This window comes from Acinetobacter sp. PC34, from assembly GCF_051789135.1.
Lineage (GTDB): Bacteria > Pseudomonadota > Gammaproteobacteria > Pseudomonadales > Moraxellaceae > Acinetobacter > Acinetobacter johnsonii.
On record NZ_CP196664.1, the window covers coordinates 1,556,046 to 1,613,716 of the forward strand.

At 41.1% G+C, this 57,671-nt stretch carries 51 protein-coding genes, 2 tRNA genes, 3 rRNA genes and 1 pseudogene (2 of these 57 cut by a window edge); 30 read left to right on the forward strand and 27 right to left on the reverse strand.

Annotated elements, in window-relative coordinates; all coding sequences use genetic code 11:
* The 5 genes from ACSC9N_RS07570 to putA form a co-directional block, all read right to left on the reverse strand.
* Window positions 1-101 carry the start of a lecithin retinol acyltransferase family protein gene (locus ACSC9N_RS07570; protein WP_010326800.1) on the reverse strand. The gene continues 439 nt to the left of window position 1, outside the view, so the window shows 101 of its 540 coding nt (coding positions 1-101); the start codon lies at window positions 99-101; its stop codon lies beyond the left edge, outside the window.
* Window positions 102-303: 202 nt separating this feature from the next.
* Complete coding sequence (locus ACSC9N_RS07575; protein WP_010326799.1) at window positions 304-552, reverse strand: hypothetical protein; 249 nt, start codon at window positions 550-552, stop codon at window positions 304-306.
* Window positions 553-760: 208 nt separating this feature from the next.
* Window positions 761-985, reverse strand: coding sequence for a hypothetical protein (locus tag ACSC9N_RS07580; RefSeq protein WP_004984703.1), 225 nt, complete (start codon window positions 983-985; stop codon window positions 761-763).
* 242 nt (window positions 986-1,227) lie between these two features.
* On the reverse strand, window positions 1,228-2,310 hold the full coding sequence (gene trmA, locus ACSC9N_RS07585; RefSeq protein WP_010326797.1) for a tRNA (uridine(54)-C5)-methyltransferase TrmA: 1,083 nt from the start codon (window positions 2,308-2,310) through the stop codon (window positions 1,228-1,230).
* A gap of 267 nt (window positions 2,311-2,577) precedes the next feature.
* The gene (gene putA / locus ACSC9N_RS07590) at window positions 2,578-6,333 is read right to left on the reverse strand and encodes a trifunctional transcriptional regulator/proline dehydrogenase/L-glutamate gamma-semialdehyde dehydrogenase (protein WP_029575035.1); all 3,756 of its coding nucleotides are present in this window, start codon (window positions 6,331-6,333) and stop codon (window positions 2,578-2,580) included.
* A gap of 117 nt (window positions 6,334-6,450) precedes the next feature.
* On the opposite strand from putA, the gene ACSC9N_RS07595 reads away from it, so the two are divergent.
* Complete coding sequence (locus ACSC9N_RS07595; protein WP_010326795.1) at window positions 6,451-6,945, forward strand: Lrp/AsnC ligand binding domain-containing protein; 495 nt, start codon at window positions 6,451-6,453, stop codon at window positions 6,943-6,945.
* Window positions 6,946-7,014: 69 nt separating this feature from the next.
* Here ACSC9N_RS07595 and putP read toward each other — a convergent pair whose 3' ends face one another.
* Window positions 7,015-8,538 carry a sodium/proline symporter PutP gene (gene putP, locus ACSC9N_RS07600; protein ID WP_010326794.1) on the reverse strand — a complete coding sequence of 508 codons (1,524 nt, stop codon included), beginning with the start codon at window positions 8,536-8,538 and terminating at the stop codon, window positions 7,015-7,017.
* A 1,126-nt stretch (window positions 8,539-9,664) separates the two neighbouring features.
* On the opposite strand from putP, the gene ACSC9N_RS07605 reads away from it, so the two are divergent.
* The 4 genes from ACSC9N_RS07605 (at window position 9,665) to ACSC9N_RS07620 (ending at window position 15,817) form a co-directional block, all read left to right on the forward strand.
* Window positions 9,665-10,030, forward strand: a complete 366-nt coding sequence (locus ACSC9N_RS07605) for a hypothetical protein (RefSeq protein WP_010326793.1) — start codon at window positions 9,665-9,667, stop codon at window positions 10,028-10,030.
* Window positions 10,031-10,170: 140 nt separating this feature from the next.
* The gene (gene mfd / locus ACSC9N_RS07610; RefSeq protein ID WP_010326792.1) at window positions 10,171-13,629 is read left to right on the forward strand and encodes a transcription-repair coupling factor; all 3,459 of its coding nucleotides are present in this window, start codon (window positions 10,171-10,173) and stop codon (window positions 13,627-13,629) included.
* Between the two features lie 231 nt (window positions 13,630-13,860).
* Window positions 13,861-14,295 carry an HIT domain-containing protein gene (locus tag ACSC9N_RS07615; protein ID WP_004696995.1) on the forward strand — a complete coding sequence of 145 codons (435 nt, stop codon included), beginning with the start codon at window positions 13,861-13,863 and terminating at the stop codon, window positions 14,293-14,295.
* A 58-nt stretch (window positions 14,296-14,353) separates the two neighbouring features.
* Complete coding sequence (locus ACSC9N_RS07620) at window positions 14,354-15,817, forward strand: adenylate/guanylate cyclase domain-containing protein (protein ID WP_010326791.1); 1,464 nt, start codon at window positions 14,354-14,356, stop codon at window positions 15,815-15,817.
* A 75-nt stretch (window positions 15,818-15,892) separates the two neighbouring features.
* On the opposite strand, the gene fdx is transcribed toward ACSC9N_RS07620, so the two are convergent.
* From fdx to ACSC9N_RS07660, 8 genes are all read right to left on the reverse strand, one after another.
* Complete coding sequence (gene fdx / locus ACSC9N_RS07625) at window positions 15,893-16,231, reverse strand: ISC system 2Fe-2S type ferredoxin (RefSeq protein ID WP_004697000.1); 339 nt, start codon at window positions 16,229-16,231, stop codon at window positions 15,893-15,895.
* A 16-nt stretch (window positions 16,232-16,247) separates the two neighbouring features.
* The gene (gene hscA, locus ACSC9N_RS07630; protein ID WP_010326790.1) at window positions 16,248-18,107 is read right to left on the reverse strand and encodes a Fe-S protein assembly chaperone HscA; all 1,860 of its coding nucleotides are present in this window, start codon (window positions 18,105-18,107) and stop codon (window positions 16,248-16,250) included.
* Window positions 18,108-18,144: 37 nt separating this feature from the next.
* Entirely contained in the window at window positions 18,145-18,660 is a 516-nt protein-coding gene (gene hscB, locus ACSC9N_RS07635) for a Fe-S protein assembly co-chaperone HscB (protein WP_004697004.1), read from the reverse strand.
* A gap of 119 nt (window positions 18,661-18,779) precedes the next feature.
* The gene (iscA, locus tag ACSC9N_RS07640; protein WP_010326789.1) at window positions 18,780-19,100 is read right to left on the reverse strand and encodes an iron-sulfur cluster assembly protein IscA; all 321 of its coding nucleotides are present in this window, start codon (window positions 19,098-19,100) and stop codon (window positions 18,780-18,782) included.
* Window positions 19,101-19,136: 36 nt separating this feature from the next.
* Window positions 19,137-19,523 carry a Fe-S cluster assembly scaffold IscU gene (gene iscU, locus ACSC9N_RS07645; RefSeq protein WP_004697007.1) on the reverse strand — a complete coding sequence of 129 codons (387 nt, stop codon included), beginning with the start codon at window positions 19,521-19,523 and terminating at the stop codon, window positions 19,137-19,139.
* A gap of 104 nt (window positions 19,524-19,627) precedes the next feature.
* Complete coding sequence (locus tag ACSC9N_RS07650) at window positions 19,628-20,845, reverse strand: IscS subfamily cysteine desulfurase (protein ID WP_004697009.1); 1,218 nt, start codon at window positions 20,843-20,845, stop codon at window positions 19,628-19,630.
* Between the two features lies 1 nt (window position 20,846).
* The gene (locus ACSC9N_RS07655; RefSeq protein ID WP_004697011.1) at window positions 20,847-21,320 is read right to left on the reverse strand and encodes an Rrf2 family transcriptional regulator; all 474 of its coding nucleotides are present in this window, start codon (window positions 21,318-21,320) and stop codon (window positions 20,847-20,849) included.
* A gap of 113 nt (window positions 21,321-21,433) precedes the next feature.
* Window positions 21,434-22,081 carry a hypothetical protein gene (locus tag ACSC9N_RS07660; protein ID WP_010326788.1) on the reverse strand — a complete coding sequence of 216 codons (648 nt, stop codon included), beginning with the start codon at window positions 22,079-22,081 and terminating at the stop codon, window positions 21,434-21,436.
* A gap of 193 nt (window positions 22,082-22,274) precedes the next feature.
* Between ACSC9N_RS07660 and ACSC9N_RS07665 the strand changes: the two genes are divergently transcribed.
* The 3 genes from ACSC9N_RS07665 to ACSC9N_RS07675 all read left to right on the forward strand — a co-directional run bounded on the left by ACSC9N_RS07665 (window position 22,275) and on the right by ACSC9N_RS07675 (window position 25,180).
* A complete protein-coding gene (locus tag ACSC9N_RS07665) occupies window positions 22,275-22,742 on the forward strand; it encodes a phasin family protein (RefSeq protein WP_010326787.1) in 468 nt (155 codons plus the stop codon).
* 168 nt (window positions 22,743-22,910) lie between these two features.
* A complete protein-coding gene (locus tag ACSC9N_RS07670; RefSeq protein ID WP_004697018.1) occupies window positions 22,911-23,183 on the forward strand; it encodes an HU family DNA-binding protein in 273 nt (90 codons plus the stop codon).
* A 131-nt stretch (window positions 23,184-23,314) separates the two neighbouring features.
* Window positions 23,315-25,180: a SurA N-terminal domain-containing protein gene (locus ACSC9N_RS07675; protein WP_010326786.1), complete on the forward strand. Its 1,866-nt coding sequence runs from the start codon at window positions 23,315-23,317 to the stop codon at window positions 25,178-25,180.
* An 82-nt stretch (window positions 25,181-25,262) separates the two neighbouring features.
* Here ACSC9N_RS07675 and ACSC9N_RS07680 read toward each other — a convergent pair whose 3' ends face one another.
* The gene (locus ACSC9N_RS07680) at window positions 25,263-26,132 is read right to left on the reverse strand and encodes a DUF2797 domain-containing protein (RefSeq protein WP_010326785.1); all 870 of its coding nucleotides are present in this window, start codon (window positions 26,130-26,132) and stop codon (window positions 25,263-25,265) included.
* 34 nt (window positions 26,133-26,166) lie between these two features.
* Here ACSC9N_RS07680 and ACSC9N_RS07685 point away from each other — a divergent pair, with 34 nt between their 5' ends.
* The gene (locus tag ACSC9N_RS07685) at window positions 26,167-26,634 is read left to right on the forward strand and encodes a DUF6231 family protein (protein ID WP_004697025.1); all 468 of its coding nucleotides are present in this window, start codon (window positions 26,167-26,169) and stop codon (window positions 26,632-26,634) included.
* 108 nt (window positions 26,635-26,742) lie between these two features.
* Entirely contained in the window at window positions 26,743-27,363 is a 621-nt protein-coding gene (locus ACSC9N_RS07690) for a YidB family protein (RefSeq protein ID WP_010326784.1), read from the forward strand.
* A 104-nt stretch (window positions 27,364-27,467) separates the two neighbouring features.
* On the opposite strand, the gene ACSC9N_RS07695 is transcribed toward ACSC9N_RS07690, so the two are convergent.
* The 3 genes from ACSC9N_RS07695 to ACSC9N_RS07705 all read right to left on the reverse strand — a co-directional run bounded on the left by ACSC9N_RS07695 (window position 27,468) and on the right by ACSC9N_RS07705 (window position 29,505).
* On the reverse strand, window positions 27,468-28,520 hold the full coding sequence (locus ACSC9N_RS07695) for a porin (RefSeq protein WP_010326783.1): 1,053 nt from the start codon (window positions 28,518-28,520) through the stop codon (window positions 27,468-27,470).
* A gap of 271 nt (window positions 28,521-28,791) precedes the next feature.
* A complete protein-coding gene (locus ACSC9N_RS07700) occupies window positions 28,792-29,205 on the reverse strand; it encodes an HIT family protein (RefSeq protein ID WP_004697031.1) in 414 nt (137 codons plus the stop codon).
* Window positions 29,206-29,235: 30 nt separating this feature from the next.
* Entirely contained in the window at window positions 29,236-29,505 is a 270-nt protein-coding gene (locus ACSC9N_RS07705) for a YARHG domain-containing protein (RefSeq protein WP_004697032.1), read from the reverse strand.
* Window positions 29,506-29,885: 380 nt separating this feature from the next.
* Between ACSC9N_RS07705 and ACSC9N_RS07710 the strand changes: the two genes are divergently transcribed.
* Window positions 29,886-30,599: a transglutaminase-like domain-containing protein gene (locus ACSC9N_RS07710; RefSeq protein WP_029575034.1), complete on the forward strand. Its 714-nt coding sequence runs from the start codon at window positions 29,886-29,888 to the stop codon at window positions 30,597-30,599.
* A 71-nt stretch (window positions 30,600-30,670) separates the two neighbouring features.
* Here ACSC9N_RS07710 and ACSC9N_RS07715 read toward each other — a convergent pair whose 3' ends face one another.
* Both ACSC9N_RS07715 and ACSC9N_RS07720 read right to left on the reverse strand, forming a co-directional pair.
* Window positions 30,671-31,543 (reverse strand): NAD(P)-dependent oxidoreductase, encoded by an 873-nt coding sequence (locus ACSC9N_RS07715; RefSeq protein ID WP_010326781.1) that lies wholly within the window; start codon window positions 31,541-31,543, stop codon window positions 30,671-30,673.
* Window positions 31,544-31,558: 15 nt separating this feature from the next.
* The gene (locus tag ACSC9N_RS07720; RefSeq protein ID WP_010326780.1) at window positions 31,559-32,650 is read right to left on the reverse strand and encodes an alpha/beta fold hydrolase; all 1,092 of its coding nucleotides are present in this window, start codon (window positions 32,648-32,650) and stop codon (window positions 31,559-31,561) included.
* A gap of 142 nt (window positions 32,651-32,792) precedes the next feature.
* Here ACSC9N_RS07720 and ACSC9N_RS07725 point away from each other — a divergent pair, with 142 nt between their 5' ends.
* The 9 genes from ACSC9N_RS07725 to trpB all read left to right on the forward strand — a co-directional run bounded on the left by ACSC9N_RS07725 (window position 32,793) and on the right by trpB (window position 40,470).
* On the forward strand, window positions 32,793-33,980 hold the full coding sequence (locus ACSC9N_RS07725; RefSeq protein WP_010326779.1) for an O-succinylhomoserine sulfhydrylase: 1,188 nt from the start codon (window positions 32,793-32,795) through the stop codon (window positions 33,978-33,980).
* 28 nt (window positions 33,981-34,008) lie between these two features.
* The gene (locus tag ACSC9N_RS07730) at window positions 34,009-34,338 is read left to right on the forward strand and encodes a YbaB/EbfC family nucleoid-associated protein (protein WP_004697049.1); all 330 of its coding nucleotides are present in this window, start codon (window positions 34,009-34,011) and stop codon (window positions 34,336-34,338) included.
* Between the two features lie 16 nt (window positions 34,339-34,354).
* Window positions 34,355-34,951, forward strand: coding sequence for a recombination mediator RecR (gene recR, locus ACSC9N_RS07735; protein WP_010326778.1), 597 nt, complete (start codon window positions 34,355-34,357; stop codon window positions 34,949-34,951).
* A gap of 206 nt (window positions 34,952-35,157) precedes the next feature.
* Complete coding sequence (locus ACSC9N_RS07740) at window positions 35,158-36,300, forward strand: ribonuclease D (RefSeq protein ID WP_010326777.1); 1,143 nt, start codon at window positions 35,158-35,160, stop codon at window positions 36,298-36,300.
* A gap of 129 nt (window positions 36,301-36,429) precedes the next feature.
* A complete protein-coding gene (locus ACSC9N_RS07745) occupies window positions 36,430-36,738 on the forward strand; it encodes a YcgL domain-containing protein (protein WP_004984643.1) in 309 nt (102 codons plus the stop codon).
* Between the two features lie 22 nt (window positions 36,739-36,760).
* Window positions 36,761-37,144 carry a hypothetical protein gene (locus tag ACSC9N_RS07750; RefSeq protein ID WP_004697064.1) on the forward strand — a complete coding sequence of 128 codons (384 nt, stop codon included), beginning with the start codon at window positions 36,761-36,763 and terminating at the stop codon, window positions 37,142-37,144.
* Between the two features lie 22 nt (window positions 37,145-37,166).
* Window positions 37,167-38,018, forward strand: coding sequence for an AAA family ATPase (locus ACSC9N_RS07755; RefSeq protein WP_004697065.1), 852 nt, complete (start codon window positions 37,167-37,169; stop codon window positions 38,016-38,018).
* 13 nt (window positions 38,019-38,031) lie between these two features.
* Window positions 38,032-39,219 (forward strand): vWA domain-containing protein, encoded by a 1,188-nt coding sequence (locus ACSC9N_RS07760; protein ID WP_063454280.1) that lies wholly within the window; start codon window positions 38,032-38,034, stop codon window positions 39,217-39,219.
* 42 nt (window positions 39,220-39,261) lie between these two features.
* Window positions 39,262-40,470: a tryptophan synthase subunit beta gene (trpB, locus tag ACSC9N_RS07765; protein WP_439036130.1), complete on the forward strand. Its 1,209-nt coding sequence runs from the start codon at window positions 39,262-39,264 to the stop codon at window positions 40,468-40,470.
* A gap of 135 nt (window positions 40,471-40,605) precedes the next feature.
* Here the strand turns inward: trpB and ACSC9N_RS07770 are convergent, their stop codons facing one another.
* From ACSC9N_RS07770 to ACSC9N_RS07780, 3 genes are all read right to left on the reverse strand, one after another.
* The gene (locus ACSC9N_RS07770) at window positions 40,606-41,037 is read right to left on the reverse strand and encodes a CBS domain-containing protein (RefSeq protein ID WP_010326774.1); all 432 of its coding nucleotides are present in this window, start codon (window positions 41,035-41,037) and stop codon (window positions 40,606-40,608) included.
* 131 nt (window positions 41,038-41,168) lie between these two features.
* A complete protein-coding gene (locus ACSC9N_RS07775; RefSeq protein ID WP_004984635.1) occupies window positions 41,169-41,549 on the reverse strand; it encodes a DUF2750 domain-containing protein in 381 nt (126 codons plus the stop codon).
* Window positions 41,550-41,689: 140 nt separating this feature from the next.
* Window positions 41,690-41,923 (reverse strand): hypothetical protein, encoded by a 234-nt coding sequence (locus ACSC9N_RS07780; protein ID WP_004697075.1) that lies wholly within the window; start codon window positions 41,921-41,923, stop codon window positions 41,690-41,692.
* A gap of 217 nt (window positions 41,924-42,140) precedes the next feature.
* Here ACSC9N_RS07780 and ACSC9N_RS07785 point away from each other — a divergent pair, with 217 nt between their 5' ends.
* The gene (locus ACSC9N_RS07785; protein ID WP_004697078.1) at window positions 42,141-42,500 is read left to right on the forward strand and encodes a hypothetical protein; all 360 of its coding nucleotides are present in this window, start codon (window positions 42,141-42,143) and stop codon (window positions 42,498-42,500) included.
* Window positions 42,501-42,876: 376 nt separating this feature from the next.
* Here ACSC9N_RS07785 and ACSC9N_RS07790 read toward each other — a convergent pair whose 3' ends face one another.
* Window positions 42,877-44,469 (reverse strand): M16 family metallopeptidase, encoded by a 1,593-nt coding sequence (locus ACSC9N_RS07790; RefSeq protein ID WP_010326773.1) that lies wholly within the window; start codon window positions 44,467-44,469, stop codon window positions 42,877-42,879.
* Complete coding sequence (locus tag ACSC9N_RS07795; protein WP_010326772.1) at window positions 44,469-45,848, reverse strand: M16 family metallopeptidase; 1,380 nt, start codon at window positions 45,846-45,848, stop codon at window positions 44,469-44,471. Before ACSC9N_RS07795 ends, ACSC9N_RS07790 begins: the two co-directional genes overlap by 1 nt.
* A gap of 195 nt (window positions 45,849-46,043) precedes the next feature.
* Here ACSC9N_RS07795 and ftsY point away from each other — a divergent pair, with 195 nt between their 5' ends.
* From ftsY to rrf, 9 genes and pseudogenes are all read left to right on the forward strand, one after another.
* The gene (ftsY, locus tag ACSC9N_RS07800; RefSeq protein WP_010326771.1) at window positions 46,044-47,150 is read left to right on the forward strand and encodes a signal recognition particle-docking protein FtsY; all 1,107 of its coding nucleotides are present in this window, start codon (window positions 46,044-46,046) and stop codon (window positions 47,148-47,150) included.
* Between the two features lie 193 nt (window positions 47,151-47,343).
* A pseudogene (locus tag ACSC9N_RS07805) lies at window positions 47,344-48,029 on the forward strand (nitroreductase family protein).
* A gap of 173 nt (window positions 48,030-48,202) precedes the next feature.
* On the forward strand, window positions 48,203-48,796 hold the full coding sequence (locus tag ACSC9N_RS07810; protein ID WP_010326768.1) for a nitroreductase family protein: 594 nt from the start codon (window positions 48,203-48,205) through the stop codon (window positions 48,794-48,796).
* A gap of 199 nt (window positions 48,797-48,995) precedes the next feature.
* Window positions 48,996-49,658, forward strand: a complete 663-nt coding sequence (locus ACSC9N_RS07815; RefSeq protein WP_010326767.1) for a DUF2057 family protein — start codon at window positions 48,996-48,998, stop codon at window positions 49,656-49,658.
* 417 nt (window positions 49,659-50,075) lie between these two features.
* Window positions 50,076-51,613, forward strand: a 16S ribosomal RNA gene (locus ACSC9N_RS07820).
* Window positions 51,614-51,674: 61 nt separating this feature from the next.
* Window positions 51,675-51,751, forward strand: a tRNA-Ile gene (locus ACSC9N_RS07825).
* A 67-nt stretch (window positions 51,752-51,818) separates the two neighbouring features.
* Window positions 51,819-51,894: transfer RNA gene (locus ACSC9N_RS07830), tRNA-Ala, on the forward strand.
* 338 nt (window positions 51,895-52,232) lie between these two features.
* A 23S ribosomal RNA gene (locus ACSC9N_RS07835) occupies window positions 52,233-55,126 on the forward strand.
* Window positions 55,127-55,296: 170 nt separating this feature from the next.
* Window positions 55,297-55,411: ribosomal RNA gene (rrf, locus tag ACSC9N_RS07840) — 5S ribosomal RNA — on the forward strand.
* The 16S, 23S and 5S rRNA genes sit together here with 2 tRNA genes alongside, the layout of an rRNA operon.
* Before the next feature lie 189 nt (window positions 55,412-55,600).
* Here rrf and ACSC9N_RS07845 read toward each other — a convergent pair.
* Entirely contained in the window at window positions 55,601-56,161 is a 561-nt protein-coding gene (locus ACSC9N_RS07845) for a lytic transglycosylase domain-containing protein (RefSeq protein WP_010326766.1), read from the reverse strand.
* Between the two features lie 506 nt (window positions 56,162-56,667).
* A protein-coding gene (locus ACSC9N_RS07850; protein ID WP_094148610.1) for an acyl-CoA dehydrogenase family protein crosses the window boundary here: on the reverse strand, window positions 56,668-57,671 show its 3' portion. It continues 196 nt past the right edge of the window; the window shows 1,004 of its 1,200 coding nt (coding positions 197-1,200); the start codon falls outside the window, past its right edge; the stop codon is at window positions 56,668-56,670.

Genomic DNA, 57,671 nt, shown 5'->3' on the forward strand with positions numbered 1-57,671 from the left:
ATCACACGTCCACGCCCCGCATATATGCCGTGATGCGTATAGCCAAAATGTTTGACTATAAGATGAGCCCCCAAGGGGTAGTGGACTTTTTGTTGTTGCATGCCTAATACGTGCTAATTCATTACAGTTGTCTTTTATCTGTATTTTAAAGCTTCTGCTGGGAATTAGCGACTGTTTAGTGGGTTTTCAGTTATTTGAGTTTACGATGATAGAAATAAAAGAGACCGATTGGAAAGGAGCATCTAGCTTTTCTGATTACATTAAAAAAGGATGCAAGCATCCTCTTTTAAGATGAAGTAGTGTTTATTGATCCACTAGACCTAAAAGTGAGTTTTGGGTACTGCACATGCGTGTTGCTTCTTCAGTGTTCATCGCTTTCACGTCTTCTTCAAATTTCTTTTTTTGTTCTTTGAGTTGTTCTTCAGGTAAACCCATTTGCTCGGCAAGTTTTTCCATTTTTTCCCAAGACTCAACACAAGCTTTCGGCATCTTGCTACATGCTGTTAAAGATAAAAGGGTAATACATGTGCTGATTATGAGTGGTTTTTTCATTACTTAACCTTTTAATTTTCAAACATTATTGATTTTTATATTGAGCCTGTAAGGTAACAAAAATTTAAGACTTTGTATAATATTTAAACGTGCAAAGTGTGCTGTGCTTCATATACCGTGGTTTTTTATAAGGCGAATGATGTACAGACATTAAAAAAGGCACTTAGATCAATTTAAGTGCCTTTTTGATGAATATTCAGTGACTCTACTACTGTAGAGGTCGATGCTGAAGTTCATTTAACTCCTTACGGCCATAGCCACGAGAAGCTAATACTTTTTTAATCCCAACAATCACGTCTTCATCGGTCGCTGTTTTAAGCTTTTCGATGAGCTGTTCATTGGTTTTACAAGAGCAGTCATTTTCAACACAAGCAATTTGATTTTTATGCTCGTTTTGCTGTTCATTTGAAAACAGCTTTTGCCAAAAACTCATATAGACTTCATTTACAACCTAACATAGGGTGAAATATAACCAATCTGTAAAATAATGCAAGTCAGCGTGAGAGATAAAAGCAGCGATCGATGTCGAAAAATTCCGATTATAGCGCAAGGTATTAACGTTATTATGACAGTTGAAATACTTGCATTTTATATAAGCTTATCTTTTTTCATGAAAATTAAAAAAGAAGCTCATTTGAGCTTCTTTTTTATACGGTTTGAGTTGCAACAAATTGTTTAAATTTTTTCCAGCAAAACCCCAGACTCGACATGATGCGTATAGGGGAATTGGTCAAACAACGCAAACTGTGAAATTTTATGGGTTTGGCTGAGTGTTTGTAAGTTGTCATGCAAGGTGTCAGGATTACACGAAATATAGATGATTCGTTCAAAACGCTGAATCAATTTTAAGGTTTCATCATCAATACCCGCACGCGGTGGGTCAACAAACACCGTATCGAATTCATAGCTGCTCATATCGATATTTGCTTCTTGTAAGCGACGGAATTCGCGCTCGCCGTTATAGGCTTGTGTGAAGTCTTCTGCCGATAAACGCGCGACTTGAATATTATCGATGTGGTTTTGTTCGATGTTCCACTGTGCTGCATACACAGAGGACTTAGCTAGCTCAGTGGCTAAAACACGGTTGAAACGGGTTGAAAGCGGTAGGGTAAAGTTACCATTGCCGCAGTAAAGTTCTAACAAATCTTTGTTCGACTGCTGTGCAGCATTACAGGCCCATTCGAGCATTTTTTGGCAGACTTGCGCATTGGGCTGCGTAAAGCTGCTTTCAATTTGTTTGTACTGATATTTGCGCTCAAAAACTTGTAGTTCTTCCACCACAAATTCATCAGTGAGTACCACTTTTTGACCACGGCTACGGCCAATCAACTTAATATTTAATTTTTCTGAAAGTTGTTTGGCTAAAACCTGCCATTGTTCATCGAGTGGGCAGCGATAAATCAGTGAAACCAGCATTTCACCCTTTAAGGTTGCTAAGAAATGCACTTCAAATAGGCGTTTTGAGAGGAGATCATTGCTTTTCAATGCTGCCAATAAAACAGGCATGAGCTGATTAATACTGGCATCAGCGATTGGGAAGTCATCAATACGAATGACTTTTTTCTGATTGTCTTCATCGCGTTCAAACATGGCATAAAACATATCATCTTCGGTATGCCAAATACGGAATTCTGCACGCATGCGAAAGTGTTTTTCAGGAGATTGAAAAACTTCAAGCGAAGGTGGAGTGAGTTCAGCAAATTGAGCTGTAATTCGTTCAATTTTGGCGTCAAGTTGTTGTTGATAAGAAGAAGTCATATGCAGTAAAAATCGCAAACATATAGAAAAAAGAGATGGTAACAAAGTTTGCCGAATTAGCCTAAAGATATTCAGCAAAAGCGTGGGGTTTATTCATGTTAAAGATGGTTTGATACTTTGCTATATCGGAAATTATCGAGCAGATTAAGCCAAACCGAGTCGCATAAAAAATGCCAAGTAAACAGACCAGGAGATGTTGACTTGGCAATAGAGGAAACACAGTAATAAACCTGTAGTCCCGATAAGAGCTACAGGTTTAAATTCGGCTTAGTTCAAAGTCATGAGACTTGCATTACCACCAGCAGCTGCAGTGTTAACACTAATAGCGCGCTCAATCACAAAGCGTTCTAAAGGAATGGCAGTTTGTGATGGGCTAAGATGAGTAATGCCTACAATCGCACCTTGACGCTCAGCAATCTGCTGTTGCAGAGCTAAAAGCTGCGCCGTTGTACCATGATGTAATACTGCATCAAAAGCATCAGTTTTGATGTCTTTGATGACATGGAACGCTTGAGCCAATGCTTTAGGCATGCTTGGCATGTGTTTTAACACAAAGCTGTTATCTGAAAGCACTGCTGGACGGCTACCAACTGCAAAAATTGCATTCAACTGTTGTAGTTGATCCGCTTCTTGTTCAGCTAATGACAAGACTGCATGACGCGGAATCACCATGTATTGGTTGCTTTCACCAGTCGGACCTTGCAGCTCGTAATGATGACCTGAACAGAAGTTCTCAATTTTTGCCAATTTCACTGCTGGGAAGGCTTTAGCTGCCCACTCAAGGAACAATGCAGAGTTGCTGAACTCGACTTGAGGGTTCAAATCAGCACCTGTTGCAAATGGTTTATTCAACTTTTTCGCAGAACAGTTTTGCATTAGGCGATATAGATAAATTGGACCACCCGCTTTAGGGCCTGTACCTGATAAACCTTCGCCACCAAAAGGTTGTACACCGACAACTGCACCCACGATGTTACGGTTGATGTAGAGGTTACCTACTTCAGCATGGGTCATTACAGTTTGAATGGTCTCGTCAATACGGGTATGTAGACCCATCGTCAGGCCATAGCCTTTGCTGTTGATGTGCTCAAGTAGCTGTTTGAGTGAACCTTGGTTAAAGCGAATCACGTGCAGCACTGGACCAAACACTTCGCGCTCTAAATCATTGAGATTTGGTAACTCAATTAGTGTTGGTATAATGAACGTGCCTGCATCTAGTTCAGAGTCTTGAGTATCATTACGCATCAACTGGTGTACGCGATGACCTTTTTGGCGCATCTTGTCGATGTGCTTTTGAATGTTTTCTTGCGCTTCAGCATCAATCACAGGGCCAATATCAGTTTTAAGTAGATATGGGTTGCCCACTTGAAGTTGTTGCATTGCACCTTTAAGCATTTGAATCACAGCATCGGCATTGTCTTCTTGTACACACAGTACGCGAAGGGCAGAACAACGTTGACCTGCGCTGTCATAAGCTGAACTGACGACATCAAGTACAACTTGCTCAGTCAATGCTGATGAGTCAACGATCATGGCATTTTGACCGCCTGTTTCAGCAATCAGGGGAATGCTTTCACCAGTTTTGCTTAGACGCTTCGCCACAGTTTTTTGCAAAATCTTAGCAACTTCAGTAGAACCTGTGAACATGATGCCTTGAACTTGCTCGGCTGCACTGAGTTGTGCACCCACAGTTTCACCGCGACCCGGCATCAGCTGTACAGCAGCTTGAGGCACACCCGCTTGCCATAAGATTTGAATTGCTTGAGCTGCGATCAATGGTGTTTGTTCAGCTGGTTTAGCAATCACGGTATTACCCGCAACCAATGCAGCAGCAACCTGACCTGTGAAGATGGCCAATGGGAAGTTCCATGGGCTAATGCATAGCATAGTGCCTAAAGGCTCAACTTCTGCGTTTGCATCTAGATCAATCATTTGCGTTGCGTAGTAGCGTAAGAAATCTACAGCTTCACGAACTTCTGCAATAGCATTGGCATACGTTTTACCACTTTCACGGCAAAGTAAAACCATCAGTTCTTCTAAGCGAGCTTCCATTAGGTCAGCAGCGCGAAGTAGGTAACTTGCACGGGTGTCTTTAGCCGTACGTGCCCAAATGTCTTGAACAGCCTGCGCATTGTTTAATGCTTGCTCAACTTGTTCAGTTGTTGCTTCTTGTACATAACCCACAACATCTGAGTGACGTGCTGGGTTGATAATGCTTTGCGGAGCAACGGCGTCATTGGTCTGAAAGTGCTCACCCATTGGTGCAGCAGACCATTGGTGCTTAGCAAACTGTTGAGCTGTTTGGTTCAGATGAATTAATGCAGAGTCATTTGCAAGGTCTAAACCTTTGGAGTTTGCACGTAGCTGCCCATAAAGCTCAGCAGGAAGTGGAATCGAAAGGTGCTTTTGACCCACGATATTTTCACGTTTTGCACTGCTTAAAATGGTTTGAGTTGGGTTTTCAATCAAATCATCAATTGCGAGTGACTTGTCTGCAATACGGTTGACAAAAGAGGTGTTTGCACCATTTTCAAGTAAACGACGTACAAGATAAGCCAATAGTGTTTCATGGTTGCCCACTGGCGCATAAATACGGCACGGTACACCCAGTTTTTTATCTTGCTTTTCACCGACCACTTGTTCATACAGTGGCTCGCCCATGCCGTGTAAGCATTGGAACTCGTACTGACCCACGTAGTATTTCTCTGGGTTGGCCATTTCATAAATGGTCGCCAAGGTTTGCGCATTGTGCGTTGCAAACTGTGGGTAGATTTGTTCTGGTGCAGCCAATAATTTTTTCGCACACGCGATATACGACAAGTCTGTATGTACTTTACGGGTAAATACAGGGTAGTCGGTCATCCCTTCGATTTGTGCTTTCTTGATTTCGCTGTCCCAGTACGCGCCTTTCACCAAACGGATCATTAAGCGTTTTTCGCTACGTTTAGCCAAGTCTACGATGTAGTCAACCACGTAGAAACAACGTTTTTGATACGCTTGGATAACGAAACCAATGCCTTTCCAGTCTTTGAGTTCTGGTTCAAAGCATAGACGTTCAAGCATTTCTAAAGAAATTTCTAAACGCTCAGATTCTTCGGCATCGATATTTAAACCGATGTTATAGCCGCGTGCTAATTTAGCAAGGGTAAAGACTTTGCCGTACAACTCTTCATGCATACGTGCAACTTGTGCACGTTGGTAGCGAGGGTGTAGAGCAGATAATTTAATTGAAATACCCGGGCCGTCATAAACATCTTTGTCTTTTGATGCTTGACCAATGGCATGAATGGCATCGGTATAGTCTTTCATATAACGATTAGCATCATGATCGGTCAGTGCCGCTTCACCCAGCATGTCGTATGAATAGCGGAAGCCTTTTTCCTCAAGACGTTCAGCGTGTTGTAATGCTTCACCAATGGTTTCGCCAGTCACAAACTGTTCGCCCATCATACGCATAGCTACATCAACCGCTTTACGGATGATGCCACGACCACTACGTGCCAATAAGCCTGTTAAAGTGCCTGATAAGCTATTTTGCTTTGGTGTTTCCATGAGCTTGCCAGTCAGCATGAGACCCCATGCTGCCGCATTGACAAACATCAGGTTACTTTGACCAACGTGCTCTTTCCAGTTGCCTTGGTTGATTTTGTCTTTAATCAATAGGTCACGTGTCGCCATGTCAGGAATACGAAGCAATGCTTCAGCTAAACACATCAATGCGATGCCTTCTTGAGAAGACAATGCAAATTCTTGTAAGAGACCCTGTACAATACCTGCTTTACCGCTGCCGCTTTTACGTTCACGTAAAGTATGAGCCAAATCAAACGCAAGTTCATGAATGCGTTGATTCATCTCGTCAGAGATTTTGCTGTGGTCTAATAAGTTTTGAACACAGTCAGTTTCGGCACGTCGCCAAGCGGTATTGATTTCAACTTCAAGCTCACTTTTTTCTTTGAATTCGGTAATATATTCAAATTGAGTTTGAGCGTCGTTGAAATGCGTATTGCTTTCCATCATATTCATGCCTACATCCTGTGCATACAATAATGTGTTGAGAGATCTATAGTAATTAATTTATGATTACAGAAAGAATACCGAATAACTCACTATAATTTGTATGCTATTTAGAGATTAATTCAGATGACGAGCCCAATTTTTAGCTTGGACCGAACAGATATCAAAATATTAGATATTCTTCAAAGAGATGGAAAAATATCGAATATTAAACTTGCCGAAGAAGTGAACTTATCAGCGACAGCTGCTTTGGCTCGGGTGCAAAAATTAACCAAGGAAGGCTTTATTTTGAATTATGAAGCACGCTTAAATCCAAACATGCTGAATGCCAGTTTTGTGGTTTTTGTTGAGATACTTTTGGATAAAACCACGCCACATGTCTTGGAAGATTTTCGCCATGCCGTACTACAGCATGATGAAATTGTGGAATGTCATATGACCAGTGGGGGCTTTGATTTTGTGGTGAAGATTCGTTGTGCCAGTATGGATGAGTTCCGAAAAATCTCAGGTCAAGTCTTGTGGCAACTGCCGGGCGTTAAAGAAACACGCAGTTATCCCGTGATGGAAGTCATCAAAGAAAGCTCACGTATTCAACTCAAATACAAACCTTTGTCGAAATAATTGAGTGCATGAGATGCAAAAAAAAAAGGGGCTTAAAAGCCCCTTTTTTTTGTTGGTCTACACGTTCAATTAACGTTGTGTAGATTCTTCTTTCATTTCAGCCATGGCTTGTTTGTACATGCTGTCTGCTTGTTCAAAGCGTTGTACTACTTCAGCTTCAGGGGCTTTACCCATTAAGCTTACAACTACAATGCTGATCCAAGAGAAGATGAAGCCTGGAATAATTTCATATAGACCTAAGTGTCCTAATGCATTTTTCCATACAATCACAGTTACCGCACCAACAATAATACCTGCAATAGCACCATTCAAGGTCATGCGCTTCCAGAACAAAGACAAGATAATCAGTGGACCAAATGCCGCACCAAAACCTGCCCATGCATAAGCTACAAGGCCTAGAACTTTACTGTCAGGGTTGCTTGCTAAGCAAATTGCAAGAACAGCAACTGCAAGAACCATGAAACGACCCACCCAGACCAATTCTTTTTGAGAAGCGGTTTTACGGATGAATGCTTTGTACATGTCTTCTGTCAATGTTGTAGAACAAACCAGTAACTGACAGCTTAATGTACTCATCACCGCAGCTAAAATTGCAGCTAAAACAATGCCTGCAATCCATGGGTTGAATAATATTTTAGTTAGTTCCATGAACACAGTTTCTGGGTTTTGAGAAACCACAGCCGCCAGTTCAGGGTGTTGTTGGAAGTAAGCAATCGCAATAAAACCTGCACCGACTGCACCACCTAGACATAAAATCATCCATGTCATACCAATGCGACGCGCAGCAGGAATTGTTTTCACAGAGTCTGCAGCCATGAAGCGCACTAAAATGTGTGGCTGACCAAAATAGCCTAAGCCCCATGCCAATGATGACAGGATGGCAACAGTGCTGAGCTCAGAGACAATGTGCATTGCTTGTGGGCGAGCAGTTTCAAGTAGGACTGAAAACTGTGCAGCATTACCATCAATCGCAAGATAAGTCATGATTGGGGTAAGCAGCAGAGCAAAAATCATTAAGCCTGCTTGGAAGGTGTCTGTCCAACTAATAGCAAGGAAGCCGCCGATACATACATAACTGATGGTTGCAATTGCGCTAATCCAAAGAGCAGTGGTGTAATCCCAACCAAAAATGCTTTCAAATAAACGTGAGCCAGCGACCATGCCTGAAGCACAGTAAATCGCGAAGAATACTAAAATAACGATCGCTGAGATCATACGCAAGATACGTTTACGATCTGCGAAACGACCTGTGAAATAATCAGGCAGGGTGAGGGCATTGTTTTGGACTTCAGTATGTACACGTAAACGTCCTGCAACCAATAACCAGTTGAGCCATGCACCAATGATCAGACCTACAGCAATCCACGCTTCAGACAAACCAGACAAATAAATTGCGCCCGGTAAGCCCATCAGTAACCAGCCACTCATGTCTGATGCACCTGCAGAAAGCGCAGTAACTACACTTCCTAAGCTACGACCACCTAAGATGTAATCATCAAAGTTGTTTGTGGACTTGTATGCATACAAACCGATGCCAACCATGGCAATGATATAAACTAAAAATGTGACGAGGGTGGGGTTAATTTGACTCATAGGCATTCCTTGGCAAAATCCGACTTGGGAGATTTTTTAATCGCTTTGTTTGAGACGGCGATTCAAGCATAAAAATAAAATTACACTCTGTAACAGTTGTAAGGTGTTTTTGTATATTTTGTGTAATTATTAATTGTTTTTTAAAATTAAACAATAAGTTGTTGAAAATATGTTGTTTATTGGTCAATTATTATTCTTTTTTATAGGGTGAATGAAATTCTAAGCATTTATTTCGTAAAATCAGCGGGCTAGTTATAATTTATGATTTTTTATTGCTTACGAAAAATTACATTACCTACAAAACAGGTGTATTTACATATAAAGTGTTTCATTTATGAAATGTATTTACAGTCGTGAAATAGTTAGAAAAGACGAATATTTCACCATTGAACTAATTTTGTTAAGGCATTCATACTTTGAGTGCATTGGAAAACTTTCAAATTTCTAATTAGAAAAAAGGAATTCAATGGCATTTTCTGCTTGCTTTGGAACAAGTGAAAATAGCGTCGGTATAAATTAACTGCAAATTTGACAAAATTTCTCCTGAAATTGTGCAGGCCATTGCGGGGGCATGTGAGCAATTGAGCCAAACTCCTGAAAATTGGACATACGCTTTCCCTATAGATGTCTATAAAGTTGGGGTGGGCACCTCAATTAATATGAATAGCAACAAAGTGCTGGCCAATCTTGCATTAAAGCATGTATTCCTTTCTTAAGGTAAATACGAGGTTCTTCAACCAAAAGACCTTGTGACTAAATATCAATTGACCAATACTTTCTACAGTGGCGCTATGTTTAGCAATTAATTAGTGTTGGTATTTTAATCGAATCTTAGGTCATGTGAAATGGGTAAACAGTGTATTGCGGAAAACAAAACAGTTCAGTGAGTGGTATTGGAGAAAGGGTTGTTGACTTAATAACCCTTAGGTCACATTTTCTCATTTGAAACTTGGCTGCTGAGTTGACGCCTAAGGTTGTATCTTTAGCATACGCTAGCTAGAACATTTATAACTATATATAGGTATAAAAGTAGTCAATGCGCTGCTTTTATACTTTTTAGCCGATACAAGCTAACAAAAGGTAGCAGTTAGAACTACAATAAGCTTGAGTGAAGAACCATGATTAAATGTCTATGCTGAGTAAATTAAGCCAATTATTTAAATTAAAGAAAGATGCGCCAGAACAACTTTTTTTGCAGCAGCATCAGATTGAATATAATGATGAAAAAGGCTTTATCATTGAAGGTATTGTGCTAAATGCCATACATGCTGAACGTTTGGTCTATTTTTCAAATCGTAGAATTAGTGAGTTTGATGATCTTAATGCACTTTTTTATAGTGCTATGCTAATCAATGAGAAAATCGACTTAGAAATTGCCAATGAACGATTTGTCGCACGTTTAGGTAATAATCTAGAAAACTTAACTGAGCTAAAGCGAATGATTAAGCTACTTAATGACTATTATTACCAGTTTATACGTGACAAAAAATAAGTCTTTTAAAAGCCATAAATTTGAGTTGTAAAAAGGACTTAGCGCTAGATTGATGTTGTTGTTGTCGTGAAAAATAACATGCAGCGAGAGGACATCATGCTAGTATATGACGCATGTTTTTAAACGCTAAAGCCATGTCCATGTTCCAAGAAGAAATCTCCCAACTGAATGTGCAACAACTAAAAACAGGCGAAAAACGTTGGCTGGGAAATTTGCTCGGCTCTTCAGCTGCATTATTCATTCAAACGTTAAGTACACAAAATAAAAAGCTCTTTGTAGTTGTGGCGAAAAATAATCAACACTTAGCACAACTCGAAAGTGAATTTGAATTTTACGGTATTCGACCGACCATTTTCCCAGACTGGGAAATTCTGCCTTATGATCGTTTATCTCCTCATCAAGATATTGTATCTGAGCGTCTCGCAATTTTATCCAATATGCCGCAAACAGGTGTCTTACTGATTTCGGCTTCGACCTTGGCGCAGCGTGTAGCGCCGACTTCGTGGGTTTTGGGAGAACACTTTGATATTCACGTCGGTCAAAAGTTTGAATTAGAACAGCAAAAGAAGCGTTTGATTCAAGCAGGCTATCATTTGGTCGACACAGTATATGACCATGGTGAATTTGCGGTTCGGGGTAGCATTATGGATATCTATGCCTCAGGTCAAGCTGCACCAATTCGCATAGATTTGTTTGATGATGAAATTGAAACCCTTAAATTTTTTGATCCTGAAACACAGCGCACTACGCAAAACTTAAAACAGTTTTCCGTATTACCAGCTAAAGAGTTTCCTTTAAAAGAGGCACGCAGCATATTTCGTGATCGCTATGCAGAAATGTTTCCGACGGCAAATCCAAAGAAAAATCCAATTTATCAGGATGTGTTAGAAGGGATTGCCTCACCAGGGATTGAGTTCTATTTCCCACTATTTTTCAGTGCTGCGCAGATGGAAGCTCAAAGCACACTGCTTTCATACTTACCAAATCATTCCATTGTCATTACAGATAGGCAAGTTGATGATGGTTTAGATAGTTTTTGGAAAGAAATCGATCGACGTTATGAAGACCGTCGCCATAATGTTGATCAGCCAATTTTAGCCCCTAACCAGCTTTTTATTTCGACCAATCAAGTTTTAGAACAGCTCAATACCTTTCCACGTATTATTGCCTCAGTCGAGGCTTTTGATCTAAAAGCGGGTGTGACCAATTTAAATACTGAACTTCCACCACGTTTAGCGGTCGATCCTAAAAATGAAAAGCCCTTTCACGCGGTTAAACAGTATATTGATGCTGCTAACCATCCAGTATTACTGGTTGCTGAAAGTGCGGGGCGTCGTGAAACTTTAAAAGATGCATTGCGCGCCACATTGGGAGAGATTCCTAATGTCGAGAATTTTGCTGAATTTCAAAAATCTTTACATGCCATTGCAATTACCAGTGCGCCCTTAGAGCGTGGCTTGGTATTAAAAGACAGCATTAGCATCATTTCTGAAAATCAGTTGTATGAGCATCGCGTTGTACAGCGCCGTCGTAAACGCCAGCAAGAGGTTTCGGAAGAGTTTCTCATCCGCAGTTTGACTGAGTTGAGTATGGGTGCGCCGGTGGTGCACATCGACTATGGTGTGGGGCGTTATGCGGGCTTAGTCACTTTAAGCATTGATGATCAAGACTATGAGTTCTTGCAGCTTGATTATGCCGATGCCGCCAAAGTTTATGTTCCTGTCACCAATTTACATTTGATCAGCCGTTATAGCGGCGGCGACCCAGACTTAGCACCCTTGCATAAGTTGGGTACAGATGCTTGGAGTAAAGCAAAGCGTAAAGCATTGGAGCAAATCCATGATGTAGCAGCGGAGCTATTGCATATCCAAGCCCGTCGCCAAGCGAAGCCAGGTTTTGGTTTTGAGTTGGATCAAGGTCAATATATGCAGTTTGCCAGTGGCTTTGCCTATGAGGAAACACTCGATCAAGCCAATGCGATTGAAGCGACTTTGTATGATATGCAATTGGCTAAACCGATGGATCGCTTGGTCTGTGGTGATGTGGGCTTTGGTAAAACCGAAGTTGCGATGCGCGCAGCATTCTTAGCCGTGCAGAACAACAAACAAGTGGCCGTTTTGGTGCCGACGACGTTGCTGGCCCAACAGCATTATGAGTCGTTTAAAGACCGTTTTGCAGACTGGCCTATTCGTATCGAAGTTTTATCACGTTTTGGCAGCAGTAAATCACATACGAAAACGATCGAAGACTTAGCTGAGGGCAAAGTCGATATTGTGATTGGTACGCATAAAATTCTACAAGAAAGTGTCCAGTTTAAAGACTTAGGCTTGATGATTGTGGATGAAGAACACCGCTTTGGTGTACGCGATAAAGAGCGGATTAAAGCGATGCGTGCAGATGTGGATATGTTGACTCTGACTGCAACTCCAATTCCACGGACTTTAAATATGGCCTTTAGTGGCATGCGCGATCTATCCATTATTGCCACACCACCTGCACGACGTTTAGCGGTAAAAACTTTTGTGCAAGAACATACGGGTGATTCAGTTAAAGAAGCCATCTTGCGTGAGTTACTGCGTGGTGGACAAGTTTATTTCCTACATAATGAAGTAGAAACCATTGAGCGTGCAGCGGAGAGTCTTCGAGAACTGGTCCCTGAGGCACGTGTAGCTGTTGCACATGGTCAAATGCGTGAACGCGAGTTAGAACAAGTCATGCAGCAGTTCTACCATAAAGAATATAACGTCCTGGTTTGTTCAACCATTATTGAAACAGGGATTGACGTTCCGAATGCCAATACTATTTTAATTGAACGGGCAGATAAGCTGGGTTTAGCGCAGTTGCATCAACTACGTGGGCGTGTAGGGCGCTCGCATCACCAAGCCTATGCCTATCTGTTGGTGCCATCCATCAAAGGGTTGAAAGGCGATGCCGAAAAGCGTCTAGATGCGATTCAGCGGGCATCGACATTAGGTGCGGGTTTTATGTTGGCCACGGAAGACTTAGAAATTCGCGGAGCGGGTGAGCTACTCGGCGAGCAACAAAGTGGTTCAATGCAAGCGATTGGCTATAGCTTGTATATGGAGATGCTTGAAAAGGCGACCAAAGCCATTCAAAAAGGCAAAACCCCGAACTTCGATGCGCCACTCTCACTGACCGCAGAAATCAATTTACATATGCCAGCTTTGATTCCAGATGAATATCTGGGAGATGTCCATCAGCGTTTATTGTTCTATAAGCGTATTAGTAATACGGACAGTCAGGAAAAGCTCGATAACATTCGTATGGAGTTGATTGACCGTTTTGGGATACCGCCACAACCTGTGAAGCAGCTTTTTGCTGTGCATCAGATGCGTTTGAAAGCAGAAACACTGGGCATTACCAAAGTCGATATTGCTGCCAATGGTGGTGCGATTGAATTTTCACCAGATACTCCAGTTCAGGCGATTAGTATTATTCAGATGATGCAAAAACACCCGACCTTTTTTAGGATGGAGGGTGGTCAGCGCTTAAAGGTCATGGTGATGCTAGAGGAATATGAAAAACGGATTCAATTTATCAATGACTTATTGGAAAGTTTGTTGAAAGAGTTGCATTAAAATTTAGCTTTAATTTGCTGTGATTTCATACAGATATCAGGTCTTTCTTGCGGACTTGCGCTATAAAAAGAAAGACTTGATTTTTTGATGAAATTTATTAAAGTAATAAATGTGATGTAGTTCAAAGTAAAACGTAGTTTATTTGTGTTGAAACACATTGCTTGCAATATTCACCTCTGATTGGATGTGATAGTATTAGCCATTATTCTAATTTGCATCATTTATAAAGATATGTTTAGTTTGCATCCACAACTTGCTCAAGATACGTTTTTTGTAGGCGACTTTCCACTTTCAACATGTCGCTTAATGAATGATATGCAATTCCCGTGGCTAATTTTAATTCCACGCGTGCCAGGCATCACTGAGTTATATGAACTCAGTCAAGCCGACCAAGAACAGTTTTTGCGTGAGTCAAGCTGGTTATCAAGCCAATTGGCTCGTGTATTCCGTGCTGACAAAATGAATGTTGCTGCTTTAGGTAACATGGTTCCGCAGCTCCATTTCCACCATGTTGTACGTTATCAAAACGACGTCGCATGGCCAAAACCAGTTTGGGGTACTCCCGCTGTTCCTTATAGCAATGAAGTGCTTGCGCATATGCGTCAAACTTTAATGCTTGCACTACGTGGTCAAGGTGATATGCCATTCGATTGGCGTATGGACTAATACACGTGAGAAATCAAATCAGGGATGATTTGATCGTGCGCATAGTGGGGAACGAGCAGTGCCATTAGACGATTGGTTATCTAAAGAGCCTAAACAATTCGAGTATTTCCATCGTGTGATGGGATATGGCATGCTGTCTTTAATAACCATCGTCTATCATTATACGATGGCAGATACGCAATATCAGATTTATGTGCCGCTGTTGTTGCTCATTGTGTTATTGATCACACAACCATTTTCAAGGTGGTTAGGTTATCGCTTCAATAATACGATGCGACGCGGTGTGATGTTTGTTATTGATATTGTCATTACAGCGATCATTTTAGCCGCTGTACATCTCAGTATCGTACTCACATTTTTAACCATTTTTGCTATGCTTTACACGGCTATTAGCAATAAAATTTCTTTTTTGATGGTGTCTTTGGCCAGCCTGATTGGGGTGGTTGTCTTTTATGTCTCGATTATCTTTGTCTTTGGTTTTGGTGAGTATTTCGAGGCTACCAGTACCGAACTGATCGTATTGGGTTTTTTGTGCCTCACCACTTATTTTGGCGTGGGTAGCTATTATCACCGCAACCAAATGCAAGACATATACCGCCGAAAAAATCACTATTTCGATCAGATGAACCGTTATATGGAGTTTGCCAATCAGCTGAGTCGCTATGCACCAGTTCAGTTGTGGCAATCGATTATGAAGGGTGAGTCTGAAGCGAAAATTGAATACAAGCGTAAGAAACTGACAGTTTTCTTTTCAGATATTCAGGGCTTTACAGAGCTTTCTGAAAGCTTAATTCCGGATGATTTAGCATTTCTACTCAATGATTATTTAAAACACATGACCGAGATTGCGAAGCAATATGAAGGTACTGTTGATAAATTCATGGGGGATGCAATTTTAGTGTTTTTTGGTGATCCTAATTCCGAAGGTGTAGAGCGTGATGCTCAAAACTGTTTGGAAATGGCCATGGCGATGCGTCAGCAAATGAAAATTCTGCGCGAGCGTTGGGTGAAAATGGGTTATCCACCATTGCATATTCGTATGGGGATTTCTACAGGGTATTGTCACGTAGGGAACTATGGCGCATCGCATCGTATGGCTTATACCATTGTTGGTCGTGATGTAAACCTTGCTGCACGTTTACAAAGTGCAGCACAAGTGGATGAAATCTTAATTTCGGACGATACACATAATTTAGTAAAAAATGATTATCTTTGTGCACCGAAAGCGCCAATTTTCCTTAAGGGGATTAAAGGTGCTGTGAAGACGTGGCAAGTCGTTGAAAAATATACCTCGCAAAAATTAGACTATCAGCGCTGGTTTGATTATGAATATAAAGGGTTTCATTTACTGCTGAACTTAGATCAAGTGCAGAATTTTGAATATCCGCAGTTAATTCAAGTCTTAGAAAAAATGATTCAACGCATTCAAACCCAACAGAAGATGACCAATTCGCAAGGTATCGTCAAACTCAATCTTGAAGATGAAGTAATAGAGCCTGTTCAGAAAAATGAATATCATTAACTTGATGGTATCGGATACAAAAATGAGAGTCGTAAAGAAGCCACTACAATGAGTGGCTTTTTTATGCTTTGAAAATTAGTGATTTTCAGACGCGTGGTTAATTGTGTATTTAGGAATTTCAACTTCTAAGTCTTCATCCACTAACTTCACTTGGCAAGACAAGCGAGAGTCAGGTTCTAAGCCCCAAGCCCGATCCAGTAGATCGGCTTCAACATCATTCATTTCTTCTAAGCTGTCGAAGCCTTTACGTACCACAACGTGACAGGTTGTACATGCAGCTGACATATCGCACGCATGTTCAATCTTGATTCCATTTTTCAGTAAGCTTTCACAAAGATTCGCATTCTGTTCAACTTCAAACTCAGCACCTTCTGGGCAGATTTGCGCATGTGGGAGAACTTTAATACGTGGCATAGTCTTTACCTATAAATTAGTTTGAGTTTGACCAGTCGTCGAGTTTTGTGCCTTTCAGCGCTGCATCGATATGCTGATTCATACGTGCTGCTGCAAAAGCATCACTGTGTATTTTAAGCTGTTCAACAGCAGATTCAATTGCTTTGATTTCTGTTGTTTCAAGTGTTGCTTCTAATGAAGTTTTGGCCGCATTTAATGCAACTTGTTGTTCATTCGTGAGCAGGTGAGCATCCACTTTCAAGGCTTGCTCTAAAGCTTCGAGTTCGCGTTTTGCTTCAACTTTGGTTTCTTGTAAGTGACGAAGATTTTTATCTTCTTCAGCAAATTTATAACCATCAAGCAGTAAGCGTTCCATGTCACTATCAGCCAAACCATATGATGGTTTGATGTCAATTTGTGCATGTACGCCAGAGGTTGTTTCTTTAGCTGAAACCGTCAGTAGGCCATCGGCATCCACTTGGAAGGTCACTTCAATGCGTGCTTGACCCGCAGTCATTGGTGGAATACCGCGAAGGACAAAACGACCTAAGCTACGGCAATGCTCAACCAAATCACGCTCACCTTGAACCACATGAATCAACATCGCTGTTTGGCCATCTTGGTAGGTGGTGAACTCTTGGCGACGTGCAACTGGGATTGCGGTATTACGTGAAATAAGACGCTCGACCAAGCCACCCATGGTTTCTAGACCGAGAGAAAGCGGTGTTACATCAAGCAGTAATGCGCCATCGGCTGTGTTTCCAATCAGCTGATTGGCTGTAATCGATGCACCGATAGCAACAACTTCGTCTGGGTTGATGGTACACAATGGCTCTTGAGCAAATACATCGCGTACAGCGTTTTGTACAGCATAAGAGCGAGTTGAGCCACCGACCAAAACCACGTTTTGAATGTCGCTGAGTTCAAGCTTCGCATCACGGAGGACGCGTTTACACACACTAATTGTTTTATCTAAAGCAACTTTGATAATGCCTTCAAATGTCGCACGATCAAGCGTTAAGCTGTGCTCTAGGACTTGTAAATGAACGCTTTCTACATCGGTTAAAGCTTCTTTAGCTTTACGTGCAGCAACTAAAATGTGTGCATATTCAGTGTCATCGAACTGCTCAATGTTGAGTTCTTTTTTCGCCCATTTTACGATTAAGCGGTCAAGATCATCACCGCCTAATGCGGTATGGCCACCCGTTGCTAACACTTCAAACACGCCTTGTGAAAAGCGTAAAATTGAAACGTCAAAGGTACCGCCACCCAAGTCATAAATCACATAGTTGTGATCATGCGCAAGATTGGTTTCTTGGTCCAGACCATACGCAACTGCAGCAGCAGTAGGCTCATTTAAAAGTCGTAGTACATTTAAACCCGCAAGTTGTGCGGCATCGCGTGTTGCTTGACGTTGAGCCTCATCGAAGTATGCGGGAACGGTAATCACTGCACCATTGACTTCATTTTTTAAGCTCGCTTCAGCACGATCTTTTAGTTGCTTTAAAATTTCAGCGGACACTTCGACAGGAGTTTTGCGGCCCTGAGCGGTTTCAAAAGCAGGCATTTGATTATCTTCACCCACTAAAGTGTAGGGGTGTTGAAACTTAATGTCGGCTTTAGAGCGTCCCATAAAACGTTTGACTGAAACGATGGTGTTTTTAGGGTCGGCAGTCAAAAATGGTTTTGCTTCGTCGCCATATTGGGTTTGGTTTACACCATAATACGCGATCGATGGGAGTAAGACACGACCTTGTTCATCATGCAAAACTTTTGCCTTGCCTGAAAGTATAGTTGCAACTAGAGAGTGAGTTGTACCTAAGTCGATACCAATGGCAATACGGTGTTCATGTGGCGCACTTGATTGTCCAGGTTCTGCAATTTGCAAGAGAGCCATGTGTTACATCCTTTGAGCGTCAAAAATTAAAAATAAGTTAAAATTCATCATCTAAATCAAAGCTATCGTCATCTTCAAAACGATCTTCAGCTTTATCTATGTCATGCATGACTTTTACAAAGAAGCGAAGTTTGCGGACATCATCACGTGCCTCAGCCCAATCTTCCTCTTCAAAATCAATTTTGAATTCGCGGACTAAACCATCAATCCATTGTTGAACGTCTAATTTGAGTGATTGTAATTCATCTGCTGAACGTGCTTCATCAAGTTGTTCACGGATTTCTAAGGCAGACTGGAGAAATTCAAAATCATTGATGGATTGATCAAGATGATAATCTTGTTTTTTTAATCCTAATAAATATCCTGCACGGCTATCGACCTGAGATAAAACTTTAAATGCTTGATTGATCTCACTTGATTTTATGAGGGCTTGATCTTTATCGAGAGCTTTATCTGGGTGATATTGTTGCTGCAACTTTAAAAATTCTGATTTTAAGGTTGCTAAATCAATATCGAGTGCTACTGGGAGGTTAAACAACTCAAAATGATTCATAGGAGAGGGATTCCGCGCTAAATTGGGGGTCATTGCGAAAGCAAAAACAATCTATGTAAATGCAATTAAAACAGTGTGATACACACTGTTTTAATGTTGAAAAGCAAGTTAATGAACTGTTATACGGTGAAAGATTCACCACAGCCACATTCGCCTTTTTTGTTTGGGTTGTTAAACTCAAAGCCTTCGTTTAAACCATTTTTCACGTAGTCCATCTCCATACCATCGAGATAAACCAAGCTTTTTGGGTCTACAAATACTTTCACCCCAAACTGCTCAAAGCTAGTGTCATGTGCATCAATTGAATCGACAAATTCAAGCACATAAGCCAAACCAGAACAGCCTGAAGTTTTCACGCCAACGCGAATACCTTCACCCTTACCGCGATTTTTTAAATAATTGCTGATATGAGTTGCAGCATTTTCAGTTAAGTTGATCATGAAAACTCCCTAATCTTTCTTTAAAATGCGAAGCAATTAAGCTTTAGATTTTTTGCTGCGGTAGTCTTCAACAGCAGCTTTAATAGCATCTTCAGCCAGTACAGAACAGTGTACTTTTACTGGAGGAAGAGCAAGTTCAGTTGCGATATCAATGTTTTTGATCGCTTGAGCTTGATCTAAAGTTTTGCCTTTTAGCCATTCAGTCACTAAAGAGCTTGATGCAATAGCAGAACCACAACCATAAGTTTTGAAACGTGCTTCTTCAATCACACCGTTGTCATCTACTTGAATCTGTAAACGCATAACGTCGCCACATGCAGGTGCTCCGACCATACCTGTACCTACGTTTTCAGCATTTTTGTCTAATACACCTACATTACGAGGGTTTTCGTAATGGTCAATTACTTTTTCGCTATAAGCCATGATGCGTCTCCAAACCTCGGGGTCAGCGTTAATATTAAATATGGGGTCAAAACTTGATTTTTCAATGAAGCCATCCAGTATGTGAATGACTTCAATGGGAAAAATTAGTGTTCAGCCCACTCAACTGTAGAAAGGTCGATACCGTCTTTGTACATGTCCCAAAGTGGAGAAAGTTCACGAAGTTTCTCCACTGCAGAACGCGTCACTGTAAGTACATGGTCAATGTCTGCTTCAGTGGTGTATTTACCAAAACTGAAACGAATTGAACTGTGCGCAAGTTCGTCAGACAAACCTAGTGCACGTAATACATAAGAAGGTTCTAATGTTGCTGAAGTACAAGCTGAACCCGAAGATACAGCAGCGTCTTTCAACGACATCATTAACGATTCACCTTCAACAAAGTTGAAACTTACGTTTAAGTAGTTCGCAACGTTTTGTGTTGGGTGGCCGTTTAAGAAAATTTGTTCTAAGTCTTGTAAGCCATTCCAAAGCTTGTCACGAAGTACGCGAATGCGTGCTTGTTCAGAAGCTAAGTTTTTACCTGCAAGTTCAAATGCTTCACCCATACCAACGATTTGGTGTGTTGCAAGTGTACCAGAACGCATACCGCGTTCATGACCACCACCATGCATTTGCGCTTTTAAACGAACACGTGGAGTACGACGTACATAGAGTGCGCCAATACCTTTAGGGCCATAAATTTTATGAGCAGAGAAGCTCATAAGGTCAACTTTCATAGTTGAAAGGTCAATTTCAACTTTACCTGCAGCTTGCGCCGCATCGACATGGAAGAAGATCTTGTGTGCACGAGTAATTTCACCAATTGCCGCAACATCAGTCACAGAACCAATTTCGTTGTTTACCATCATAAGTGAAACAAGAATAGTGTCTGGACGAATAGCTGCTTCAACCATTTCAGGGGTAATTAAGCCAGTGTTTGGAAGTGGCTCAAGGTAAGTGATTTCAAAACCTTCAGACTCAAGCTCACGGCAAGTGTCTAAAATAGCTTTGTGTTCAATTTTACTTGTAATAATGTGCTTGCCTTTAGAGGCATAGAATTGTGCTACGCCTTTAAGAGCTAAGTTATCTGATTCAGTTGCACCAGAAGTCCAAACGATTTCGCGTGGATCTGCTTTGATCAAGTTTGCAACTTGTTCACGTGCATATTCTACTTTTTCTTCTGCCTGCCAGCCGTAAGCATGAGAGCGAGATGCTGGGTTGCCAAATGTGCCGTCAAATGTCAGGCATTCCATCATGCGTTCAGCGACTTGCGGGTCTACAGGAGTTGTTGCTGCATAATCAAGATAAATTGGACGTTTCATGTCAAATACCTGTTACCGATAAAAGGGCTGAATCTGAAGGTGCTGTGTTTTGGCGAATGGCAACTTTTTGAACGTTGTCACGTGCTACAAGGTCAGCAAGAGTGATTTTAGCGAGATAGTCGGCAATGTGATGGGAGAGTTCTTGCCATAAATCGTGAGTTAAGCACATTGCGCCATTTTGGCAGTTGCCTTTATGGTCACAGCGAGTGGCATCAACTGTTTCGTTTACAGCTTCAATAACTGCTAATACTGTAATTTCATCAGCGCGACGAGCTAAGTGGTAACCACCGTTGGCACCACGAATACTAGAAACTAAGCCGTGGCGCTTTAATTTCGCAAATAACTGTTCAAGATAAGCAACAGAGATAGTTTGACGAGCTGCAATTTCTGCAAGCGTGATCGTTTGTTCAGTTGGCTGCAAAGCTAAATCAAGTAGAGCAGTCACTGCGTAGCGTCCGCGAGTTGTTAAGCGCATGATTCGATACACATGATTAGACTAGATGTGCCGATTTTAAGAATCCTGACTAAAATAGTCAAGTTTTTTTAATAGGGATTGTGCGTATTTAATTTGCTTGAAATATTATGTAGTTATGCAAGCCAAATATTATATACCAATAAGCTAATCAAAAGTATAGAAAACACAAAAAATGTGACATTTATACGTTTTTGACGTTGCTCGATACGGCGAATACGATTTTTGTATTGTTTCACTTCAACCTGTAGAGTGTTGATTTTAGAACGTTGTTCTTCAATTTTCTCTAAAAGTGGTGCAATACGCTTTTTGGATGCAACCACATTTTGCGGATCAGTTGGTTCAGTTAACCAGTTTTTCCAATCGGCAAGAACTTTAGGTGCACTAAAATGTAAAATTAAATCTCGGAACTCATCTTTTAAGGTGATGTCACCATCAATACGCATGGTTTTAATACTACGACGGTTTCCAAAGACGAAAATTTTAATTAAATCCATCAATGTGGTGCGTACATCTAAGTCGACTGGTTTTTCGGGTGCTTTGGCGTCAAATAAAACACCTTGAGTGGTAAAGGTGATATAGAAGTCAAAATAAGGCAGGTAGCTATTTATTTTAATCGCAATATTTTGCTCAACAAACTTTTTAGAATGAAGTGCAACCACGCGGTCGTGTTTTAAAATAAGAGAAAAGATCGTCTCAAGAACAATCATCACCATAGTGAGTAGCATATGTGTTTGATTGTGTTCTTTTTGAGAATCACTCATAAGTAGTAACCTAAATCCTGACCTGAAATGAGCATCCTGCTCGCAAAAACTTCAGACTTAAAAATAAAAATGTAATAAAGATGCTTTGTAGAACAGTTTTACAAATCGATCAAGTCTAATATTTGCTAGTATAGTGCAATCTATAAGATTTTTTGGATGTTTTTGCACATAAATCATGCAGGAGATGGTGCTAATGGAAAAAGCAGATATAGAGTTGGATGATATTTCGCCAGAAGATGAAACACTAAAAAAAACAAAAACTAAGCATCATTTTCACCGTAAAAATAGTTTGGATTTTAGAAAGTATACCAAGCAAATCTGGTTAGCGGGTTTGGGTGCTTTTTCACGTGCAGAGGAAGAAGGGAATAAATTATTTGACTCCTTGGTCCAAGTCGGCGAAGAGTTAGAATCTAAAACCACTGAAATTGCTGACCAAACGGTTGAAAAGGTATCTGAGAAAGCGCGTGAATCGGTGACGGATACTAAAGACAAGGTTGAGAAGATTGTAGATCGCGGGGTAAATCACTCCTTAAACCGGATTGGATTGGTCACGGTGAAAGATATTCAGTACTTAGAAAACCTGATTCTTCAACTTAATGATAAAATCGATGTTTTGATTGAAGAAAATAAGAAGTTAAACGAAAAAGTGAATAAAAAGTGATCTGGTTGTGCTTTTGTACCTTTTTCAACGTTTTTTTGTGATTTATTTTCCAAAAAAGCATATACAGAGTATTGCGTTTTCACCTAAAGCATTGCTATAAAGGCGTTACGGTAATTTATACTAAATTTTTGGACCTTAAATAAACGATATTAAGAGGACGCGATCCACATGAATAAATCAGAATTAATTGATGCAATTGCAGAGAAAGGGGGATTGTCTAAGACTGATGCTGGTAAGGCCTTAGACGCTACAATTGCTTCAATCACTGAAGCGCTTAAGTCTGGTGATACAGTTACACTTGTTGGTTTTGGTACTTTCAATGTGAAAGAACGTGCTGCACGTACTGGCCGTAACCCACAAACTGGTGCTACTTTAGAAATTAAAGCAAGCAAAGTACCAAGCTTCAAAGCTGGTAAAGGTTTAAAAGATTCAGTTGCTTAATCTTTTAAATAAATACTAAACGCGCCTTTTCGGCGCGTTTTTTATTAAACATTAGAAAATGTGTCGATAACACATTCATTCATTGCTGCTTTTCAGTTAAAATCTCGGGCAAATAAAATATTGGAATACTTATGGAATCTTTTCGTAAAGTTATTAAGGGTTGGTTGGGCAAGGCTTTGCTCATTTTGTTTTTGACCCCTTTAGCACTTGTAGGTATTGAAGGATATTTTAGTAGCGGATCAAAAGACGCTGTGAAATCAGTCAATGGCCAAGATATTTCTGAAAAGGAATTAGAGACCTTAACCGCTTCCTTTAAAGAACAATTCTTAGCTTATGCCAATGGGGATGAAACTTTACTGAACCAAAGCTTTATCAAAGATAAAGCGATGGACCAACTGATCGCAAATACTTTGTTATTGCAACAGGCTGAAAAGCTGGGCATTTCACTTAGTGATACTCAAATTGAACAGATGATTGCTCAACAGCCAAGTTTTCAAGAAAATGGAAAATTTTCAGAAACGCGTTATTCAAGCTATTTGCAGTCTGTGGGTATGAGTAGTGATGCGCTCGTTGCAAACTTACGTCAAGACCATGCATTAAAAATGATGCGTTCGACTTTTGTTGATTATGCATTGGTGAGTAAACTAGATATTCAACAAATCGCTAACTTACAAACAGAACAGCGTACTGTGCAGTTTGCCAATGTAAATCTTGATGAATATAAAAAGAACGTCAAGGTTTCAGCACAAGAGATTGAAAACTATTACAAGCAACACCCAACCATGTTTAAACAAGTGGCAAGTGTAGATGTTGACTATGTGTTGTTAACACCAGCCAATGTGCCGGCTGCTGCTTCACCTGTTACAGATGCGGAGTTGCAGCAAGCCTATACACAGTTTGTTGAAGCACAAAAAGATAATGTTGCGCCTTTGGTTAAACATATTCTGATTACAACGGATGCACGTACAGATGCTGAAGCAAAAAAACGTGCAGAAGAAGTTGTTGCAAAAATTAAAGCAGGCACAAGCTTTGCTGCAGCTGCGGCTCAATACTCTGAAGATACTGCATCTAAAGCGAATGGTGGTGCTTTAGCCGTTTATAACAAAGGCACTTTTGGTGATGCTTTTGACCAAGCTGTAGCATCGCTTAAATCGGGTCAAGTGTCAGTGCCTGTAAAAACTGAATTTGGTTACCATGTCATTGAAACTGATGCACCAGCTGTGAAGTTGCCATCTTTTGAAAATGAAAAAGCACGTTTGACTGAGGAAGTTCAGAAGAATAAAACAGCCAATGCATTCTCTGATACTGTAAACAGTTTAAATGAACTGGTTGTAGACTCAGATGCTTTAGACGTGGTGTCTCAAGAAGTTAAAGGTGTACAAGTTCAAACTGTAAAAGGCATGACCTTATCTACACAGCATCCTGTATTAAGTAATGCCGCGGTAAAAGTGAAACTGTTTAATGATGACGTTAAAAACGGTGATCGTAACGCGACCAGCAGCATTCAACTTCCGAATGGGGATGTGGTTTGGGCAAAAGTACGTGATTATCATGCGGCAGGTGTCCAAACTCTTCAAGAAGCAACACCACGTGTGAAAGCAAAATTGGTTGAACAAAAAGCTTATGATGCTGCTAAAGCCAAAATTGCTCAAAGTTTAAAAGACTTTAAAACTCAACCAGCAGCATCAGTTGTTGCCAAGAGTGGCTTAGCCTTTACTGCACCGCAAGTGTTTATTCGTTCACAAGGTTTACCGCGTGCAGTTGAGCGTGCGGCGTTTAGCCAAGCGGCACCAAAAGCAGGACAGTGGTCTGTAACAACAGCATTATTGCCAACAGAAATGGTGGTGGTCGCGGTATCAAACGTAAACAAGACGACGTCTAGTGCATTGACGGATGAGCAGTTGGCTGAGCTTTCGAAGTTATATCAACAACTTCGTGGTCAGCAAGAAGCTGAAGATTATGTGCAATACTTAAAAGCACATGCGAAAATTAAATAATCGCACGCTATAAAAAAACCTGCATTCGTGCAGGTTTTTTTATGTATAGAGATAGTCAAATTCTACTTAAGGGTAAGTAGCTTTAGGCACGGATTTTGAGCTCATAACCTGAATATTTACGAATATTAATCACACCCGTATCTAAAATCAGGTACTGACCTTTAATCCCTTGTAACTTACCGCGAATAACTGGGGTTTTATCCAGATTGTGGGATTTAATTTTCTCAGGATATTGCTCAACTGGATAAACAAACTCGCGTGGCAGTTCAGTTTCCAAAAGGTCAACTGTTTCATTGAATTCAAGATTTTGACTAAATTCCTCACGAATGGTTTGGATTTTAGGTGCAAATTCTTCGATGAGTTGTTCGCGAACTTCAATCAAGTCGAGTGGTTCAGCTTCGCCTTTGAGTAATTTGCGCCAATCGGTTTTGTCTGCCACTTGTGTGCCAAACATAATTTCGAGCTGGCCTGAAAGACGGCGCGAACCGACTTTCATAATTGGAAGGGCTTGGGTTGCACCTTGATCGAGCCAACGGGTTGGCATTTGGCTAATCCTTGTAATCCCAACTTTTAGGGCACTTGAGTTGGCTAAATAAACAATATGAGGCTGAAAGCAAACTTCATGCGCGAAGCTGTCTTCTCGGCAGGTGCCTAAGTGGTAGTGACAGGTTTCAGGTTTCATGATGCACATGTCACAAGAGGCTTTGGTTTTAAAGCACTTGAAGCAATGGCCTTGTGAAAACGATTTAGATGTTTTAGCACCACATGAAACACAGAAGATTTTACCAGTCCATTCTATCTCGATTTCTTGACCCAAGTTAAAAGGAAGGTCAACTTCTGAACGATCTAGGATAAATTTATATTCAACATTTGCCTTGTGTGTATGTTGATCAGTTACACTAAGGTCCTTAAGACCTGCATGCATTTTATGGCAAATGCCTTGAAGTTCCATACAGAATTACTCACTCAATATTAAGGATGCGGTTATGGCTGAACTGAACGTCATTACTTCTATGCTAGACGATTTATCTCAAGAACAGCCTATTTCAACTGCATTGTGCATTGGGCAGGATCTCAGCCCAAATCATCATCAATCTATTCAATGGCAATATTTTAGCGTATCTGACTTTTTAAGTCTGCCTTTTACCCAGCGCTATGATTTAGGTTTTGTGCTTTTTGATACGGCAGAAATGCAAAATATAAGCTCACAACAAAAATCACAACTATTGGTGCGTTTAAGAGATTTGATGGCAAAGCGTATTGTGGTGGTGAGTCAATTGCAGGATGAACAACTACTTCGTGCTTTAGGTTTTACTCAACTAATCGATAAAACGACGCATGGTAAAGACTTTGCTTTATGGCAATTTAATATTTTGACCTATAAGCATGTGCCTGACTGGTTTAATTCAAAGTTTTGGGCGAATCCTGAAAACTGGAATAAATTCCGTTGGTGATTTGACTGCGACTGTATTTTTCCATTCATAGCAAAAATTAACAATTTATTTCTATAGGGTTTTTTTAAACATCGTATGCTGTTTAAAAAACCTAGAAAGGATAAAGTGATGACGAACCTGAATAATATTATAGAAATTTTAGCAAAGCAGGCCATGGGCGGTCAGCAACAGTCAAACCAACAAAGTGGTTTGGGTGGAATTTTGGGTTCGGTGCTTGGACAACTCGGGGCGGGTGGTACAGGCCAAACACAACAGGGTGGTCTGGGCGATATTTTAGGTTCGGTGTTGGGCGGTTTGACTGGTGGACAGTCACAACAGATGCCAAACTCGCAGAACTCAGGATTTGCAGGCGGTGGGAAAAGTTTATTGATTGCGGTATTGCCTTTGATTTTGGCATGGATTCAACAGCAAGGTGGTTTGCAAGCAGCTTTAGATAAACTCAAAGGACAGGGTTTAAGCAGTCAGGTCGAGGACTGGGTTTCAACAGGGCCAGGAGAAAATGCCAGTGTAAATCCAGAGCAAGTGCAAAACTTGTTTGATGATGCCGCGGTGGAGCAAGTTGCAGAGCAAGCGAATGCACCTAAACAAGATGTATATAGTGCTATTTCACAAGTATTACCGCAAATTATTGATTCACTCACCCCGCAAGCAGGACAAACCAATCCTCAAGAAGCCAACGCGGATATCCAACAGGTATTGAACTTGGTTTCGGGTTTTTTAAAACGCTAAATTCACAATAAAAAAGCCATCCTAGAATGGCTTTTTTATTACTTGAAATTCTAGATTAAAAAACACGCCGAAGCGTGTTTTTTAATTTTTAGGGGAGCGCTAACTTAGAAGTCGTAACGCATTCCTAGAGAAAGACCAAGACTGTTTTCACCCGCTACACCGCTTACGCTGTTTGTACGGCCTTCTTTCCAAGGGGTTAGGTTTGATTTGTCATCATTAATAACCGTTGCCAAGTTACCGTATAAACGAACTGCTTTGTCTAGGCGGTGCTCAAGGCCAACAGCGAGTAATGTTGAGTTTGCATCATCTGCATCGACATCACGGTAGAATACTTCACCACGTACTAAAGTTTTTGGAGCAAACTTGTATTCACCCGCTACACCAAAGACTTGTGCATCAGGAGTAACTGTAGAGTTGTCATGTTGTAGGAATTGGTACATGCCACCTAAGTTAAAGTCAGGGGTGATTTTGTATGCGCCAGCGATACGGAAACCATCACGCTCACCGCTAGTTGCTTCTTCTTCATAGTGTTCGTATGCAGCAGCGAAGTCGACGTTACCTTCTTTATAGGTTAAAGCTAAGTCATAAGCTTTATCTTTGTCTTTAGCACCATCTTTTGTTGCATCTGGGCTATTTGCTTCATGTAAAGAAAGTGCACCTAATACATTGAAGCCATTACCAAATTTAGGTGATTTATATTCGATAGTATTTGCATTACGCTCATCAAACTTCAAGTTACCTACACGTGTTACGTTACGTACGTCACCAACCATGTCGCCAAAGAAGTTGATTGGACCGCGTGCAGCCTTGAATGGGCTGTCAAAACGACCCACACGTGCTTGACCGAAGTCACCTTTTAAGCCTACAAAAGTATCTCGTGTTGCAAACTCAAGGTCGCTATTTGATGAACCGCTTGCGAAATTGATTTCTTGTTCAATTTGGCCGAATACAGTCATGCCATTTTCAAGCTCTTGTTCAGCCTTGAAGCCTAAGCGTGAAGAGTTTGAAGAGATTCCAACTTCGTTATAGTCAGCGCCATCATCTAGATAGTCTAAAGAAACATGCGCACGGCCATAAATTTTTACGTCAGCAGCCATCGCTAAAGCTGGTGTAAGTAAAGTTGCCCCAACTGCTAATGCGCAAAGTGTTTTTTTCATGTGTAGCTCCAAGAAAGACTTTTTGTTGATTCGTCTATAAAAGGTTATTCAGTCGTCTTTTTATTCATCAGACTTCTGTCTCTTGGCGCTCATTATTGATTACAAATAAGTCATTAATATTAAGGGAATATTACAAAAATATTAAACAAGTCAATGTCAAATGCATTTCCGCGATAAATTGTTAAGCTTGATTTTGAGAACTTAGATTATTGATCTTATTTATTTTTAGACCTAAAAAAGGAGCCGAAGCTCCTTGATTGAATGGATGGAATTACAAAGCAGCGCGAATTTTTTCTGCTTGTGCTTTGATTTTTTCTTGATCACCCATTTGCAACGCATGCTTACCTAGCTCATGTACCGAACTCGGAATGAGGTGGAAATGTACATGGGGAACGGTTTGCCCAGCAGCAGCTCCAGACAGTTGCATGAGGACAATGCCTTGGGCATCCAAACCGACTTCAATGGCTTTTGCTACTTTTTGTACCACTTGAATGGTGTAGGCAGCAGCATCGGCAGGGAGGTCGAGTAAAGTTACTGCAGGTGTTTTGGGTATGACTAAAGTATGACCGTCTGCTTGAGGCATAATATCCATGAATGCAAGAACTTGGTCATCTTCATATACTTTAATGGCTGGAAGTTCACCACGTAAAATTCGTGCAAAAATGTTTTGCTCATCGTAAGCCATGTCTATTCCTTAAGTTTCGCTTAAACTGATTTACTTACAGTTTAATTCTTTTTGACGTTCTTTAATCGCGTCAAGACGTTGTTGCTCTTTTTCAGAGAATTTCGGTTTAGTGGTGTAGCAATTATCATTGCCAAATTTTGCTTTCGCTTCAGGGTCCTTAAAACAGAAACCTTTAGATGCATAAATGACATCATGATCATCTTTTAATTTTTGACACTCTTGCTCAGGTGATGCCGCAAAACTTTGCGCCCCGATTAATGTTGCAAGACTGGCAAAAACCGCTACAGTCAACTTTTTCATGAGAATTTCCTCAGTTTGTAACATTGTATGTAGTCACACTATTACTTTATAGGGGTTTGTTCTGTTTATTCAATGGTGAGTTCTTACTCAATTGTAATTTTACTTCATAATTGCTGCATATAATACATAAAATTTATATATATCAATAGCTTTTAAGATGGTGGATAGAAATGGATATTTAAGTTTTTTATGTAATTTAGTCTATTTTTTACAACTTTTCTTAGGCTCTAATATTTTTAGATTTCATTGAGAGGGCCACAGTGCTTCGGTGCGTCAGCTTTTTTAACCTTTAATATTCGCCTCATCTCAAATTCTATTTCAGGAATTTTTTACGATTAGCAATGAGTTTTTTTAAGTTATTCATTATTGGAGAGCTGAGTATGCTAAGGCTATTAGAACAGACGCCGATTTTAGATTATTACCATCCATCGATTCAAAATTTGATTGAACAGCGCAAATGGAGAGATCTTGATGAAGTTAATAAGGTGAGGAATATTTATAACTTTGTTCGTGATGAAGTTCAATTTGGCTATAACACGGGAGATACGATACAGGCATCTCAAGTCTTAAGCGACGGTTATGGTCAGTGTAATACCAAAGCAACGTTATTGATGGCGTTACTCCGAGCGGTGGTTGAAGCCACTCGGATACATGGGTTTACCATCGATAAAGCCTTACAAAAAGGTGCAATCAAAGGCATTTGGTATAAGTTATCGCCCAAGAATATTTTGCATAGTTGGGTCGAAGTTCATGTGAATGGACAATGGTATATTTTGGAGGGTGTAATTCTTGATCGACTTTATCTAGAAAAATTACAAAGTATAAATAAGCATCAAACAAAAATTTTTTGTGGTTTTGGGGTATTTACCGAGAACTTTGAAAATCCACCTATCGATTGGAATTTGAATGATACTTTTATCCAAGACAAGGGGATTAATCAAGATTTCGGTTTATTTGCTAGCCCAGATGATTTTTATAATATGCACCAACAAGAACTTAGTCCGATACAACGTATGGCTTTTAAATATGTAGTCAGACACTTAATGAATAAAAATGTCAATAAAATTAGAAATATACAAAAAGCCTCTTTATGAGGCTTTTTGTTCGGCCATCGGAATAGCTTAACTTATGATTAAAGTTAAAGTATGACTGACTATGATAAGCATTACTCTAAAGTAATTTTGCTCCATGACTCATATAGTTTAACTGCTGAAGAAAAATCGCTGTCTGCTTCAGATAAATCACTAGCAGTTTGAATTAAACTTTGAGCCAGTCCAATCACAGGTGCGGATAGTTTTGCTTCGCGGACTAAATCAACGGCAATGCCCGTATCTTTTGCTAATAGAGGGAGTGCAAAAGTAAGCGGGAAGCTGCGGTTGAGAATGCGCTGTGGTAAAACAGTTTCAGTTACGCCACTTTTACCACTAGACGCATTAATGCAATCTAATGCTTCGTTTAAGTTTACGCCATGGGCTTTTAGGGTGGTAAACCCTTCGGCAACAGCACAGAGGTTCACAGCCAAAAGCATATTGTTTACGGCTTTAACTGCAAAACCAGCACCCGATTCGCCCACGTGTTTAATCAGTTTACCAAACGCTTGAATGGCTGGTAATGCGCGTTCAAAAGCAGCTGTATCACCACCGATCATAACCGTAAGGGTTGCATTATCAGCGCCAATAGTTTGACCACTCACAGGTGCATCTAAAAAGTCCACACCATGTTGTTTAAGTTGTTCAGCTACTTTTTTTGCAGAAGAGGGTACACCGCTGGTGCAATCGACCCAAATACTGCCTGCTTTAAGCTCAACTTGCGCAAGTAAGTCTTCAATATCTTGACTGGTTGGAAGGCAAGAGAAGACTACATCGGCCTGAACGGCTTGCGCAAGTTCCACTGCCTGCGTGCCATAGGCTTCTGCATGTTGTTTTGCTTTATCAAAATTGCGATTCCATACCCACACGTGTTCAAAGTGTTTAGGTAAGTGTGATGCCATGCGATAACCCATGGCGCCTAGACCGATAAATGCAACTGACTGAATCATGTCAAACCTTAGTATTTAAATTTTACTTGAACGTTCACTTAACCACTGAGCCAGTTGTGGCCAAAATTCATCGGCACTACGCTTACTCGACATCAGTCCTAAATGTCCCCCTGGGATAAGAGTAAACGTGACATCGGTGCTACTTGTCAATTGGGTTAATGGTTGAGCTGCCTCTGCTGTAACAAGTTGGTCTGTTGTGCCCGCAGCCACAAGCAATGAGCACTGTATATTTTTTAAAGCAATGCTTTTCTCATTTAATGTGATTAGTCCAGTTTTGAGTGGATTACGCAGCCAAACATTAAAAAGCATGTCTTGATTGATGCCTCCGGGATAATCAATCATACGATTGAGAAAACCGCCGATGGTGGCATGTTCATACAAGGCTTCATGGTCATCTAAATTAAGCAGTAGATTCTTATGACTTTGAAACCAGCCGATAGGATCAATGATTTTAAAACCAAAAGTATTTAACCCTCCAGAGGTATGAAGCAGACGCTTCGGTATTTTGCCCTGATAAATTTGTTGTTGTAATGCTTTGCTTTTTGAAATGATTCGATTGAGATATGCAAAGAACTGGCCATTTCGCCCAGATTTATAACTGTCTATTGGACTCCCTAAAACCATTAAATTTTTCACAAAATTGGGTTGATGTAAGGCGGTATACAAGGTCACGAAAATGCCAGCCATACTCCAGCCATGCAGGGAAATTTGCTCGCTATCACTATGTTTTAAAATGCTTTGTATACAGAGTGGAATATAATGATCAATAAACGTCAGAAAGTTAAAATGACGGTTATGAATATTTAATTTCCCCCAATCAATCACATATACGGCAAAGCCTTGCTGTTGGAAGTACTTCACCAGCGAGCGATAAGGATAAAGGTCGTAAATAGACATATTGATGGCTAGCGGGACCACAAAAACTAAGGGTTCTTTATATTTACGCACTTCAGGCGCGTAATAGCGAATTTGGGTCAGATCAAATGTTTCAATCACTTCATAAGCCGTGCTTTGCGACAAAATGAGTGACTTTCCATTAAAAATGCGCGTAGAAAGATTCTTTAATTTATTTTGATGTATTGAAATTTTAGTTTTTAAAGCGTGCATATAGGTCTTAGATCTCAAATAAGCAGAAAGTTTGATCGAAGTCTAATCAATATTCGCGTATTTTACCTTGACCTTAAATAGCCTAGACGCTCAAAATGTTGGCAATTCTTTACAAAGGCAGTCTGTCGACTGAACCAGAGCCATGAGCCTACAAGACGAATTTGAATACCAATTAGATACCTTAGCCATTCGTACTGGGCATACGCGTAGTTTCGAGGGAGAACATGGCGAACCTATCTTTCTAACTTCATCATTTGTCTATGAAAATGCAGCAGAGGCCGCAGCAAAATTTTCAGGTCAAGAGCCAGGGAACATCTACTCGCGTTTTACCAACCCAACTGTTGCAATGTTTGAAAAACGCCTTGCAGCTTTAGAAGGTGCAGAACGTGCAGTGGCAACCAGTTCGGGTATGGCCGCAATTATGGCCGTGGCAATGTCATTTTTAAAACTGGGCGATCATGTGATTTGTTCACGTGCGGTATTTGGTTCGACCGTATCTTTGTTTGAAAAATATGTGGCTAAGTTTGGTGTAACTGTCGACTTTGTCGATTTAACAGATTTAGATGCATGGAAAAATGCCGTTAAGCCTGAAACTAAATTGCTCTTTGTTGAGTCTCCGTCGAATCCTTTGGCTGAAGTGGCAGACGTTCAAGCACTTGCTGATATCGCACATGCCAATGGCGCACTTTTAGCGATTGATAATAGTTTCTGTACACCCGTTTTGCAGCGTCCAATTGAGTTTGGTGCGGACTTGGTGATTTATTCAGCGACGAAGTATTTGGACGGTCAAGGTCGTGCTCTTGGTGGTGCAGTAGTGGGTAGTTATAAACTACTCGAAGAAGTATTTGGTTATGTGCGTACTACAGGGCCTTCAATGAGTCCTTTCAATGCATGGGTATTCTTAAAAGGCTTAGAGACTCTACGTTTACGTATGCGTGAGCATTCAGCAAGTGCGCAAAAGCTAGCAGAATTCTTAAATACACACCCGAAAGTCGAAAAAGTGTATTACGCAGGTTTACCAGAGCATATTGGGCATGAACTTGCAGCGAAGCAACAAACAGGCTTTGGTGGGATCGTTTCTTTTGAAGTGAAAGGCGAGCGCGAAGGGGCATGGACTGTTATTGACAATACTCAGTTTATTTCAATTACAGGTAACTTGGGCGATGCCAAATCGACCATTACCCATCCTGCAACGACTACCCATGGCAAACTTTCACCAGAAGCGAAACAAGCCGCAGGAATTCGTGAAGGTTTAATTCGTGTTTCTGTTGGTTTAGAAGATATTGATGATATTATTCGCGATATCACACGTGGTTTAGACTTAATCTAATTTTTTAATTTTATGTTCGGAGATTTTAATGAACATTAATATGTTAATGCAGCAAGCTCAACGCATGCAAAAAGACATGGAAAGCAACATTAAAAAAGCCAAAGAAGAGCTTGCGCAAACTGAAGTGCATGCTGAAGCTGGTGGTGGTTTGGTTAAAGTGACGATGACTTGCCGCAATGTGGTAAAACGTATCGAAATCAATCCTGAATTATTGCAAGATGATGCAGATATGATTGAAGACTTAATTGCTGCGGCAATGAATGATGCTGCACGTCAGGCCGAAGTAATCACTGAAGAGCGGATGAAAGCTGCGAACTCAGGTGCAGGCTTACCACCGGGTCTTGCTGGTTTATTCTAATTAAGGAATACGTATAGTGTTTAGCGATCGTTTTGATCAACTGGTACAAGCTTTACGTATTTTGCCAAGTGTTGGGCCGAAATCGGCTCAGCGCATGGCGCTTCATCTGATTATGAAAAATCGTGAAGGGGCTGTGGGTCTTGCACATGCTTTAAACGAAGCCACCAGCTATATTCACGAATGCAGTTTGTGTCACTCACTGACTGAAAACGAAGTTTGTGATATTTGCATCTCGCATGAACGTGACGATCAACTCCTTTGTGTGGTTGAGTCTCCCGCAGATGTGATGGCGATTGAGCAAAGTGGCAGTTTCCGCGGTAAGTACCATGTATTGGGTGGGCATTTATCTCCACTTGATGGTATTGGGCCTGAAGAGATCGGCATTCCTTATCTAATCCAGCGTTTAGGCGATGGTAAAGTAACAGAAGTGATTTTGGCGACCAATGCAACGGTAGAAGGTCAGGCCACAGCGCATTATTTGGTTGAGGCGACGAAACATTTACCGATCCAAATGACGCGTATTGCACAAGGCGTACCACAGGGTGGCGAACTTGAATATGTCGATAGTCATACCTTAAGCCAAGCTGTACATAACAGAATGCGAATGAAATAAGTATTTCGATACTTGTTTCATTTTTTAGTTGAGCTACAAGATTGAAATCTTGAGTAAGATAAAAAAAATATTAATTTGAATCTAGTTGTATAAAAAAATCACAAAAAACGGCAAATAATTAAAAAACCCTTAGAAATCTTGATAGCTAAATGATCTTATTCAGGTAAGATAGCCCAAAGAGCATCTAGCATTAGACGCAGTAGGATATGTTTCAGTTTATTCAGCAGCAACAAGACTTAACACCAGTCTTAGAAAAAATGGATCGTAACGAAGTCTATGGACTCGATACAGAATTCATCAAAGTCGATACCTTATGGCCAAAGTTAGGCGTATTTCAAATCAATGTCGAAAACAATGTCTATTTACTCGATGGTACGACACTCGATTTATCTGAATTTTGGAATAAACTTTTTCGTGCACAGCAAAATGTCTTTCATGCATGTAGTGAAGATATCGACCTGATTTATCACTATGCACAGCATAAAACCTTAAACAATGTATTTGATACCCAAGTGGGTATGTCTTTCTTAGGACATGGTCTACAAGTGAGCTATCAAAATGCACTGAAACAAATGTTGGATGTCGATATCGATAAAGGGGAAACCCGCTCAAACTGGTTGGCGCGTCCATTGAGCCCTGCACAACTGAGCTATGCGGCAAACGATGTGCTGTACTTGATGAATCTCTCAGAAAAAGTTAAACAAGAACTAGATTCAAAGTCACTCTTAAATTTTGCACTTGAGGACTGTCAGCATCTGACGCAAGAGATCGCGACAGAAACGCCTTTGCATTTACTCTATCAAGATATTGGTAACTATCGACATTCACGTCGTCAGTTAATGCAGTTGCAGCAGTTGGCTGTATGGCGTGAGCACATGGTGAAAGCGCTAAATACACCACGTAGTTTCATTTTGAAAAACTCAAGCATGATTGATTTGGTTGAGAAAAATCCAAAAAATGCTTTTCAGTTATCGGGTGTAAAAGACATACGTCAAAACGTCGTCCGCGAGCACGGTAAAACCATTTTAGATTTGGTGAAATTCTTGCCTGAGCAAGCAGATTGGCCACTACGTATGGCACGTCCGATCCGTCATTCTTCAAAAGATGTGGGGGAGAAGATTGATCACTTAATTCAAAATGTGGTCAATGAAACCAGCATTCCTAAAGAAGTGTTGATGCGCAAAAAGTGGATGAACGCGCTGCATCAACATGTGGTTTTTCATAATGATGAGCAAGACTTGCCTGATTATTTATTAGGTTGGCGCTATGATTTGTTAACCCAACCTTTAATTCAACTCCTACGCCGTGATGAAAGCTATCTTTCAACGCAAATGAAAGTCATGGATTAATAATTAGTCAATTGGTCTGAAGTTTGAATATTTATACAAAATCACGACTAATGCGTTAATCATGACTAATGTCAGCTGCTTTTATTTGATGTATCCTGTGGCTTGAGTTATTTGAGTGCTGTTTTAGATATGCAATGTTCTATTTATAAATCAAGCAAAAAAGATGAAATGTATCTTTATATTGCTTGTCCAACTGAAGCTGATCAAGCCGCTGAAGATTTTAGCCCATTGAATGTTTTACCTGAAGCTGTTCGTGTTGCATTTGGTCGAGCGACTTTTGTGATGTCGTTAGAGCTGAGTGAAGCGCGTAAATTGGCCCGTGTAAATGTATTGCATGTCATGGATTCGATTCAAACTCAGGGCTTCTTCCTACAAATGCCGCCAGAAGGATTAATCAATCCGAACGCTGCGGCACCAGAAGGCCTTCGTGGCGCATAAAGCATAATTCAGGAGTTGCACCGTGGATAGTTTTCTTTCAATGCTCGATTCAATTCCTGAAGACAGTATTGCTGTCACAGTTTACCTTTTGGGCAGTTTGCTAATTTTGTGGTGTTGGTATTCCATTGCTACACGCCTGCCGAAGCTGTTGGGTGGCATCACATGGATGATGATCTTTGCCATTTTATTGACGCCAACGGTTTCCGAAGGTCCAAACTCATCGATTGCACCGGCTATTTTTGGCTTGCTTTTCGGTGTGTTAACGAAAGAATCAGCACTCATTTGGTCAAATTTGTCACTGATTCTCTTTGTCATGGGTGTGGGGCTTGTGATCGGTTTCTTTTGGTCAAAATATGTGGCTAATAAAACCAAAGCAGTTGTCAGTAACAATCATTCACCGCTGTAATTAATAAAAATAAGGTTTAATCATGTCTGTTGAAACACAACAATTTACGGGTACAGATCAGTACATCGCTACCGATAGTTTAAAACTTGCTGTAAAAGCTGCACGTAGCTTACAAAAGCCTTTGTTGGTCAAAGGTGAGCCGGGTACGGGCAAAACTTTACTGGCTGAACAAGTGGCTGAAAGCTTAGGCTTAAAATTATTGACTTGGCACATCAAGTCAACCACAAAAGCCCAGCAAGGTTTATATGAGTATGATGCAGTTTCACGTCTACGTGACAGCCAACTGGGTGACGACCGTGTTTATGACATTAAAAACTATATTAAACCGGGTAAGTTGTGGGAAGCATTCACCAGTGAAGAACGTTGTGTTTTATTGATTGATGAAATTGATAAGGCGGACATTGAGTTTCCAAACGACTTGTTGCATGAATTGGATAAGATGTCTTTCTATGTCTATGAGACGGGCGAAACTATTACTGCATCACAACGTCCTATTGTGATTATTACTTCAAATAATGAAAAAGAACTTCCTGATGCATTCTTGCGTCGTTGTTTCTTCCATTATATTGAATTTCCAGATGATGCAACTATGCGTGAAATTATTGATGTTCATTTTCCGCAAATTTCAACGGCATTGGTCAATGAAGCATTACAAGTTTTCTTCAAATTACGTCAAGTTCCGGGTCTAAAAAAACCACCATCAACTTCTGAATTGATTGACTGGTTAAGCTTGCTCATGGCTGATGATATGCCAGAAGATGTACTGCGTAATCATGATAAGTCTAAAGCCATTCCACCTTTATATGGCGCACTCATTAAAAACGAACAAGATGTACAGTTGCTTGAGCGTTTAGCCTTTATGTCGCGTCGCTAAAGGAGAGACACGCATGTTTGTGCGCTTGTTTTATACCTTACGCAAATACGGTGTTCCCGTCTCGACGCGTGAACTGATTGACCTGAATGAAGCTGTTGCTTCAGGCTTGGTCTTTGCCGATCAAGAAGAGTTCTATCAACTCGCCAAAACTATTATGGTGAAAGATGAACGCTTCTTTGACAAATTTGACCGAGGCATGAAGGACTATTTTGATGGGATTTCAACTTTTGATTTAGATGATTTACTGAATAAAGTTCAAAATTTACCGAAAGACTGGTTTGATTTAGAGCTCTTAGAAAAGCATCTAACTCCTGAGCAGCGTGAAGAATTAAAGAAAGCCGGTTCATTAGAAGAACTCATGAAAATGCTGGAAGAACGTTTGCGCGAGCAGCATAAGAAACATCAGGGTGGAAACAAGATGATCGGCACTGGAGGAACGTCTCCATTTGGTGCTTATGGTGATCATCCTGAAGGGGTGCGTATTGGTGGGCCAGGACGTAAACGTTCTGCTGTAAAAGTTTGGGAACAACGTAAATATCAGAATTTGGATGATGATCAAATTCTCGGAACGCGCCAAATGCAGATGGCATTGCGTCGTTTACGTAAATTTGCCAGACAAGGTGCGGCTGAAGAGTTAGACATCGACGGTACAATTCGTGAAACCGCGAAGCAAGGCATACTCGATGTGCAGCTCGTGCCTGAACGTCGTAATCGTATTAAGGTGCTGATGTTGTTTGATGTGGGTGGATCGATGGATTCACACATTGCACAATGCGAAAAACTGTTTAGTGCAGCGAAAACTGAGTTTAAAACCTTAGAGTATTTCTATTTCCATAACTGTTTGTATGACTATGTTTGGAAAGACAATGTACGTCGCTCAAGTACCCGTATGAATACGTGGGATTTATTCAATACCTATGGACGCGACTATCGTGTAATTGTGGTTGGGGATGCTTCTATGGCACCTTATGAACTCAATTCTGTGGGTGGTTCGGTTGAATATATGAATGATGAAGCAGGCAATGTCTGGCTACAGCGTTTACGCAATCATTTTGAAAAAACAGCATGGTTGAACCCAGAAGAAGATCGTTATTGGCATTACACTCATACGATTGGTTTGATTAAGCAAATTTTTGAAGACCATATGTACCCAATGACCCTCAAAGGCGTTGAGGATATGACCAAGTATTTAGCACGATAAAGCTGGAAAGAAAGCACATTTTAAGAATAAGGATCATAAAAAATGGATCATCAAATTAATGGTATTGCTTTGCCTAATGAAGCGGGCTTTTTTGGGAAATATGGTGGTCAGTTTATTCCACCTCACTTAAAAGCGGCAATGGATGACATTAAAGTCGCTTACGAGCAAATTCGTGTAACAGAAGAATTTCAAACTGAACTTGCTGAACTGTTTGCACACTATGTTGGTCGTCCAAGTCCGTTGTTTTATGCAAAACGGTTATCTGAACAGTTGGGCGGGGCACAGATTTATCTTAAACGTGAAGACTTAAACCACACAGGCGCACATAAAATTAATCACTGTTTGGGTGAAGCGCTGCTTGCAAAATATATGGGTAAAACCAAAGTGATTGCAGAAACAGGTGCAGGCCAACACGGCGTTGCATTAGCAACAGCTTGTGCTTTGTTCGGGATTCCATGTGAAATTCATATGGGGCAGGTGGATATTGAAAAAGAACATCCCAATGTTGTCAAAATGAAAATCCTTGGAGCAACACTCATTTCAGTGACACGTGGTACTGCAACGCTGAAAGATGCTGTGGACAGTGCTTTTGACGAGTATTTAAAAGATCCAACCAATTATATCTATGCTATTGGTTCGGTTGTTGGGCCACATCCATTTCCAATGATGGTGCGAGACTTCCAGTCGATTATTGGTAAAGAAATTAAAGAACAAACCCATGAGCGCTTTGGTGCGAACCCAGATTATGTGGTTGCATGTGTCGGTGGCGGTTCAAATGCTATGGGGGCTTTCACCGCATTTTTGAACGATGCTGATGTGAAATTGATTGGTGTCGAACCAGCAGGTCATGGTCTAGATACCGACATGCACTCGGCAACCTTAACTTTAGGTAAACCAAGTCAGATTCATGGTATGGCGTGTTATGTACTTGAAAATGATCAAGGTGAACCGTTACCAGTACATTCGATTGCTTCAGGTCTAGACTATCCTGGCGTCGGGCCTCAGCATAGTCTGCTGAAAGATTTAGGCCGTGTTGAATACACCACTGCGACTGATCAAGAGTGCTTGGATGCATTTATGCGGTTGTCACGTGTTGAAGGGATTGTCCCCGCACTTGAAAGTTCACATGCCGTAGCATGGGCACTTCGTGAAGCTCCAAAGTTGGCCAAAGATATTAAAATTGTGGTGAATGTATCTGGTCGTGGCGACAAAGATGCAGACTATGTCGCTGCAAAATTAGGTCTGAACTAAGTTTTAAGCCTTTCATATTTACATATAAAAATCCCTGCTTAGTGCAGGGATTTTTATATGGTTTCGGCTTTATTTTTTATCATTAGTAGCCAATGCTGAGTATAAGTTCATGATTGTACACGTAAAAATTAAAACTTAACCTGAAATATACTGTTGTAGTTGCTCAATCAGTTTCTTTTGATCATCCATTGCCGCTTTCACCAAGTCACCAATAGAAATGAGTCCCAATAATTTATCTTGCTCAACAACAGGCAAATGACGAAGGTGGCGGTCTGTCATCAGGTCTAAACATTCTTCAACCGTAACTGCTGTTGTTACGGTCAGTACCTTTGCTGTCATAATTTCATTGACTGTGGTTTGTTTTGAAGTACGTTCCATCAACATGACTTTGCGCATGTAGTCACGTTCGGACAATATACCTACAACGCGTTCTTCTTGTGTAACCACAAGCGCACCAATGCCTTTATCTGCCATAAGTGAAATTGCTTCAAGAACCGTGGCTTCAGGGCTGATGGTGTAGATTGCTTGATGTACTTTATCTTTTAATACTTGAGCAACATTGGTCATAGGGCATATCCTCGGTTGTGGTTATTGTTTTATATTTAAATTAGCGCGATTTAAAAAAAAAGCAAATACTTTACAGTCATAGCTCTCAATAAAATAACAAGTTAATTACGTCTTATTGTTCTTAATGAGCCTTAAGCTGGCGACAGAATACGGTCATTGAAGAAAAAGTGGCGCATTTGAGACGTGCTGAGCTTCATGCGCTTTGTTCCGTTACATAGCGCTGGTGTGACTTTTAAACGTGACAGAGTAGGCAGTAATGCGCTCTGGAAATCCTGCGGCGTGATTTTTTTAGGAATATAGTTTGGCCAGTGCAATTGAGCATATTGGTGTGCGTGTAAACCATTGAGCCAAAAAGGAAAAACATAGTCATCGTGATCTGAGGTCATCGCCCAGCCTTGCTGTTCAGCGTTGTAAAGCCCCCAAAGAATACCGCAGTACATCATGCCTCTTAGAATATTGATTTTTAAATATAAATGATTTGAAATCGGTTGTAGTTTCAAAATTTTGTACATAGCGTTATGTCATTAAGGAACATGACGCTATTTTAAATAATTAAGATGAAAGTTCAGTGTAAGCTTTGCATAACTATGTAAATAAATATGTCATATCAAAATGTTAGGTTCAAAAAAAACGCCACCTAGGTGACGTTTTATTATGCTTTCATGGTGGCAAGCTGTTGCCAGTATTGTGCTTTCAGCGAGTCACGTTCTACGCGGAAACCTTGATAATAAAGTTCTGCCAAAAATAGTGCTGCTTTACCGTGTCCAGCGCGTGCAACGCTTTCTAACTGTTGTACTGCTTCTACGAAGTTCATTTGTGATTGAATGGTGTTTACTGCATCCGCATACGCATGTTCTAAGTCATGATGAGAGATTTGTTGAATCATATTAAGCTCCTTATTCTAATTATGATCACTTAAAGGTATTTTTACCTTTAGATATAAATATCACGCTAATGTTAAATATTTATTACAAATTGCTGGAATTGTCAAATATATTGTCGAGTATTCTTCATCTTATTTTGTTTACATGATTAAACAATGAACAATCAAAAGATTGAATATGATAATAAAACAGGAAACTGTATTTTATAAGGAGAATAACATGACAAATACATTAGACGGTTTTGATTTTGATATGCCTCCAACTGTTTCTCAAATTGTAGCGTTGGCGCAATATCACCGAACACTATTAGATGAAGCAGTTTTTCATCAAGAAATTCATCTTGGTGATTTTTGTTTGGCACAACGTAAACGAGTTTATGATTTCACACGTCAGCTTGATGAAAATCAACGGGCTGATTTTTATGAAACATACAATGGAGAGCTAAGACGTATTGCAGATGACGATCCTGCACACCCTGCAGATGCAGAAAATGGTGTTGGGGCTTTCGCCATTATGATTGCATTAGGGGTAATTGCCTTAGTGCTCTATTTTGCAGTTATTCGTAGCATTGTTGGTTAGACTTCTGCTTTACAAACAATCTGACTTGCTGAAATTATGTCCTCTTTAGTATTAATGGGGGCATTTTTCAGCATTTCAACTTGTGATTATGCAATTCGCTACTTACACTAGTTTCACTAGAGGTAGGTTATGCACATTGCGATCCAAAAAATTCTTAAATTAAAATCACAGATTACACTTGTACAAATTTATAATGGTTTGATGGCGTCGATCATTATGCTTATTGTCATTTTATCGAGTATCGCTTTATCTCGGCCCATTTCCCCAAACCAATTTGAAAATGTAAGTCGCTTATCTCATCAAGCGACTTTCCCAGAAACACAAGAGATGGCTCAAGATCTGGTTTTGGAAAACCAGATTTCCTATATTGATTACTTTAGATTAATGCAGGCTCATCAGTTTGAGCAGAATCGGGCGAAGCAGCTTCCGGCATTGGCTCCGGAGGTTCAATAATCGCAGGAATTTGATCAGGATGCGGCATGCTTTGCTTAATATTCGGGTCAAGATTCAATTCTAAAATATGTCGAAGTTGCTCTTTATCTAAAGCATTACTGACAATCACAAGGGTAAGACTTTCAGGGTGAATGTGTTTACGTATCGCATTTTGGACATCTAAAGGCGTGATCTCAGCTAAACGTTTTGGGTAGTCTGCTAAATAATTCGCATCTTGTTGATAAAACCCTATGGACCCCAGTTGTGCATTGATGTTTGCATTGCTGCTATAGCTGTTGGGTAGGCTGCGTAACATACCGGCTTTAGTTTCTTCTAACTGCTGTGCATCAATTGGTTGATGGACAAAGTCAACTAGGGCTTTATGCGCCACTTGTATGCTGTCCATGAGCTGATCTTGCTGGGTTGAATAACTTAGACTAAAACTTCCAGCCGCTTGGCTAAATGTAAAAGCACTGTTTGCTCCATAGGTGTATCCACGCTTAACGCGTAGTTCTTTCATTAAAATGGAGCTAAATCCACCCCCACCCAACATACGGTTAGCTAGTTCGAGCGCCAAACGATCCTGATTATCCCGCGTGGTTGATAGATGTCCCATGGTGACATGGGCTTGAGTTGAATTAAACAGAATGTGTTGAATATCAAAGTTAGGTTTATCTTGCGGTACAGCAAGTGGCTTTGCTGCTTCACCTTGTGGGAGGGCTGCACTTATTCGTTCAGCCAGTTTCTGTGCTTGTTTCACACTGAGTTGGCCTGTCAGTGCAATATTCATATTTTGACTAACCAAAAACTCATCTCTGAATTTTTTTAAGTGCTGAGTCGTAATTTTTTTAATACTGCCATTGGTTCCTGTAATCGGTTCCGCATAAGGGTGCGAACCGTAGAGCGCGCGATAAAAGCGAATACTCATCAATCGACTAGGGCTTTCTTTCAACTGCTTCTGGCCCACTTGGGTATTGCTCACCATCAAATTAATACTGTTATTTTTAAAAGTAGAGTCTTTTAATACTTCAAGCATGGTACTCACTGCAGCATCTAGTTTTTTAGGGTCAGACAATGAACGCAGTCGAACCACAAACATGTCACGGTGTGCAGCTACACTAAAACGAGCCCCGACTTGTTCAAAGGCATTCGCGATTTCAACCGCATCATGTTGCGTAGTGCCTTCATCGATGAGTTGTGCTGCCATATTGGCAACGCCATATAGTCCTTTTTCTACTTCTATATCTCGTGCAGAGCCTGCATTAAAGGTAAGTTGAATATCCACCATGGGTAAGGCGGGTGACTCAACAAATAGACTTCGAACTTTGTATTTGTTTTTAAGTTCGTGTACATGTGGTGCTGTATAAAAGTCGCTGGCTTGAACTTGTTTTAAGCTTTGTAGAGAAGCAACAGACTGTAATGTACGTGGGTCATCATTGCTAATACTGCTTGTACTTACATCTGCAATTACATTGGTAGTGCAAAAGGTAGACATGGTAATAAATAATAGGTGAAAGATGGTCTTTTGATTTTTCATTATTTTGTGGCCTTCTTTTCTGGTTGAAGGTACAACGTACTTAAGTTATTACGAACAAAAGCAGTTTGAGCAACGTGCTGAATATCTTCAGGTGTAACCGCTTCAAAATGCTGTGGAAGCTGATCCATCAGTCGATAATTCAAGCCATTCACGGCTAAGTTTCCAATCATCTTTGCTTGCCCGATAATGTCATCTTGACCATAAATTAAGTTTGCAACGAAGCGTGTACTTATCCGTTCTAGCTCTTGTGGTTGAACAAGTTCTGTTTGGAGTCGCTCAATTTCATGTTCAATGGCTTTTTGTAGTTCGGGAAGTTCCACGCCAGTGACAGGAAGTGCGGAGATACTAAATAGACTGTCTCCACGGTTATAAGGGTCATAACTGACACTCAGTGCGGTCGCTAATTTTTTGTCGCGTACAAGGCGCTGTTGTAATCGAGAGCTGATCCCGCTATCTAACAAGCTTCGAATAAGTGTGAGCGCGTAAACATCTTCTGGATTGGCTGTTGTTGCAAGTGATTTGACATTCCAAGCCATATATAAATTGGGCACTTCAACATTGGTATTTTGTTCCATGTGACGGTAACCAATGTTTTCAAACTCAGTCACATCATTGCGTACAGGTGTTGGATGACTTTTGATGTCGCCAAAGTATTTTTGAACTTGTCGGAGCGCGGATTCTGCATTGACATCACCCACAATCACCAAGATCGCATTGTTTGGGCTATACCATTTTTGATACCACTGTTTGACATCATCTAGACTTATATTTTGCAAGTGTTTCATGTGGCCAATGACGGGTTGACGATAGTGACTTGTGGGATACGAAATCCATTTGAAACGTTCGAAAGCGAGTGAGCGTGGGTTGTCATCGGTACGCAGGCGCCTCTCCTCCATCGCCACTTTAATTTCAGGGTCAAAGTCTTGTTTCCGTAGTAAGAGATTGCGCATACGATCGGCTTCAAGTTCTAAAGCCATCGGAAAGTAAGTTTTGGGATAAAGCTGATAGTAATTGGTGTAATTGGTAAATGTTGCAGCATTTACTGTACCGCCATAGATTCGACTTAAGCGACTGAATTCGTCATTGGGAACTTTGGATGTGCCTTTAAACATCATGTGTTCCAGCACATGCGAAATACCCGTTATATTTCCAGACTCGTCGGTGCTGCCGACTTTGTACCAAATTTGGGTCATGACCATTGGGGAGCGGTGATCTTCACGGATAATCACCTGCAAGCCATTGCTTAAAGTAGTTTCAAAACTACTGCGGGTAAGTTCACTGCGTATTTGTGCATGGGTAGTTATAGGTAAACAAAGTAGAGTTAAACCCAGTGCAACTAATCTTTTTTTATAAGAATGCGTGACTAATAAGTGGTGCATATAAAATTTGGGCTCAGGTTGAAGTGAAGTTAAAGCATTTCAATAAATAACCATTCTTAAGAAAAATGCGAAGTAGATCAAGCGCCAGAAGTATTGATTTGTTAAGTGTTTACATAAAGTATTGTTGCTAAGCGAAAGCCTATCTTTTATGGTAGAATCCGTCTTTTTTAACGCAGTGCTTTTCAAGGATTCGGCATGCAACAGCAATCTAATGAGCAGAACAAATTTTTGATTGATGCTGATATCGGGGATGACGATGTCACACTACCAAGTTTACCTGTGGTCAATGTGCCAATCGTTGAAACAAAAGAGCAAACAGTTGTTAGTTCAGTTGTGGTTGCTGAAACAAGTGCAGAAGAAGCAGATACATCTGTAAAAGGCGGTTTCTTTAGTCGCATGAAAGAAGGGTTAACCAAAACCCGTAAAAACCTTGCCGATGGTATGGTCAATATTTTGATCGGCGGTAAGGAAATTGATGATGAACTGCTTGAAGAAGTTGAAGAACAGCTTTTAGTAGCCGACATTGGTGTAGATGCAACGAAAACCATTATTGCTAACTTGACTGAACGTACTGCACGTGGCGATTTAATTTACTCGCACTCGCTCTATAAAGCGCTTCAAGAAGAGTTGGTCGCTTTACTTGCACCACGTGTGAAATCTTTACACATCGATCCGAACAAAACGCCTTATGTGATTTTGGTGGTGGGTGTAAACGGTGTGGGTAAAACCACAACCATTGGTAAATTGGCAAAACGCTTACAAGGTGAAGGCAAGAAAGTGATGCTTGCTGCGGGGGATACTTTCCGTGCGGCAGCGACTGAGCAGCTTCAAATTTGGGGTGAACGTAATAATATTGCCGTAGTCGCACAAGGCCATGGTGCTGACAGCGCTTCCGTAATTTTCGATGCGTTTGAAAGTGCGCGTGCGAAAGGTGTTGATGTCTTGATCGCAGATACCGCAGGTCGTTTACATAATAAAGGTCATCTCATGCAAGAGTTGACCAAAGTAAAACGTGTCATGCAAAAAATTGATGCGACTGCGCCACACGAAGTTATGTTGGTGGTCGATGCAGGAACGGGTCAAAATGCGATTAATCAAGTAGAAATGTTTGATGAGGCAGTTGGCTTGACAGGCCTGACGATTACTAAACTCGATGGTACTGCGAAAGGTGGTGTACTATTTAATATTGCCAGTCGTACGCATGTTCCAATTCGCTTCATTGGTGTCGGTGAGAAAATTGACGACTTACGTCCTTTCTCTGCAAAATCCTTTGTTGCTGCTTTGTTCGAAACAGAGAAATAAGATTGAACAGCACAATTTTAAAGTGTTAGATCAGTCACATAAACTCCGCTAAATGCGGAGTTTATTTTTTGATTCAATTTGTTTGTTTTAAAAACAAACATTTAGAAATCACGTAATGAATATAAGTGATTCTCCTGCGATTACACTAGCGCCTAACACAATAGGCATCACTGTACATTTTGGGGAACACGGTATGGCTTTATTACATAAAATTGGACAAGTTCTAACAACTGACTTAACCAAAGACTTAAAATTTAAAAAAAATCACGAAGAAGACCTAAAACAAACTACATTTATCGATCAACTAAAAAAGCGACGTAGTATTTATGTTTTAGGGAAGCGTGTACATTTAAGTCAGGTGTATTTAGCTGAATTGATCCAAGAGGCTGTGCGAAGTTGCCTTCGGCACATAATTCACAAAGTACTTGTATTGTGATTTTAATGGGCGATTCACATCATCACTTTTGGAATGTCGTAAAAGAAGTGCAGCGCAAGTTAGTCCCCGCGTATATTTTTGCTGGTGTAGAACTGAAGGTTGATCAATGCTCGGCAGGATTTGGTACAGTTCTATTCTATGAAGATCAGCAGATCATTCAAAAATTACAAAAGAAAATTCCTTTTGATGCGGCAGAATTTCCAGTTTGGTCAGAGCAAGTTTCAGGTATGGCCCAATATGCTGTATGGACTTGTCTAGCAGATGCAGGTTTGGGTGCGTCATTACAACATTATAACCCGAGTATTGATGCTGATATCTCCAAGGTTTTTGAGATTCCAAAACATAGGCTGTTACGTGCGCAATTGGTCTTTGGTTCGATAGAGGAAAAAGCCGCTGAAAAAGAATATTATAAAGATGAAGAGCGCTTTATGATTTATGCATAATGACACGGAATAATCTTTAGTGGTTTCTAGATCAAGTTTTGTAATGTTATGGCATATTGTTCTATTTTTAAGACACTATGTCGCTGAATTAAGCATGTTCAAATTTGAAATTATAGCTATGATGAGTATGAATCTGCATATAACAAGATCGTGAGATCGCTGAGGAAAATAACATGTCATTTTTAGACCACATCAAACAACGTCGTACCATTTATGCTGTTGGTAAAAATGTAGCATTAACACCAGAACAAATTGAATCTGTAATTAAAGAAGCGGTAAATCTCAGTCCTTCTGCATTTAACTCACAGACTTCTCGTATTGTGACTTTGTTTGGTGAGTCGCATTTGCAGTTTTGGAATATCGTGCGTGAAACTTTACGTAAAATTGTTCCAGAAGCTGCTTTTGAAGGTACAAATACCAAAATTAATAGCTTTGCTGCAGGCTATGGTACGGTTTTATTTTACGAAGACCAAGACGTTGTAAAATCATTGCAGGAACAATTTGCGCTTTATGCGGATAATTTCCCAGTGTGGTCTGAACATTCTTCTGCAATTGCTCAATTTGCCGTATGGACTGCGTTATCTGAACAAAATATTGGTGCGTCATTACAGCATTACAATCCAATCGTAGATGCTGAGATTGCAGAGATCTTCGATATCCCTGCGAATTGGAAACTTCGTGCACAACTTGTTTTTGGTTCGATTGAAGCACCTGCGGGTGAGAAAACATTTATGGCGGAAGCGGATCGCTTTAAAACATTCAATTAATAATTGGTTTTTAAAATGAAAAAGAGCAGAGTAAGTCTGCTCTTTTTTTTGTTTTGAGACTTATCTTTAAAATATAAAAGCTTAGCACTATATATTGTAGTGTTGAGTTGGTTCTAAGCTCAGAAATTGTCATAAAATTGTCATTTATACACTGCATAGTGCAACTAAACTTTAATAAACCATCGATAGAGTGTAAAAAATGACCTTACGCATAACCCTTGCAACAATAGCATTGATGTTGAGTTCTTCAGTATTTTCAGCAGTGACTATTACTGCTCCAGAGGAAATAAAAATTGAAGGCTTAAATGGGCAAGAGGTTAAGAGTCGTTTATTTAGTTCTGACAATAAATATAATATTGATGCGGGGGAAAATATTATCAGTGTTCGCTATACCCAATTTTTTGAAGAGCATCCGGGTATTGGCTCACACGATATTGTTCGCTCAGGGATTGTGAATATTAAGACCCCAATTTTACAAGACCAACAGTCTTACCGTTTGGCACTGATCAATCCTCCACAAAACCATGATGATGCAAAAGCTTATGCCAAGCAGCCGATCTTTGGTCTCTACAATGCCAAAAATCAGTTACTGGTTGAGCAAAAGGGCAGTAAAACTCAAAATGCAGGCATTCTTCAAAATCTATTTACTGATGCACCAACCGATCTAACTCAAAAAGCAACGACAGTGGTACAACCTGCACCGGTCTATACGTCACAAGCTGTTGTTGCGAAAGCTGGAACAGATAAACAAAAAGATTTAACAAGTTCTGGCAATGCTCAACAATTAATTAATACTTGGAAAAGTGCATCTAAATCTGAACGCCAAGCGTTTATGGCTTGGCTTGCTGAACAAGCACAGTAGCTGGTACATTCTAAAAAAAACAGCGTTAGCTGTTTTTTTTATTTAGATAGCGCATTTATATGGTAGTCAACTTGACTATAATTTAATCTAAAATGTATGTTTTGCTTTAAAAATAACCAGTCGAATGGGTTTTTTGAATTATTTATTTAAATGTACTTGCGCTGCAAATAAAACTGTATAGAATACCCAGCACACCAACGCAATGTAGTGAATAACTTGAAGCGAAGGTCTTGCTGATGACGAATCAGCAAGAAGATCATTAAGAGATTATGAAGAACAACTTGTGTGGATTTTTACTGATTGATCGATCGAAAATATTTCATTGATTGAAGGTAAAAATTACTCGAAGTTTATTTGAGAAATATTTGTCAGAAAATTGATGAGCCAAGATTTGTAGCCATAAGCTACTAATGATTTTAACTGAAGAGTTTGATCATGGCTCAGATTGAACGCTGGCGGCAGGCTTAACACATGCAAGTCGAGCGGGGAAGGGTAGCTTGCTACCTGACCTAGCGGCGGACGGGTGAGTAATGCTTAGGAATCTGCCTATTAGTGGGGGACAACATTCCGAAAGGAATGCTAATACCGCATACGCCCTACGGGGGAAAGCAGGGGATCTTCGGACCTTGCGCTAATAGATGAGCCTAAGTCAGATTAGCTAGTTGGTGGGGTAAAGGCCTACCAAGGCGACGATCTGTAGCGGGTCTGAGAGGATGATCCGCCACACTGGGACTGAGACACGGCCCAGACTCCTACGGGAGGCAGCAGTGGGGAATATTGGACAATGGGCGAAAGCCTGATCCAGCCATGCCGCGTGTGTGAAGAAGGCCTTTTGGTTGTAAAGCACTTTAAGCGAGGAGGAGGCTACTTGGATTAATACTCTAGGATAGTGGACGTTACTCGCAGAATAAGCACCGGCTAACTCTGTGCCAGCAGCCGCGGTAATACAGAGGGTGCGAGCGTTAATCGGATTTACTGGGCGTAAAGCGTGCGTAGGCGGCTTTTTAAGTCGGATGTGAAATCCCTGAGCTTAACTTAGGAATTGCATTCGATACTGGGAAGCTAGAGTATGGGAGAGGATGGTAGAATTCCAGGTGTAGCGGTGAAATGCGTAGAGATCTGGAGGAATACCGATGGCGAAGGCAGCCATCTGGCCTAATACTGACGCTGAGGTACGAAAGCATGGGGAGCAAACAGGATTAGATACCCTGGTAGTCCATGCCGTAAACGATGTCTACTAGCCGTTGGGGCCTTTGAGGCTTTAGTGGCGCAGCTAACGCGATAAGTAGACCGCCTGGGGAGTACGGTCGCAAGACTAAAACTCAAATGAATTGACGGGGGCCCGCACAAGCGGTGGAGCATGTGGTTTAATTCGATGCAACGCGAAGAACCTTACCTGGTCTTGACATAGTAAGAACTTTCCAGAGATGGATTGGTGCCTTCGGGAACTTACATACAGGTGCTGCATGGCTGTCGTCAGCTCGTGTCGTGAGATGTTGGGTTAAGTCCCGCAACGAGCGCAACCCTTTTCCTTATTTGCCAGCGGGTTAAGCCGGGAACTTTAAGGATACTGCCAGTGACAAACTGGAGGAAGGCGGGGACGACGTCAAGTCATCATGGCCCTTACGACCAGGGCTACACACGTGCTACAATGGTCGGTACAAAGGGTTGCTACCTAGCGATAGGATGCTAATCTCAAAAAGCCGATCGTAGTCCGGATTGGAGTCTGCAACTCGACTCCATGAAGTCGGAATCGCTAGTAATCGCGGATCAGAATGCCGCGGTGAATACGTTCCCGGGCCTTGTACACACCGCCCGTCACACCATGGGAATTTGTTGCACCAGAAGTAGGTAGTCTAACCGCAAGGAGGACGCTTACCACGGTGTGGCCGATGACTGGGGTGAAGTCGTAACAAGGTAGCCGTAGGGGAACCTGCGGCTGGATCACCTCCTTAACGAAAGATTGACGATTGGTAAGAATCCACAACAAGTTGTTCTTCATGACGATGTATCTGAGGGTCTGTAGCTCAGTTGGTTAGAGCACACGCTTGATAAGCGTGGGGTCACAAGTTCAAGTCTTGTCAGACCCACCAAATCTGACTAACAAGCATTGTTAAATGCTGAATACAGAAAACAGAAACATTGACTTATTGATAAGCTGGGGACTTAGCTTAGTTGGTAGAGCGCCTGCTTTGCACGCAGGAGGTCAGGAGTTCGACTCTCCTAGTCTCCACCATAGATTATAGAATTTAGTAAGTTAAAGCTTATTAACTTCTGTGATTTATCACAGTTTCCTGACCTGACGAAGGCTGGAAAAATCATTAACAGAATATATTTGAGTTGAAATAATTTGTTCATACTCGTTTTTAAGATTGACATTAACAGTGATTTATTACTGATTGATGAAGATTGAAGAAATGAGTTACTAGCGAAATTAACTGAATCAAGCGTTTTGGTATGTGAATTGAATTGAAGCTGTACGGTGTTTAAGTACACAGAGCAACAAACTGTATGATCGAGCAATCGATCTGTCCTAGTACTACTTGTAGGTGCTACGACTGTTTGGGGTTGTATAGTCAAGTAATTAAGTGCATGTGGTGGATGCCTTGGCAGTCAGAGGCGATGAAAGACGTAATAGCCTGCGATAAGCTCCGGGGAGGCGGCAAATATCCTGTGATCCGGAGATTTCTGAATGGGGAAACCCACCTGTCATAAGGCAGGTATCGTATGATGAATACATAGTCATACGAGGCGAACGAGGGGAAGTGAAACATCTCAGTACCCTTAGGAAAAGAAATCAATTGAGATTCCCTCAGTAGCGGCGAGCGAACGGGGAAAAGCCCATTAAGTCATATAAGTTCTAGTGGAATGCTCTGGGAAGTGCAACCATAGTGGGTGATAGTCCTGTACACGAAAGGGCTTATATGATGATGTCGAGTAGGGCGGGGCACGTGAAACCTTGTCTGAATATGGGGGGACCATCCTCCAAGGCTAAATACTCCTGACTGACCGATAGTGAACCAGTACCGTGAGGGAAAGGCGAAAAGAACCCCTGTGAGGGGAGTGAAATAGATCCTGAAACCGCATGCATACAAGCAGTGGGAGCCGACTTGTTCGGTGACTGCGTACCTTTTGTATAATGGGTCAGCGACTTACATTCAGTAGCGAGGTTAACCGCATAGGGGAGCCGTAGAGAAATCGAGTCTTAATAGGGCGTTTAGTTGCTGGGTGTAGACCCGAAACCGGGTGATCTATCCATGAGCAGGTTGAAGGTTGGGTAACACTAACTGGAGGACCGAACCCACTGTCGTTGAAAAGCCAGGGGATGACTTGTGGATAGGGGTGAAAGGCTAATCAAACTCGGTGATAGCTGGTTCTCCCCGAAAGCTATTTAGGTAGCGCCTCGGACGAATACCATTGGGGGTAGAGCACTGTTTCGGCTAGGGGGTCATCCCGACTTACCAAACCGATGCAAACTCCGAATACCAATGAGTACTATCCGGGAGACAGACTGCGGGTGCTAACGTCCGTAGTCAAGAGGAAAACAATCCAGACCGCCAGCTAAGGCCCCAAAATTATAGTTAAGTGGGAAACGATGTGGGAAGGCATAGACAGCTAGGAGGTTGGCTTAGAAGCAGCCACCCTTTAAAGAAAGCGTAATAGCTCACTAGTCGAGTCGGCCTGCGCGGAAGATGTAACGGGGCTAAAACTATATGCCGAAGCTGCGGATTTGCAATTTATTGCAAGTGGTAGGGGAGCGTTCTGTAAGCCGATGAAGGTGTATTGAGAAGTATGCTGGAGGTATCAGAAGTGCGAATGCTGACGTGAGTAACGACAATGCGAGTGAAAAACTCGCACGCTGAAAGACCAAGGGTTCCAGTCCAACGTTAATCGGGGCTGGGTGAGTCGACCCCTAAGGCGAGGCCGAGAGGCGTAGTCGATGGGAAATTGGTTAATATTCCAATACTTCTATGTAATGCGATGAGAGGACGGAGAAGGTTAAGTCAGCCTGGCGTTGGTTGTCCAGGTGGAAGGTTGTAGGCATGTATCTTAGGCAAATCCGGGGTACTCTATGCTGAGAACTGATAGCAAGCTGTACTTGTACAGTGAAGTGGCTGATACCATGCTTCCAGGAAAAGTCTCTAAGCTTCAGTTACATAGGAATCGTACCCGAAACCGACACAGGTGGTCAGGTCGAGTAGACCAAAGCGCTTGAGAGAACTCTGCTGAAGGAACTAGGCAAAATGGTACCGTAACTTCGGGAGAAGGTACGCTGCCGACGGTGATAGGATTTACTCCTTGAGCTATTGGCAGCCACAGAAACCAGGCCCCTGCAACTGTTTATTAAAAACATAGCACTCTGCAAACACGAAAGTGGACGTATAGGGTGTGATGCCTGCCCGGTGCTGGAAGGTTAATTGATGGGGTTAGCGTAAGCGAAGCTCTTGATCGAAGCCCCAGTAAACGGCGGCCGTAACTATAACGGTCCTAAGGTAGCGAAATTCCTTGTCGGGTAAGTTCCGACCTGCACGAATGGCATAATGATGGGGGCGCTGTCTCCAGCAGAGACTCAGTGAAATCGAATTCGCCGTGAAGATGCGGTGTACCCGCGGCTAGACGGAAAGACCCCGTGAACCTTTACTGCAGCTTGACATTGAACTTTGATCTTACTTGTGTAGGATAGGTGGGAGGCTTTGAAACCGAGACGCTAGTTTCGGTGGAGCCAATCTTGAAATACCACCCTGGTAATATTGAGGTTCTAACTCTGCTCCATTATCTGGAGCGAGGACCATGTCTGGTGGGTAGTTTGACTGGGGCGGTCTCCTCCTAAAGAGTAACGGAGGAGTACGAAGGTGCGCTCAGCGTGGTCGGAAATCACGCGTAGAGTATAAAGGCAAAAGCGCGCTTAACTGCGAGACCCACAAGTCGAGCAGGTACGAAAGTAGGTCTTAGTGATCCGGTGGTTCTGTATGGAAGGGCCATCGCTCAACGGATAAAAGGTACTCTGGGGATAACAGGCTGATACCGCCCAAGAGTTCATATCGACGGCGGTGTTTGGCACCTCGATGTCGGCTCATCTCATCCTGGGGCTGAAGCAGGTCCCAAGGGTATGGCTGTTCGCCATTTAAAGAGGTACGCGAGCTGGGTTTAGAACGTCGTGAGACAGTTCGGTCCCTATCTACCGTGGGCGTTGGAAATTTGAGAGGATCTGCTCCTAGTACGAGAGGACCAGAGTGGACGAACCTCTGGTGTACCGGTTGTGACGCCAGTCGCATCGCCGGGTAGCTATGTTCGGAAGGGATAACCGCTGAAAGCATCTAAGCGGGAAGCCTACCTCAAGATAAGATTTCCCTAGGACTTTATGTCCTCTAAAGAGCCGTTGAAGACTACGACGTTGATAGGTTGGATGTGGAAGCATAGTGATATGTGAAGCTGACCAATACTAATTGCTCGTGAGGCTTGACTATACAACACCCAAACAGTTGGTGTTGTGGTTCAAATCACTGCAAACAACTTGATTTAGTTATAAAGCTAGATACAATATCCAACTCAAATATACCTGTTAATAACTCATTTGATGAAAGTTAGGCATACACAATGTGTAAATAAGACCCAACGAATAGTCATAAACAGTTGTGCTGGCGACAATAGCAAGAGTGAACCACCTGATCCCTTCCCGAACTCAGAAGTGAAACCTCTTAGCGCTGATGGTAGTGTGGAGTTATCCATGTGAGAGTAAGTCATCGCCAGCTCATTAATTCTAAATCCCCCTCCGCTTAAAGCAGAGGGGGATTTTTTTATGCTGAAAAGATTAAAATAATAAAAATAAATAATTATTAATAGGGAAAAAGAGATAGAGAACAAGTGAAATAGCTTATCTATAAGGGCCTAAATGGTAAAAAGCCAGCAGTTGCTGACTTTTATGTCTTATTTAAAAGAGGTTACAGAGCATCTTTTAAGTTTTTTTGATGTGCTTTAACCTGTTTGGCATATTTCTTTCCTTGACGCTTCATTTTCCAGGTCGAATGGTATCCTGTTGGACCGACATTATAATAAGCCAAAGCTTTGGGCCAACTTTCTGCTTTTTGGTTATAGCTAGCGAGAATATAGGTGCCACAATTAATATTATTAATCTCTTCAAATAAATCGCCAGGGCAGGTTTGTTGCCAATAGCGTGGGATAACTTGAGTAAGTCCAATAGCACCAGCAGGGGAAACGGCATAATTTCTATAGCTAGACTCTTGTCTTATGACTGCTGCAACTAGTAATGGATCCACATTATAACGATCTGCACTTTGTACAATCATAGGTGCAATACGTAGTGCTGTTGTTGGTTCAACAGCATATGCCTTTTGAATGCCATTGGCTAATTTTGCTGAACGCTTTTCAACTGAACCGCCACCAAGTGATGAACAACCAGTAAATATTAAAGTTGTTGTTAAAATTAAAACAGATTTAGCTTTAATATGAGATGTTGGCAAGTATCGTTGATAATTCAGCAAACTGTATATCCATTGGTATAATGTCTGAGAAGATCATATTGAGCTGTGCAATTACAGTCAAGTTGAGACAGAAGGTACTATTTTATGGTTTTGTTAAATCCGTACTTTATTTAAGCTAAATAGAGGCGATTAATTGAAATTCTAGATTTTATGCTGTTAGTAGATCCACTTGCAAAGATAGTTTTGTCATATAACCCCATAGTATTTAACTTTTTTATAGGTGATTGCATGGACAAGTCAAAGAAATTCTTCTTGCTTATAACAAATAGCCTAAGCAGTATCTAAGTTGGTAAGACTTACTATTCTCCAAATATTAAATTTGCTCAATAAATCTAAGTTCTGTGATAGCGATACGTTTTTTGAAGCCCAACAAATAAGTTCAGCCGTTGTTAGATAGCATGAATTTAAGTCCAGTAATTTCTACTTTTATATTACTTCAATGTGAGGCCATAATCTTCTATTTATAAAAACTATGGCATCAACATATCTGAATGAGATGTTTTATATTATTTCAATTCGCTCGATGACTTTCCGAGTTCACGGCGTGCGATAATGAGTTGCTGAATTTGTTGCGTACCTTCAAAAATATCTAGAATTTTAGAATCTCTTGCCCATTTTTCTAAAAGCTCATCTTCGTTGTAACCAACCGTTGACGCAAGTTCGACGCACTTAAGGGTAATTTCATTACAAATTCGACCAGCTTTGGCTTTGGAAATGGAGGCTTCCTTTGAGTTCGGTTTCTTGTTATCTGCCATCCATGCGGCTTTTAAGGTCAGTAAACGTGCTGCTTCCCATTCGGCTTCCATACGATAAATTTGACTCACAATATGAGTCGTTTGTAAGTATGGGGTTATATATTGAGGATCTAAACAATCGCTGAAGATCTCTTTAATGCGTTCTAGTGAGGCCTTGGCACAGCCTATAGCCATCGCTGCAACGAGCGGACGGGTATTATCAAAAGTTTCCATCACGCCAGCAAAGCCTTTAGCAATGTCAATTTCCGCATTTCCTAGTAAGTTATTGGCTGGCACTCGGCAGTCGATTAAACGAATAACTGCGGTATCAGAGGCTTTGATTCCTAGCTTATGTTCTAAACGTTCCACTGTCATGCCAGCAGTTCCTTTAGGAATTACAAAAGATTTGATCGCTGAACGGCCTAATTTTTTATCCATCGTTGCCCAAACGACGATAGCGTCAGCACGCTCTCCTGAAGTCACGAAAATCTTTTCACCATTTAAGATGTAATCTTCACCATCTTTTATTGCTGTGGTGCGAATCGCGGCTGAGTCCGAACCACAGTTTGGTTCAGTGATTGCCATGGCTGCCCATGTGTTTTTGAAAAGCTCTAACTGCTCTTCATTGGCAACAGCTGCAATTGCTGAGTTTCCCAACCCTTGGCGGGGCATTGATAGAAGTAAAGCGGTGTCTCCATAACACATTTCAATTACACTTAAAGCGGTAGAGAGATTCACTCCATTTTTATTGCCTTGTTCATTGGTGCCCCGCTTAC

Bases quoted from the DNA above. Each gene is read 5' to 3' on its own strand.
- ACSC9N_RS07615 (WP_004696995.1), top strand. From the start codon at position 13,861: ATGTTTAGTTTGCATCCACAACTTGCTCAAGATACGTTTTTTGTAGGC.
- ACSC9N_RS07595 (WP_010326795.1), top strand. From the start codon at position 6,451: ATGACGAGCCCAATTTTTAGCTTGGACCGAACAGATATCAAAATATTA.
- ACSC9N_RS07665 (WP_010326787.1), top strand. From the start codon at position 22,275: ATGGAAAAAGCAGATATAGAGTTGGATGATATTTCGCCAGAAGATGAA.
- ACSC9N_RS07710 (WP_029575034.1), top strand. From the start codon at position 29,886: ATGCTAAGGCTATTAGAACAGACGCCGATTTTAGATTATTACCATCCA.
- ACSC9N_RS07775 (WP_004984635.1), bottom strand. From the start codon at position 41,549: ATGTACAAAATTTTGAAACTACAACCGATTTCAAATCATTTATATTTA.
- ACSC9N_RS07780 (WP_004697075.1), bottom strand. From the start codon at position 41,923: ATGATTCAACAAATCTCTCATCATGACTTAGAACATGCGTATGCGGAT.
- ACSC9N_RS07740 (WP_010326777.1), top strand. From the start codon at position 35,158: ATGTTTCAGTTTATTCAGCAGCAACAAGACTTAACACCAGTCTTAGAA.
- ACSC9N_RS07715 (WP_010326781.1), bottom strand. From the start codon at position 31,543: ATGATTCAGTCAGTTGCATTTATCGGTCTAGGCGCCATGGGTTATCGC.
- ACSC9N_RS07760 (WP_063454280.1), top strand. From the start codon at position 38,032: ATGTTTGTGCGCTTGTTTTATACCTTACGCAAATACGGTGTTCCCGTC.
- ACSC9N_RS07790 (WP_010326773.1), bottom strand. From the start codon at position 44,469: ATGAAAAATCAAAAGACCATCTTTCACCTATTATTTATTACCATGTCT.
- ACSC9N_RS07795 (WP_010326772.1), bottom strand. From the start codon at position 45,848: ATGCACCACTTATTAGTCACGCATTCTTATAAAAAAAGATTAGTTGCA.
- ACSC9N_RS07755 (WP_004697065.1), top strand. From the start codon at position 37,167: ATGTCTGTTGAAACACAACAATTTACGGGTACAGATCAGTACATCGCT.
- ACSC9N_RS07670 (WP_004697018.1), top strand. From the start codon at position 22,911: ATGAATAAATCAGAATTAATTGATGCAATTGCAGAGAAAGGGGGATTG.
- hscB (WP_004697004.1), bottom strand. From the start codon at position 18,660: ATGAATCATTTTGAGTTGTTTAACCTCCCAGTAGCACTCGATATTGAT.
- ACSC9N_RS07680 (WP_010326785.1), bottom strand. From the start codon at position 26,132: ATGGAACTTCAAGGCATTTGCCATAAAATGCATGCAGGTCTTAAGGAC.
- mfd (WP_010326792.1), top strand. From the start codon at position 10,171: ATGTTCCAAGAAGAAATCTCCCAACTGAATGTGCAACAACTAAAAACA.
- ACSC9N_RS07720 (WP_010326780.1), bottom strand. From the start codon at position 32,650: ATGCACGCTTTAAAAACTAAAATTTCAATACATCAAAATAAATTAAAG.
- iscA (WP_010326789.1), bottom strand. From the start codon at position 19,100: ATGATCAACTTAACTGAAAATGCTGCAACTCATATCAGCAATTATTTA.
- hscA (WP_010326790.1), bottom strand. From the start codon at position 18,107: ATGGCTCTCTTGCAAATTGCAGAACCTGGACAATCAAGTGCGCCACAT.
- ACSC9N_RS07815 (WP_010326767.1), top strand. From the start codon at position 48,996: ATGACCTTACGCATAACCCTTGCAACAATAGCATTGATGTTGAGTTCT.
- ACSC9N_RS07730 (WP_004697049.1), top strand. From the start codon at position 34,009: ATGAACATTAATATGTTAATGCAGCAAGCTCAACGCATGCAAAAAGAC.
- ACSC9N_RS07770 (WP_010326774.1), bottom strand. From the start codon at position 41,037: ATGACCAATGTTGCTCAAGTATTAAAAGATAAAGTACATCAAGCAATC.
- ACSC9N_RS07700 (WP_004697031.1), bottom strand. From the start codon at position 29,205: ATGGCTTACGATGAGCAAAACATTTTTGCACGAATTTTACGTGGTGAA.
- ACSC9N_RS07690 (WP_010326784.1), top strand. From the start codon at position 26,743: ATGACGAACCTGAATAATATTATAGAAATTTTAGCAAAGCAGGCCATG.
- ACSC9N_RS07580 (WP_004984703.1), bottom strand. From the start codon at position 985: ATGAGTTTTTGGCAAAAGCTGTTTTCAAATGAACAGCAAAACGAGCAT.
- ACSC9N_RS07695 (WP_010326783.1), bottom strand. From the start codon at position 28,520: ATGAAAAAAACACTTTGCGCATTAGCAGTTGGGGCAACTTTACTTACA.
- ACSC9N_RS07785 (WP_004697078.1), top strand. From the start codon at position 42,141: ATGACAAATACATTAGACGGTTTTGATTTTGATATGCCTCCAACTGTT.
- ACSC9N_RS07575 (WP_010326799.1), bottom strand. From the start codon at position 552: ATGAAAAAACCACTCATAATCAGCACATGTATTACCCTTTTATCTTTA.
- ACSC9N_RS07605 (WP_010326793.1), top strand. From the start codon at position 9,665: ATGTCTATGCTGAGTAAATTAAGCCAATTATTTAAATTAAAGAAAGAT.
- ACSC9N_RS07655 (WP_004697011.1), bottom strand. From the start codon at position 21,320: ATGCGCTTAACAACTCGCGGACGCTACGCAGTGACTGCTCTACTTGAT.
- trpB (WP_439036130.1), top strand. From the start codon at position 39,262: ATGGATCATCAAATTAATGGTATTGCTTTGCCTAATGAAGCGGGCTTT.
- ACSC9N_RS07675 (WP_010326786.1), top strand. From the start codon at position 23,315: ATGGAATCTTTTCGTAAAGTTATTAAGGGTTGGTTGGGCAAGGCTTTG.
- ACSC9N_RS07745 (WP_004984643.1), top strand. From the start codon at position 36,430: ATGCAATGTTCTATTTATAAATCAAGCAAAAAAGATGAAATGTATCTT.
- putA (WP_029575035.1), bottom strand. From the start codon at position 6,333: ATGAATATGATGGAAAGCAATACGCATTTCAACGACGCTCAAACTCAA.
- iscU (WP_004697007.1), bottom strand. From the start codon at position 19,523: ATGGCTTATAGCGAAAAAGTAATTGACCATTACGAAAACCCTCGTAAT.
- ACSC9N_RS07705 (WP_004697032.1), bottom strand. From the start codon at position 29,505: ATGAAAAAGTTGACTGTAGCGGTTTTTGCCAGTCTTGCAACATTAATC.
- fdx (WP_004697000.1), bottom strand. From the start codon at position 16,231: ATGCCACGTATTAAAGTTCTCCCACATGCGCAAATCTGCCCAGAAGGT.
- putP (WP_010326794.1), bottom strand. From the start codon at position 8,538: ATGAGTCAAATTAACCCCACCCTCGTCACATTTTTAGTTTATATCATT.
- ACSC9N_RS07685 (WP_004697025.1), top strand. From the start codon at position 26,167: ATGGCTGAACTGAACGTCATTACTTCTATGCTAGACGATTTATCTCAA.
- ACSC9N_RS07810 (WP_010326768.1), top strand. From the start codon at position 48,203: ATGTCATTTTTAGACCACATCAAACAACGTCGTACCATTTATGCTGTT.
- ACSC9N_RS07725 (WP_010326779.1), top strand. From the start codon at position 32,793: ATGAGCCTACAAGACGAATTTGAATACCAATTAGATACCTTAGCCATT.
- ftsY (WP_010326771.1), top strand. From the start codon at position 46,044: ATGCAACAGCAATCTAATGAGCAGAACAAATTTTTGATTGATGCTGAT.
- ACSC9N_RS07650 (WP_004697009.1), bottom strand. From the start codon at position 20,845: ATGAAACGTCCAATTTATCTTGATTATGCAGCAACAACTCCTGTAGAC.
- trmA (WP_010326797.1), bottom strand. From the start codon at position 2,310: ATGACTTCTTCTTATCAACAACAACTTGACGCCAAAATTGAACGAATT.
- ACSC9N_RS07660 (WP_010326788.1), bottom strand. From the start codon at position 22,081: ATGAGTGATTCTCAAAAAGAACACAATCAAACACATATGCTACTCACT.